The following is a 42,465-nucleotide window of genomic DNA, read 5'->3' on the forward strand; positions in this document are numbered from 1 at the left end:
CCAGTAGTCTTCGCGTTGTTCGTTGTCGGCAGACATGGCCATGCTCCTGTGAAAAAAACACGGGGGCATGTTCCGGCGTCATCGCCCTGGGCGGAAGGGGGCCGATGCAGAGGCGCTTACAACACGGGTTGGGCCTCTTCGAATGAGACACTGTGCTTTTTCAGGTTGGACTTCGCTTTGACTGGATCCCAGCTAAACTTAAGCATACATACATTGTGTGTACGCAGAGCGATGTGTCAAGGTGCCTTAACAGCTACTTCGTTTGACCAATTCTGAATGGGAATATTTTTTGGGTTCCACTGTAGACAACCTCTTTGGCGACAAAAATCCCTTGGATTCAACACTCTACCCCATTTCCGGTTAGTCCACACTTACACGAAATTACAAATTCAGTGTGCGCTTTATTTGAATTGGCCCGTTGTTAAATTGTTACAGGCCGGGCGAGTCAGACACCGCGCGGCATTGGGCGAGACTGTTCAATTACATTCGACCATTTCCCATGAAAAACGGCCATTTTATTGACGCGCCTGGTAGAAGATTTTGTAATCTGCCAGAGGCCCTCGGGGACACTTCATGGACGATATACCCCCTCCCATTCCCAGTAATTCCACCCGCTTCCTGGACGCTGTCCGCGCCGAAATGCGGGCAAGGGGCTACGCCTATCCCACCGAGCGGACCTATCTGCACTGGATCAGGCGCTTTATTCTTTTTCACAGTAAGCAGCATCCTCAGGAAATGGGCAAGCCGGAGATTGAGGCCTTCCTCAACCACCTGGCGGCAGTTGCCTCGGTGTCTCCCTCTACCCAGCGCACCGCCCTCAATGCGCTGATGTATCTCTATATCAAACATCTGGGCCGGGAGCCCGAGTCGCTGTCATTCAACTATGCCAAGCCCAGCCGGTGCCTGCCCACGGTGCTCAGCCACGAGGAGGCCATGGCGATCATCGGCCACATGACGGGCGTGCCGCGATTAATGGTGGAGTTGCTCTACGGCAGTGGCCTGCGGCTACAGGAGTGCCTTAACCTGCGCATCAAGGATATTGATTTTAAACTTGCCGTAATCACCGTTCGCCAGGGCAAGGGCGACAAGGATCGCACCACCCTGCTGCCCGCCAGTTGCCGCGAGCGGCTGGAAATTCAACTGCAGAAAACCCTGGCACTGCACCAGCAGGATCTCGCGGACGGCTATGGCGAGGTCTACCTGCCCAACGCCCTGCAGCGCAAGTATCCCCATGCAGCCCGCAGCCCAGCCTGGCAATTCCTGTTTCCTTCCTCCCGGGTGGGGCCGGACCCGCGCTCTGGCGTCATACGCCGCCACCATGTTCACCACACCGCGCTACGTAAGCACATCAAGGCCGCCGTGCTGAAATCGGGGGTTCGCAAACCGGTAAAGTCCCACACTTTCCGCCACAGTTTTGCCACCCGCCTGCTGCAAAAGGGCTACGACATTCGCACCATCCAAAAGCTGCTGGGCCACGAGGATGTGACCACCACCGAAATCTACACCCACGTGCTGGGCCGCGGCGCTATGGGCGTAATCAGCCCCGTGGACGGCTGAGCGCCAGGGCCGAATTTGACGAAACCTCAATACTGTATAAATATACAGTATATGTCAAACTACGCCGAACTCCACTGCCTGAGCTGCTACAGCTTCCTGCGCAGCGCCTCCCATCCCCATGAGCTGGCGGAGCGGGCCGCTGCGCTGGGTTACCGGGCCCTGGCCATTACCGACGAGTGTTCGCTGGCCGGTATCGTCAAGGCCCATGTGGCGGCCAGGGAGGTGGGGCTCAAGCTGATTGTGGGCAGTGAGTTCATGCTCGAGGAAGGTATTCGCCTGGTGGCGCTGGCCCCCAGCCGGGCGGCCTACAGCGAGCTGTCCGGGTTGATCAGCATGGCCCGGCGGCGCAGCCCCAAGGGCGAGTACCGGGCGGGCATTCGCGATGTGATCTTCCACCTCAAGCGCTGCCTGCTGATCTGGCTGCCCCGGGGCCGGGAAGAGCACGACCGCGCCTACGGCAAGCAGCTGGCGCGGCTGTGCAAGGGGCGGCTGTGGCTGGGGGTCAGCCACCTGCTGGGCAACGACGAGGGCCGGCACTTCCAGCAGGCCGGGGAGCTGGCCGCCGAGCTGGCTATTCCCCTGGTGGCCTGCGGCGATGTGCGCATGCACGCGGCGGCCCGCAAGCCCCTGCACGATGTGTTTACCGCCCTCTACCACAACACCAGCGTTGCCCAGCTGGGCCGGCGGCGGCTGGGCAACAGCCAGCAGCATCTGCGCTCGCTGGAACACATCGGCCAGCTCTACCCTCCCGGCCTGCTGGCCGAATCGCTGCGCATTGCTGACCTGTGCGAGTTCAGCCTGGACGAGTTGCGCTACGAGTACCCGGAGGAAGTGGTGCCCGCGGGACACGATGCCAGCAGCTACCTGCGCCAGCTGGTGGCCGAGGGCAGTGCCCGGCGCTGGCCCGGGGGCGTTCCCAATGAGATACAACAGCGCATCGAACGGGAGCTGCAGCTAATCGAGGAGCTGCACTACGAGTATTACTTCCTCACCGTTTACGACATCGTCGATTTCGCCCGCGCCCGGGGCATTCTCTGCCAGGGCCGGGGTTCCGCCGCCAACTCGGTGGTGTGCTACTGCCTGGGCATTACCGAGGTGTCGCCGGAGCAGATCTCGCTGCTCTTCGAGCGCTTTATTTCCAAAGAGCGGGACGAGCCGCCGGACATCGACGTGGACTTCGAACACGAGCGCCGGGAAGAGGTCATCCAGTACATTTACCGCAAGTACTCGCGCAAGCGCGCGGCGCTGGCCGCCACCCTCATCACCTACCGCTCGCGCAGCGCGGTGCGCGACGTGGGCAAGGCCCTGGGGCTGGACCCGGTCTTCGTCGACGACCTGGCCAAGTCCCTGGCCTGGTGGGACCGCAGCACCGACCTTTCCAGACGATTTGAAGAACAGGGGGTGGCCGGTCACAGCCAGCAGGCGGAGCTGTTCTATAACCTGGTACAACAGATTCTCGGCTTTCCCCGCCACCTGTCCCAGCACGTGGGCGGCTTCGTGATTACCCGCAGCCCCATCTCCACCCTGGTACCGGTGGAAAACGCCAGCATGGCCGAGCGCACGGTGATCCAGTGGGACAAGGAAGACATCGAGGCCCTGGGCCTGCTGAAAGTCGACATCCTCGCCCTGGGCATGCTCTCCGCGATCAGGAAAAGCCTGCAAATGGTCAACCGCTACAACCCGGCCATCGCCAGCATCAGCGATATCCCCAGGGAGGATGCCGCCACCTACCAGATGCTGCAACAGGCCGACACGGTCGGCGTATTCCAGATCGAGTCCCGGGCGCAGATGTCCATGCTGCCGCGGCTCAAGCCGGAATGCTTCTACGACCTGGTGATTGAAATCGCCATTGTCCGGCCGGGACCGATACAGGGCGATATGGTGCACCCCTACCTGCGCCGCAAGCAGGGCCTGGAGCAGGTTACCTATCCCTCGGAGGCCATCCGCTCGGTACTGGAAAGCACTCTCGGGGTGCCGATTTTCCAGGAGCAGGTCATTCGCCTGGCCATGGTGGCGGCGGGTTTCTCCGGCGGCGAGGCCGACCAGCTGCGCCGGGCCATTGCCAACTGGGGCCGCAACAGCAAACTGCTCAGCTTCGAGCAAAAACTGACCCGGGGCATGATAGAACGGGGCTACGACGCCGACTTCGCCCGCCGCCTGTTCGACCAGATCAAGGGCTTTGCCGGTTACGGCTTTCCCGAGTCCCACTCCGCCAGCTTCGCCCTGCTGGCCTATGTGTCTTCCTGGCTCAAGCGCCATCACCCGGCGGCCTTTTTCGCCGGCCTGCTCAACAGCCAGCCCATGGGCTTTTACAGCCCCTCGCAGCTGCTACAGGACGCCCGCCGCCACGGGGTGACCGCCCTGCCCATCGACGTCAACCAGAGCGACTGGGATCATCAGCTGCTGGATCATCCGGGCAGCAGTAACAAACCCATTCGCCTGGGACTGCGCCTGGTGAAAGGTTTAAGCAGGGAGGGCGCCCAGCGGGTGGTGGAGGCCAGGCAGCAGGCGCCGTTTCGCCAGGTCAGCGACCTGCGCCGGCGGGCGCAGCTGGACAAGCGCGATATGGAGGCCCTGGCCGACGCCGATGCCCTGGCCTCCCTGAGCGGCCACCGCCACCAGTCCCAGTGGCAGATCATGGCCCTGGAGGAGGCCCGCCCGTTGCTGCAGGAGGAGCAGTTCCAGGGCGCCCGTTACTTTGACGATAACGTGCAATTGCCGGCGCCCGCGGTGGCCGAGGAGGTGCTGTCCGACTACCGGGCCACCGGCCTCACCCTGCGCGCCCACCCCATGAGCCTGCTGCGGGACAGGCCCCCGTTCAGTCATTGCAAGCGCCAGGCGGAGTTGCCCCACATCAGCAACAAGCGCTTTGTGCGCATCGCCGGCCTGGTCACCTGCCGCCAGCGCCCGGGCAGCGCCTCCGGGGTGCTGTTCCTGACCCTGGAGGACGAAACCGGCAACAGCAACGTGGTGGTGTGGCAGCGCACCCAGCAGCATTTTCGCCAGGCGCTGATGTCCGCCCAGCTGCTGCTGGTCACCGGCACCGTGGAAACCAAAGACAATGTCACTCACGTGATTGCCGGCGCGCTCTACGATTACAGCAGCGAGCTGGAACAGCTGCGGCTTAAATCCCGCGATTTTCATTAAAACCCATCGCGCCGTGGCAGCCTGACGAACTTCGCCCTGACAACCGCACCCTCGGAGCAGCCTCTTACCGCAGCAGTTTCTGGCAACTGGACGAATGCCCGCTGCCCCCTGACCCCGGCCTGCTTGAGTCGAAAGCCCCGGCAACCTGCAAAACCGCCGAAAACCAGTGGCAGCGGGGCCGCAGCTCAGTTAGTGTGAGCGGGCCCCAGGCTGATTTTACTGCGCCAGATCAACGTACCCTGGTGTGAGCCACATACAATACGAAAAACACAAATGGAGCATGATATGTCCCTCAGGAACCCCCATCTGCTGCGGTTAATGGCCGTTGCCGTGAGCACCGCATCGGCCAGCGTGGCCCAGGCCCAGTCACTGGAAGAAATCGTGGTCACGGCGAGCCGTGGCGAGCAGCGTGTTTTTGACAGCAGCGCCTCGCTCAGCCTGATCAACGAAGAGGCGCTGGACCGCGCCACCGCACCCACCCTGGCAGATGTGTTGCGCGATGTGCCCGGCCTCCAGGTCAGCGACTCCGGCCAGCCCGGGCTGGCCCGGATTCGCCTGCGCGGTGAAGAGTCGCGGCGCACCGCGATCCTGGTCAACAACCAGGACGTGACCGACCACCATGAAGTCGGCACACCACTGACCCTGCACCCCTCCATGATCGAGAGAATCGAGGTGGTTCGCGGTTCCGGAGCGGTACTGTACGGCTCCCGCGCCCTCAGCGGTGTGGTCAACTTCTTCACCCGCAAGGGCGGCACCGAGCCCCTGCAGGCCAGTTTCTCTGCCGGCCACAACAGTGCCACCTCGGGCTCCGACCTGTTCGCCAGTGTGTTCGGCAACGTGGAAGGCCTGGAGTACCGCCTGGCTTATTCCGAGAGCGACCACGGTGAACGGAATACCCCGGAAGGTGAAATGGAGAACACTGCCTTCGACAATAAGAATGGCTACCTGTACGCCGGCTATGGCCTGGGCGACCACCGCTTTGAATACACCTATGAGAACTACCAGTCCGCGTCCAATGTCTACGTCGAGGAGGAAGTGAAAACCTCCTTCCCGCTGACCGACTTCTACATCGACGTACCGCAACGGGACCGGGAGAAACACGGCTTTTTTTACGCCTGGGAACCGGATAGCGACTGGCTGGACTCAATCACGGCCAACGGCTTTCACCAGGTCAGCGACCGGCATTTCTATACCTATACCGAAACCGTCTGGTATCTCCGCGATATCAACACCCGGGACGAGCTCACCAGCAACGGCGCCCTGCTGCAGTTCAACTTCAGGCCCCTCGGCCAGCACGAGGTGATTGCCGGTTTGCAATACGTGGACGATGAGGTGGACCAGACCCGAAATGTAGACACCGTGTCCTGGACCCCCTTCGCGGTCACCGGGTCCGAGCTGATCAATGACCTCGCCGAAATAGAAACCTGGGCCCTGTTTGCCCAGGACCAGTGGCAGGTCAGCGAGGCTGTGTCCCTGACCGCCGGCCTGCGCCAGTACTTCGTCACCGGGGAGCTGCGCGACAGCGACAGGGAAAGCCTCGAAACCGGCGAACTGGCGGACGACGACGAGTTGATCGGCGCACTGGGGCTGGTGTGGGAATACAGTGACAACATACGACTGCGGGCCAACGTCTCCGAAGGTTATGTGTATCCCTCCCTGATGCAGCTGGCCACAGGCGCCTATGCCGGTTCCAGCTACGTCAACCCCAACAGCCAGCTCTCGCCCGAGACCTCGGTCAACTACGAAACCGGCCTGCGCCTGCAGACCGGGTCCACCGTGGTGGACGCCACCCTGTTTTACACCGAGTCGGAAGATTACATTCACCACCTGCCCTGCACACCCGCGGACCAGTGCCCGGGCGCCAGGGACCGCACCTACCTCAATATTGGTGAGTCGCGGGCCCACGGCGTCGAGCTGTACCTGGCCCAGGGTCTGGGCACCGGCGCCTTTGAAGCCTACAGCAACCTGACCTGGATGCAGCGCGAGAATGAGTATGCCGATTTCAGCACCTGGGATTCGGGTATCCCCCAGCTGAGCGGACGCCTTGGCCTGCGCTGGGAAGGCACGCTGCTGTCCATGCCCTCATCCTGGGCGGACTTTTACCTGCGCGGCGAGTCGGATTCCTCGCTCAAGGAGCCCGGCAGCTCCCGCGATGTGCTGGAGGACAAAACCGGCTGGGCAACCCTGAACCTGGCCATGGGCCTGTCCTTTGGTGGCGAGGGCCAGCACCAGCTCACCCTCAACCTGCTGAATCTCGCCGACAAGAGCTACATTCCCTCCACCGAAAACCTGTATGGCGCAGAGCGCAGCCTGCAGGCCAAGCTCACCTTTAACTGGTAAACACCAAGCGCAAGCCCATTGCGAAGCCGCCGCTACCGGCGGCTTCTTTTTGCCTGAAGCTTTTTCCAGGCAAAAAAAACCGGCGCCAGAGGCGCCGGTCGTATTCACTGCCCGCGTCTGTCAGTAGACGTCCTTGCGGGTGTTGTAGACATTGAACTTGCCGGTCGGGGTGATCAGGCGCTTGTCCTTGATGACCTTCTTCAGCTTGCGGGTCTTGTCGTCGACAACAACAATGGCCGATACCTGTTCCTGGCCATTCCACACCGAGAACCAGACTTCGTCACCGGCGGCGTTGTACTCCGGCTGCACCACCCGGGCGGGACCTTCACCCACATCGGCCCACTCGGCGATAGGCAGTACTTCATACCCGGCGTCGAAGTTGTTGATGTCGTAAACCGCCACACTCTGGCTGACGTTTGCATCGGGATGCAGGGTGTTGTCCACCCACAGGTTCTTCGACTTGGGGTGCGTCTTCACGAACAGCGAGCCACCACCCTGGGCCTTGAGCGTACGTACCACCTTCCAGGCATGCTTGGGGTGCTTCTTCGGATCGGTGCCGATGAAAGTCATATTCTCGTTACCGAGCGCCGAGGTTACCCACACCGGCCCGTACTCCGGATCATTGATATTGGCGCCACGACCCGGGTGCGGAATCTTGGTCACGTCAACCAATGCCTCGATTTCCCGATCCTTGGCGTCAACCACGGCAATTTTGTCCGACTGGTTGGCCGCGGTCAGGAAGTAACGCTTGGAAGCATCCCAGCCACCGTCATGCAGGAAGCGGGCAGCCTCCAGGGTGGTGACGTTCAATGCCTCCAGGTCGCTGTAGTTAACCAGCAGTATCTTGCCGGTCTCCTTGACGTTGACAATGAACTCCGGATGCTCGTGGGAAGCCACAATCGCCGCAACCCGCGGTTCCGGGTGGTACTCCTGGGTATCCACGGTATAGCCGCGAGTGGAGACGATCTTCTTCGGCTCCAGGGTGGCTCCGTCCATCAGCACGTACTGCGGCGGCCAGTATGCACCGGCAATCGCAATCTTGTCTTCGTAACCCTTGAACTTGGAGGTTTCTACCGAACGTGCTTCCAGCCCGATCTTGATCGTCGCCACAACCTGGGGCGGGCTCATGTACATATCGATCATGTCGACCTTGGCGTCACGGCCAATGGTGTACACATAGCGGCCGGAGTGGGAGGGCCGGGAGATATGCACCGCATACCCGGTTTTCAGGATGGCGATGATGTCCTTGCTGTCCCCGTCGATCAGCGCCACTTCGCCGGAATCGCGCAGGGTCACGGCAAAGATATTGTCGACCTTGTAGTCATGCTGCGGCTTCTTGGGCCGGTCTTTCTCCGGCACCAGCACTTTCCAGGTCTCCTTCATATCGGCCATGCCCCACTCGGGAGGCTGGGGCGGATCGTGCTGGAGGAAGCGCGCCATAATGTCGATTTGCTCTTCGTTGAAATCTCCGGAGGTTCCCCAGTTAGGCATACCCGCCGGGCTGCCGTAGTTGATCAGGACCTTGAGAAAATCCGTACCGCGCTCCTGGGTAATATCCGGGGTCAGCGGCTTGCCGGTGGCGCCCTTGCGCAGCACGCCATGGCAGCCAGCGCAGCGCTCGAAGTACAGCTTGGTCGCCATATCGAACTCGGCCTGGGTCATATCGGGGGCGCCGGGGGTGATAACCCGCTTCATGTCACCAGCTTCGGTGGGTGCTCCCTTGTAGGCCATTTCACCGGGTGTCACGCCAGGATGGTCAGTCTTTTCCTGAGCGAATGCCAGACCAGTGGAGAAAGTCAGGGCGGCTGCCACCGGCAGCAGTCTTGACCAGTTTGGTTTGAACTCTTTCATTGCTACTCCCCTACGTTTAAGGCGCCGAAACGGCGTCCCATATGCTGTAGATTATAGACGCCATCCCAGACCGCGTTGACGTGCGTCAATAAAACCGAGTGATTAGCTCAGGAATCGACCGCAATCACCTGGGGGGCCGCCTTCGCCGCCCGGCGCTCCCGCTTCTTGCGCTGCTCCACCATGGGAGGACAGCGATATTCATCCCAGTAGGTCACCTGGCATTCGAGACAGTAGTGGCACTCGCGATCGTTGATCTCGCCGGTGGGCTTGATGGCGGCGATCTGGCACTGGTGCTCGCAGGACTCGCAAGGTTTGCCGCACTCACTGCGGCGGCGCAGCCAGTCGAACACCCGAAAGCCGGTCACAAAGCTGAGTCCGGCGCCCAGCGGGCACAGGTACTTGCAGTAGAACTTGCTGTTCAAAGCGGAAAGGGCAAGCAAGCCCACGGCGTAGGCGACGAACACCGGCGAGCGGTCGAAGCGCAGGATAAAAGTGGTCTTGAACGGTTCGACCTCCGCCAGTTTTGCTGCGGTCACCATGGAATCCAGCGACAGCCCCACCAGGGCTATCAGAATGAAATACTTGATGGCCCAGAGCCGCTCATGCAGCATGTTGGGGAGGCGGTAGCCCTCGAAGCCGAGCCGGTTGGCCAGCTTGCTGATCAGGTCCTGGGCGGCGCCAAAGGGGCACAGCCAACCGCAGTATACGCCGCGGCCCCAGAGCAGGATACTCACCGCCACAAAGGCCCAGAGCACAAAAATCAGCGGCTCGATCAACAGTGTATCCCAGGAAAACCCGCTCGCCAGGCTGTGAAAAAACGCCAGCAGGTTGATCACCGACAGCTGCGCCGAGCAGTAAAAGCCGATAAAGAAGACCGTAAACAGCAGGTAGGCAACCCGCACCCGGTGGAACAGGGCGTTATGCCGAACCAGCCAGTCCTGGAAAAAGAGAATGACCAGCAACAGCAGCAGGGCCAGCGACAACACCCACAACTCCAGTGACCGCTCCAGCCACAACACCGTCCAGTCCAGTTGATCGCCGGCAGCAGCCGGGCCCGTGGCTCCCCCCGGGCCGTTCCCGGCCTGGGTAGAAAAAAGCGGCGCCAGCTGCGCCGAGGCCTTGTTGATGGACGAGGTGATTACCATGGTGGTGATCGTGGCGCCGGTGATGCCATCGATCCCCACGTAACCCTCACGCCCCTGGGCGCCCACCCGAATCCTGTCGTCGATCCGCTTGCCGACAAACTGGTGGGTGAAATCATCGAGATCTGCCTGGGACACGCCAATAACCAGGATGGGTTCCTGGTGGTCGAGGATCTTCACGCCGGAGACCACGCCCTCTGTGTTCACCCCCACCAGGGTATTCACCGGCTTGCCGGAATAGGCCGAGATAGGCGCCAGGCTACCGGTGGTATAGGCGTAACCGAGGGCACCGTCCTGCCCGGTGACGGCGACAACCCCGGGGATCTCTTCAACCTCGGCTATTGCCTGCGTTTGCGGCATTATCGCCTGCACCTGTGCCAGGCTGGGCGCGTCCGCGGCCAGTGGGCCAGCCGTGACCAGCAGTAGCAATAACAGCACCAGATTTAGCTGTGCCCTGGTCATAAAGCATTCACCCACAACATTCGATCGATCGACGCCCCATGCTAGCGGTCGCAGAAGGCCTTACCGTTGATCTGGATCAAGCTGCGCGGGGCGCTACCGGGTTTTGATAGGGCATGTACCATTATCTCGCACTTGCAATGATGCTTCCCGGTCTGCTGTATGCCGCAGATAACAGCGACGCGGTCAATGAGCGCATACCGGTTACCGCGCAGCAGATGGAAGAGCACTGGGGCATCGACTGCAGCGCAAGCTGGGCATCGCTGGCCAGCGGCGGCTGTCCGCCCGCTGCCGGCCTGCCCCGGGTGCTGCAACTGTGTGCCGCCATCTACCAGCGGCCCGGTGACCCCTCAGCCATCTCCTGCCCTGATTACGCCGCCGCGGCCGCCGCCCACAGCGATTGCGGGCAGTTGCGGCAACTCATCGCCGCCGCCAGCACCTGTGCGACGCCGACAGGCGAGGCCGCGCCAGCCGGGACAGTTCAGTCCCAGCCCTCGACACCCGACATATCCGGCAACTGATGGGCGATGCCTTTATGACAGTCGATGCAGGTCTTTTCGCCGCTGGCCAGCGCGGTTGAGTGCTGCCTGGAAGCGCGCTCGCTCTGCCAGGTGAAATCCATGTATTCGAAGTCATGACAGTTGCGGCATTCCAACGAGTCATTGGCCTTGAGCCGGGCCCACTCGTGCTCCGCCAGTTCACGACGCTTGGCAAGAAACTTCTCGCGGGTGTTGATGGTGCCAAAGATCTTGCCCCAGACCTCCTTTGAGGCCTGCATTTTGCGGGCAATCTTGTCTGTCCAGTCATGCGGGACATGACAGTCGGAGCACTTGGCACGGACACCCGAGCGATTGGTGAAATGAATGGTCGATTGCAACTCTTCGTAGACGTTGTCGCGCATTTCGTGACAGCCGGTACAAAAAGCCTCCGTGTTGGTGAATTCCATGGCGGTGTTGAAGCCGCCCCAGAAAATGATGCCCATGATAAAACCACCGAGGGTCAGGAACCCGAGGCTGTAATACTTGCTGGGTGTGGATATTGCCAGCCAGTAGCGCTTGATCGTTTCTTTCACCGCTGACTCCCCGCACGCAACAACTCATCAATATCCACGAACTGGTTCTCCAACTTGGGCTTGATGTCGTGCTGCACCACATGGCACTGGTTACAGAAGTACCGGCGGGCGGAAATATCGGCCAGGAAGTTGCCGTCACGATCCATGTAGTGGGTCACGCTGACCATGGGCGCCTGACTGTCCGGGGTCTGGCGCCGACTGTGGCATGACATGCACTTGTTGGCGTTCAGGTCTACCTGGTAGCTGTCGATCTTGTGGGGAATGGTGGGGGGCTGCATGGGGTAAGCCCGTTTGCGCCTGATGTCGCTGTTATCCACCCGGCTGATCTTCGGCACCTCCGGTTCGATATCAATGGCGGCATTGCGGGTCGTGGCGATATTCTGGCTAAACGCGCCGGCAGAGATCAGCAGGACGAAGAGCAGGCTCGCGGCTGAGGTCTTTTTCATCACTATTCCTCCTATGCCTTGACGACCTTGACGGCGCATTTTTTATAGTCAGTTTCCTTGGACAGGGGATCAGTGGCGTCCAGGGTGACCTTGTTGATCAATTGCCCGGAATCAAACCAGGGCACAAAGACCAGTCCCTGCGGTGGTTTATTGCGCCCCCGGGTCTCAACCCGGGTGCGTATTTCACCGCGGCGGGACACAACCCTGACCTCGTCTCCCCGGCGCAGCTTGCGCTGCCGCGCATCCTCGGGGTGCATATAGACCAGCGCACTGGGTACCGCCTTGTGCAATTCCGGTACGCGCCGGGTCATGGATCCTGAATGCCAGTGCTCGAGCACCCGCCCGGTGGACAGCCACAGGTCGTACTCCTCGTCCGGCGATTCCGCGGCCGGTTCATAAGGCAGGGCGAATATCACTGCCCTGCCGTCGGGTTTGCCGTAGAATTCAACGCCCTTGCCCTCGGCCACGTAGGGGTCATAGCCCTCGCGAAAGCGCCACAGGGTCTCCTTGCCGTCGACCACAGGCCAGCGCTTGCCCCGGACCTGGTGGTATACGTCAAAATCGTCCAGGTCGTGGGCCTTGCCGCGACCAAATGCGGCGTACTCCTCAAACAGGCCCTTCTGCAGGTAGAAGCCGAAGTCCTCCGACTCGTGATTGCCATAGCCCGCTTCGATATCCGAGTTGGGGTACCTGTCGACCTGGCCATTGCGGTAGAGCACCTCGTAAAGGGTCTTGCCCCGGTACTCGGGGTTGCCCGCCAGTATTTCCGCCGGCCACACCTCGTCGGTGGTGAAGCGCTTGGAGAACTCCACCACCTGCCACAGGTCAGAGCGCGCCTCTCCCGGGGCATCCACCAGCTGGTGCCAGAACTGGGTGCGGCGCTCGGCGTTGCCGTAGGCGCCCTCTTTCTCGACCCACATGGCGGTTGGCAGAATCAGGTCAGCGGCCTGCGCGGTCACGGTCGGGTAGGCGTCAGAGACCACAATAAAGTTTTCCGGATTGCGATACCCGGGGAGCGTCTCCTCGTTGAGGTTTGGCGCTGCCTGCACATTGTTATTGACCTGCACCCAGTAGGCATTGATCTTGCCGTCACGGAGGTCGCGATTCTGCTTGACCGCGTGGGAGCCGATCCAGTCCGGCAGCAGTCCCTCGGGCAGCTTCCAGTATTTTTCGGAAATCTTGCGGTGCTCCGGGTTGTTGACCACCATGTCCGCCGGCAGGCGGTGGGAGAAGGTGCCCACCTCGCGCGCGGTGCCACAGGCCGAGGGCTGGCCCGTGAGGGAGAAGGGACTGTTCCCGGGCTCGGAAATCTTGCCGGTGAGCAGGTGCACGTTGTACAGCATGTTGTTCACCCACACCCCGCGGGTATGCTGGTTGACCCCCATGGTCCACAGGGACATCACCTTGGTATCGGGGTCGGCGTAGAGCTCAGCCAGGGCCCTGAGGCGCTCGGGGCTTATACCGCAAAGCCCGGAGACATACTCTTCATCATAGTCAGCGACAAAGCGGGCGAATTCGTCGAAGCTGATCTCCTCCGAGCCGCCGGCGCCGGGATTGGCGGCGCTCTGTTCCAGCGGATGTTCCGGCCGCAGGCCATAGCCGATATCGGTCACCCCCTTGCGGAAATTGACGTGGTTGGCGACGAACTCCTTGTTGACCTTGCCCTCGCGGATAATGTAGTGGGCGATGTAATTGAGGATGGCCAGGTCGCTCTGGGGGGTAAAAATCAGCGGCATATCCGCCAGTTCGAAGGAGCGGTGCTCAAAGGTAGACAACACCGCCACCTTGACCCCGGGATTGCTCAGTCGGCGATCGGTGATGCGGGTCCACAGAATGGGGTGCATCTCCGCCATGTTGGAGCCCCAGAGCACGAAGGCGTCGGCGTGTTCCATGTCGTCGTAGCAGCCCATGGGCTCGTCGATACCGAAGGTGCGCATAAAGCCACCGACCGCCGAGGCCATGCAATGGCGGGCGTTGGGATCGATATTGTTGGACAGGAAGCCGGCCTTCATCAGTTTCGACGCAGCATAACCCTCCCAGACCGTCCACTGGCCAGAGCCGAACATGCCGACCCCGCGAGGGCCCTTTTCCTTCAGCGCCTTCTTGAACTTTTCTTCCATCACATCGAAGGCTTCGTCCCAGCTCACCGGGGTGAATTCGCCTTCCTTGTCATATACGCCGTTCTTTTTCCGCAGCAGCGGCTGCCGCAGGCGGTCCTCACCATAGAGTATCTTGGCCAGGAAGTAGCCTTTGATACAGGCCAGGCCGCGATTCACCGGCGAGTTAACGTCACCGTGGGTCGCCACCACCCGGTTATCGCGGGTGGCGACATTGATACTGCAACCGGTACCGCAGAAACGGCAGGCGGCCTTGGACCACTTGAGCTGGGTGTCGGAAGTGATCAGGTTGGTCGCCTGGCTGGTTGTACTTATGCCCGCCGCGGCCGCGGCAGTCGCTATCGCGTTGGCGCGGATAAAGTCTCGACGCGTGGTGCTCATTTATGGCCCTCCGTTTCGGCTGCAAGTTCTTGCTCGTCATCTACCTGGTGATACACCAGGGCGACACTGATCACTCCGGCGATTTCCTCCAGGGCACTGATTCGGCGCATCACCGCGCCCTCATTGGCGGTTTCCAGCAGTACCACCAGCTTACCCTGGTCACTGTGCTCGGGAACGCTTGCATCCGGAAAGGCTTCGATAGCGGGGATCACGGAACAGACGGCATCGGGGCGGCAGTGCACCACCAGGCTGGATATATGAATGCCACCACCGGATGTATCGCCCCTCAGCAGGGCGCGTCGGGTCAGGCGCATGGGCTTACCCCGGCGGGCCGAATATCATCTGGCTGATCCAGACGATAAAGCCATAGCCGCCGACAATGGCGATGGTGAGCGCCGGTGCCAACAAGAATGCCAGCACCAGGAATGAACGAAATTCTGTTTTTTTATCAATATCTTGCAACGCTTTCTCCCCCTGCACTTATCGTTGCGGGTGTACTGACAGTATAGAGGCCCCATCAACATGGGCAAGGCGAGCTTAGCGGAAATTCATCACAGGTGGTGACGTTCCGGTGAATACGGCGTATCGAGGGGTAAAACTGTGGGCGCCGGCAACCGGGGCGGGGCAAGGTCCACGCGGGTGCTGCCCCTCGGGATAAGGGGCAGAGGAGCAGGCCGCGAAATCACCCCGGCCAGCTGCCTGATGGCTTCATGGCCGGGGTCTCGCGCCAGGCCGGACTACAGCAGGTCGCGGCCCTTGTTGGCGGCGATGCGCATGCGCAGGGCATTCAGTTTGATGAAGCCCTCCGCGTCCGCCTGGTCGTAGGCACCGGCATCCTCCTCAAAGGTGGCGATGCTCTCGTCGAACAGGCTGTCCTCGGACTTGCGGCCGGCGACAATGACGTTGCCTTTATACAGCTTGAGCCTGACCACGCCGTTTACCACCTGCTGGGACTGGTCGATAGCGGCCTGCAGCATCTTGCGCTCGGGGCTCCACCAGTAGCCGTTATAAATCAGCTTGGCGTAGCGCGGCATCAGTTCGTCCTTGAGGTGGGTGACCTCCCGGTCCAGGGTCAGCGATTCGATGGCCCGGTGCGCCTTGAGCATGATGGTGCCGCCGGGCGTTTCATAACAGCCGCGGGACTTCATGCCGACATAGCGGTTTTCGACGATGTCGTCGCGGCCGATACCGTGGGCGCCGCCGACCTTGTTGAGCGTCTCCAGCACCGTGGCGGGGCTCATGGCTTGACCATCGATGGCCACGATATCGCCCTTCTCGAAGGTCAGTTCGATGTAGGCGGGTTCATCCGGCGCCGCCTCGGGACTGACGCTCCAGCGCCACATGTCCTCTTCCGGCTCGGCCCAGGGGTCCTCCAGCAAATCACCCTCATAGGAGATATGCAGCAGGTTGGCGTCCATGGAGTAGGGCGACTTCTTCTTCGCATTGGCGAAGTCGACCGGGATATTGCGCTCGGCGCAGTAATTCATCAGTGACTCCCGGGAACCCAGGTCCCACTCGCGCCAGGGGGCGATGACCCGGATGCCGGGCTTGAGGGCGTAAGCGCCCAGCTCGAAGCGCACCTGGTCATTGCCCTTGCCGGTGGCGCCGTGGGAGATGGCATCGGCGCCGGTTTCATTGGCGATTTCTATCAGCCGCTTGGCAATCAGCGGACGGGCGATGGAGGTGCCCAGCAGATATTCGCCCTCGTAGACGGTGTTGGCGCGGAACATGGGGAATACGTAGTCGCGCACGAATTCCTCGCGCAGGTCATCGATATAGATTTCCTTGACACCCATCGCCTCGGCCTTGGCCCGGGCGGGCTCAACCTCCTCGCCCTGGCCAATATCGGCGGTGAAGGTTACCACCTCACAGTTGTAGGTATCCTGCAGCCAGGCCACAATAACCGAGGTGTCCAGACCGCCAGAATAGGCCAGCACGACCTTGTTCACATCTGACATGATTCGCTCCATTGATATCTGCTGAAAAAGACGCGCTATTCTACTGGAAGCGGCGATCAAATTCACCGCTGCAGATCAATGCCTGCTCGCCACCCCCGATGCCAGTATGATGTCCCCCACATCACCTGACCTGCACCCGCTTTTACGGTAGCATTGCGCTTTCTTTGCATCGCGACAGGCTCCCCGTGAACGAACTGACCATTACCCGACCCGACGACTGGCATGTGCACCTGCGCGATGGCGCCGCCCTGCCCCATACCTGCGCCGACATGGCGCGGTATTTCGGCCGCGTCATCGTCATGCCCAACCTGACCCCACCGGTGACCACCGTGGCCCAGGCCGCCGCCTACCGGGCCCGGATCAGCGCCGCCATGAAACACGCGCCGCGCCAGTTCGAACCGCTGATGGTCCTCTATCTGACCGACCAGACCGACGCCGCGGAGATCCAGCTGGCGGCCGCCAGCAAATTCGTCCACGCGGTCAAGCTGTATCCCGCCGGGGCCACCACCAATTCGGACTCCGGTGTGGCACAACTCGAAGCCCTGTACCCGGTGCTGGCGGCAATGGAGGAGGTTGACCTGCCGCTGTTGATTCACGGCGAGGTGACTGATCACGACATCGACATCTTCGACCGGGAGAAAGTATTCATCGACCGCCACCTGACCCCCATTGCCCGGCGTTTCCCGGGGCTGCGCATCGTGCTGGAGCACATCACCACCCGCGACGCGGTCCAGTTCGTGCGCGAGGCGGGCAAGCAGGTGGCGGCCACCATTACCGCCCACCACCTGATGTTCAACCGCAACGACATGCTGGTGGGCGGCATCCGCCCCCACTATTACTGCCTGCCCATTCTCAAGCGCAACGTCCACCAGAACGAATTGATGGAGGCGGCCACTTCCGGCAACCCCAAGTTTTTCCTCGGCACCGACTCCGCTCCCCACGCCCGCGGCGCCAAGGAAACCGACTGCGGCTGCGCCGGTGTCTATACCGGCCATGCGGCAATCGAGTTCTACGCGGAGGTGTTCGAGCAACTGGACGCCCTGGACAAGCTGGAGGGTTTCGCCTCCCACTTCGGCCCCGACTTCTACCGGCTGCCCCGCAATACCGACAGCATTACCCTGCGCCGGGAATCCTGGGAGGTGCCCATGGAACTGCCGCTGGGAGAGACCACCCTGCAGCCACTGGCGGCCGGGGAATCCATCGCCTGGCGGGTCGTTGCCGGTGACTGATTCCATGGCTGGCGGCGAGCACCGTATCAGCGACCGTTTTCGCGGCTTCCTGCCGGTGGTGATCGATGTGGAAACCGGCGGCTTCAACGCGGCCACCGATGCCGTGCTGGAAGTCGCCGCCAGTCTGGTGCGGATGGACGGGGACGGCATGCTGTCGGTGCACCGTACCCTCAACTACCACGTCAAACCCTTCGAGGGCGCCAATATCGAGCAATCGGCGCTGGATTTTACCGGCATCGACCCCTGGCACCCCTTTCGCGAGGCGGTCGACGAAAGCGAGGCCCTCGGTGAGTTGTTCCGGGCGGTGCGCAAGGAAATCCGCGAGCAGGGCTGCAGTCGCGCCATCCTGGTGGGACACAACGCCCACTTCGATGCCGGCTTCATCAACGCCGCGGTGGAGCGCTGCGAGATCAAGCGCAATCCCTTCCACCCCTTCTCCTTCTTCGATACCGCCACCCTCTCGGGCCTGGCCTACGGGCAAACCGTGCTGGCCAAGGCCTGTGCCGAGGCCGGCATCGCCTTCAACAACGACAACGCCCACTCCGCCGCCTACGATGCCGAGCGCACCGCCGAGCTGTTCTGCGAGATCGTCAATCGCTGGAAGGAGTCCGGTGGCTGGATGCCCAGCTTCGCCTGACCCGGCCCCGCGGCATCAGCCCTCGCCGGAAATCTGGTTGAGGATCAGGTCCAGCTCTGCCATCAGCTGTTCGATATTGTCCAGGCCCAGCAGCTCGTACTTGATGTACTCCTCCAGCGGCAACAGCTGCACCAGGGTCCAGGCCACCTGCCAGGCATCGTCGTAGTCCGGTGCCAGCGCCATGCGCTGCACGTGGGGGTGGGTTTCCAGACTGTGCAATACGTCCAGCATCGACTGCCACTGGGGCAGCATCGCCGCGGGCTCCGGGTCCGCCCGGTATTCCACCTCCCCCAGCACCAGGCCGTCGGCCCTGACTTCGGTATCGTAAAGATCGAAGCGACCCTGCCCTTCTATGGTGATGCCCAGCAGGCCGTTGGGCAGCTGGTCCCAGTCGACGATACGGGCCAGGGTCCCCCAGTCGCCCAGGTCCGCCGCGGCCCGGCCGCGCTGCGCCACCTCCGAGCCGCGGCGGATCCAGACATTGCCGAAGGGCTCGCCGCTTTTCAAACTGCTGCGCACCAGGTCCAGGTAGCGCTGCTCGAAAATTTGCAGGGGCATCTTGCCGTGGGGCAACAACACCCCCGACAGGGGAAAGAGGGAGATGGCGGTCATCCGTTATCCGGTTTACTCATTTGTTCAAGTTCGTCGAGTATACGCAGCGCCTGCGCCGGCGAATCACCGCAAACCGCCGGTTCCGCCCTGAACGCGGCGCACAGCCCGGGTCGCCTGGGGTCGCCAAACAGGCCGCAACGCATTTGCTCGTCCAGGTGCACACAGCAGACACCCGCCGGTTTACCCCCGGGCATACCGTAAAACCCGCGCTTGATGGAAGGCGCTATACAGCAGGCGCCGCAGCCGGCCCGGCATTGCATGTCACTGCTGCTCCGGCCCCAGGGGCTTGAGCATGATGATCAGCTGGGGCAACAGCAATAAAGCCCCCAGCACCGCCGCAATCATCGCCAGCACCGTCAGCAGGCCAAAATAAATACTGGGATTAAAGTTGGACAGGGTCAGCGTGGTGAAGCCGATCACCACCGTCAGCGTGGTGTAGTACATCGCCCGGCCGATGGAGCTGTGACAGCGATGCATGGCCGCCCGGTAATCCCGGTCCACGGGAAACTCGCGCAGGTAGCGGTGCACGTAGTGAATACAGTCATCCACCCCGATACCGACCACAATGGCGGCAATGGTAATGGTCATGATGTCCAGCGGGATGCCCAGCAGCCCCATCACCCCCAGCACCAGGCCCGCGGCCAGCACGTTGGGCGCCAGGGCGATCAGCGCCAGCGGCAGGGAGCGGAACAGCAGCAGGAACATGACCAGGATGGCCAGGAACACCGCGCCGATGGTGAGGATCTGGGAGCGGAACAGGCTCTGCAGAACATTGTTGTAGAGCACCAGCATACCGGTCAGCTGGACCTGCTCCTCGGCGAAGCCCATGTCAGCAAGCAGGTGCTTGCGCAGGTCGCTGAGGAACTGGTCCCGGCGCAGGTTCTCGCTGGTCTCCTTGACCCTCACCGTCACCCGGGCCTGTTCGGTGTCGGCGGAGAAGTAGGGGTCGACCATCATGCCCTTGATATCCGCCGGCAGGCTTTTCTGCACCAGGGCGAGTTCAACGCTGCCCACGTCCTCACCGAGCAGGTTCTTGACCACGGCGAAAACGGTGGACAGTGACAAGACCTTGCCGGTTTCGGGCAGGGAATCGACGTAATTGTGCACCGCGTCGAGTTGGCGCATTCCCTCCAGGCTGAACCAGTAACTGGGCTGGAAGTCGGAATCTCCCGCCGTGGCGAAACTGTCCACGTCGCTGCCGAATTCGTCCTCCCAGCCACCGGCAAACTCATCACCCCCGCTGTCGAAGGACTCCGCCTCCGCTGCGAAGGGGTCATCCCCGGCGACCGGCGTGGCGTCTTCCGGCGCGACGACGGGCTCCAGGCCGGGCAGGGGCTCCTCGGTGGCGGGCGGTGAAATGACGATATCCAGGGGAATGGTGCCACCGAGCTTGGAGTCCAGCAGTTCCATACCCTGGTAGATTTCGGTGCTTTCGTGGAAGTAATCGATAAAGCGGTTTTCGACCTGCAGCCGGCTGATCCCCAGGGCAATCGCCAGGGTAAGCCCCCCGGTGACCAGCAGTATGGCGCCGCCGCGCTTGTCGGTCACCCGGGCAAACCAGGCGGTAATCGTCGGGTCGCTGCCGGCGTGACGGTGGGGCCTGCCCTCGGGCCAGACCAGCATCAGGCAGGGCACCAGCACAAATGCCAGCAACAGGGCCACCGCTATGCCCACGGTCATCATCCAGCCAAAGTCAATCACCGGCTGGATGCCGGACACCACCAGCGACACAAAGGCCACGATGGTGGTAATGCCGGTATACAAACAGGGCACCGCCATCAACTGCACCGTGCTCAGTACCCGCTGGTACAGGTCGCCGTCCGGGTCCTGGGCATGCAGCTCGCGGTAGCGCACGATCAGGTGGATACAGATGGCCAGGGCAATGATCAGCAGCACCGCGACAAAGTTGGAGGAAATCACCGTCATCCGCCAGTCAAGCGCGCCCAGCAGGCCGAGCATGACGGTCACCGTGGCGCTGCAGGTCACCAGGGGAATAACCACCCAGCGCACCCGGCGGAAAATTATCGCCAGCACCACCAGCATAAAGCCGAGAATGGCGCTGCCGAAGGTGACCAGGTCGCTGCGCACGAAGCTGACCATGTCGGCGGCAATCATCGGCACGCCACCGACGAACAGGTCAGCGTGATCGCTGTAACCAGCAGCCACCCGGCGCACGGACTCGACCAGCGCGCTCTGGGCTTCCAGGGCCTGGGCCGTATAGGCCTTGAAGCGCGCTTCCACCTCGGCCAGTTCGCCGCGTTCGGCGGCGGACAGGCCGGCCTTGTCCTGCTTTGCGCGCAGCGCTTCCCTCTGCTCCAGCAACTCGAAATAACGCTGGTCGCGTTCCAGGTTGATTTGCACCGCGGTGACATCCCCGTCGCGGCTGGCGAGCAGGTCGGCATATATCGGGCTGGTGGTCAGCTCCTCGAGCACCAGTTCGCGGTCTATGCCCGGCTGCTCCAGGCTGGGCAGGGGCTCTGGCGAGGTCACGTCGGACAGGCTGACCGGCGGACTCTCCAGCAGCGGCACATCCCATACCGTGACCACCGAGGACACCCCGGGCAGCGCGCGGAGCTCTTCCGCCATGGCCTTCAGCGGCAGCAGCGAGGCGTCCGCCAGCAGCGGGCCGGGGGGTTGCCAGGTGATCAGCAGAAAGTCTTCCGAGGAGTAGCGCTTGCTTATCTCCCGGTAGGTCTCCAGCGAGGGGTCGCCCTGCAGCATCAGCGCATCGGCGGAGGCATCCAGCTTGATCCGGGGTATCTGGCTGGCGAAACCGGCCACCAGCAGCGCCACCAGCAGCAATGACAGCCAGGGGAAGCGCAGCACCAGCGTCGCGTATACGGTACTCAGCTTGCCGCTCATGCCGCGGCCTCCAGCGCGGCCAGCATGCGCTCATGAATCCCGCCAAAGCCGCCGTTACTCATGATAACCACCTGGTCACCGGCGCGGGCCTCCTCGGCAACCGCCGCCACCAGCTGGTCAATATCGCTGGCCAGCTCCGCGCTCACCGCGCTGTCGTCTACCACGTCCTGCAGGGACCAGTCCAGGCCTGGGGGCTGGAACCAGTAGACCTTGTCGGCGGCGGCGGTCGCTGCCGCCAGGCGGGACCGGTGATCACCCAGGCGCATGGTGTTGGAGCGCGGCTCGATCAGGGCGATCAGACGCCCTTCACCACCGCGGGCACGCAGTCCCTGCAGGGTGGTGGCGATGGCGGTCGGGTGGTGGGCGAAGTCGTCGTAGACGCTGACACCGGCGATATTGCCCAGCAGCTCCAGACGCCGCTTGACGCCGCCGAAGCTGCCCAGTGCCTCGGCCGCAACCTCAGGCAGCACCCCCACGTGGTGCGCCGCGGCCATGGCCGCGAGGGCGTTCTCCACATTGTGCCGGCCACAGTGCGACCAGTTTATGATCGCCGGCGGCCCCTCACCCCGGTGCACCTCGAAGGACGAAGCATCTTCCGCCAGCAGCTGCGCCCGCCACTGGGCCTCGCCATCCACAGCGATGGTGACGAGTTCGCTCCAGCAACCCTGGGCCAGGGTTGCGTCGATTGCCGCGACACCCCCGGGGCAGACAATGCGCCCGGTCGAGGGCACGGTCCTGACCAGGTGATGGAACTGGCGCTGGATGGCCGCCAGGTCGGGGAATATGTCGGCGTGGTCGAATTCCAGGTTGTTGATTACCAGGGTCCGGGGGCGGTAGTGGACAAACTTCGAGCGCTTGTCGAAAAAAGCGGTGTCGTACTCGTCCGCCTCCACCACGAAGAAATCCGTCTCGCCCTGGCGCGCTGACAGGCCGAAGCCCGCAGGCACGCCGCCGATCAGGAAGCCCGGCGCCATGCCGGCGTGCTCGAGTATCCAGGCCAGCATGGAGCTGGTGGTGGTCTTGCCGTGAGTGCCGGCCACGGCGAGTACCCACTTGTCCCGCAGGATGTTCTCCGCCAGCCACTGGGGGCCGGAAGTGTAGGCCAGCCCCGCATCGAGCATGTACTCGACGGCGGCATTGCCCCGGGTCATGGCATTGCCGACTACCACGCAATCCGGCGCCGGCTGCAGGTGTGCCGCCTCGTAACCTTCCATCAGGGAAATTCCCGCCGCTTCCAGCTGGGTACTCATCGGGGGATAGACGTTGGCGTCGGAGCCGGTGACCAGGAATCCCTGCTCCCGCGCCAACAGGGCGATGCCGCCCATGAAGGTGCCGCAGATACCCAGAATATGTATGTGGCCGTTCAAAAAGCTTCTCCTCGAAACAAGCCGCACATGGTATCACGGCACTTTTGCGCTACCACATATTGATGCAATTCGGGCCCATCCGTTCCATCGGGCCGGCCGGTGCCGTATCATTACGCCTACCGCAAACCCGCCAGTGGACTGGCCGCTTTCGCCAACAGGAACACCGCCGCATGCCGAAGAAAAACGCCTTCTACGCCCAGTCCGGTGGCGTGACGTCCGTGATCAACGCCTCCGCCTGCGGCGTGATCGAGACCGCTCGCCAGCACCGCGCCGAGATTGGCAAGGTCTACGCCGGGCGCAACGGCATTATCGGCGCCCTGCGCGAGGAACTGATTGACACCGGCAGGGAAAGCCGCGCGGCCATTCACGGCCTGCTGAGCACGCCATCGGGGGCTTTCGGCTCCTGCCGCCACAAGATGAAGAGCATCGAGGAAAACCGGGCCGAATACGAGCGCCTGATCGAAGTGTTCAAGGCGCACAACATCGGTTATTTCTTTTATAACGGCGGCGGTGATTCCGCCGATACCTGTCTCAAGGTCTCCCAGCTGAGCGACGCCATGGCTTACCCGCTGCAGGCCATACACGTGCCGAAAACCATCGACAACGACCTGCCGCTGACCGATAACTGCCCCGGCTTCGGTTCGGTTGCCAAGTACATCGCTATTTCCACCCGCGAGGCGGCCCTCGATGTGGCCTCCATGTGCGAAACGTCCACCAAGGTGTTCATCCTCGAGGTCATGGGCCGCCATGCCGGCTGGATTGCCGCCGCCGGCGGCCTGGCGGCGGAGCAGGAGGGCGACGCCCCACACATCATCCTGTTCCCCGAGATCGCCTTCAACCGGGATAAGTTTCTCGCCAGGGTGCAGCGCACGGTGAAGAAAAACGGCTACTGCGTTATCGTCGCCTCCGAGGGCGCCCAGTACAATGATGGCACCTTCCTGGCCGAATCCGGCCTCAAGGACGCCTTCGGCCACAGCCAGTTGGGCGGCCTGGCCCCCAACCTGGCGCAGATGATCAAGGATGAACTGGGCTACAAGTACCACTGGGCGGTGGCTGACTACCTGCAGCGCTCTGCCCGCCACATCGCCTCGCAAACCGATGTCGACCAGGCCTACGCGGTGGGCAGGGCCGCGGTGGAAATGGCGCTGGCCGGCAAGAACGCGGTCATGCCCTGTATTGTCCGCGGCAAGGGCAAGCGTTACGCCTGGAGCATCGGCGAGGCGCCGCTGGACAAGGTGGCCAACGTGGAAAAAATGATGCCGCGCAATTTCATCACTCGCGATGGCTTCAATATCACCGATGCCGCCCGCGACTACCTGCAGCCGCTGATCCAGGGCGAGGCTTATCCCGAGTACAGCAGGGGTATGCCGAAGTATGTGCGGCTGAAGAACGAGCTGGTGCCGAAGAAGCTCAAGAACTCGTTCGAGGTCTAGTTGCTTTCATGCTATGCGGCACGGAGAGGAAATGTTTCCTCCCCGCGCCTCCTGATGTTCGAAACTCGTTCAGGCCATCGCCTTCGTGTGAAAACGCTGCCCTGCTAAACCGTTGCTATTTTCTGCAAGCGATTTGAGGACAGGCCAAACAATACTTATCTATCGGCCGAACAGGCGAGAATCTCACAGACCATCGGCTTTACCGGACATTGAATACGGGAATTCAGGCGCAGAATTCGACTATGGTAGTGCGGATTTTGCCGCTCAAGTTCTGTACAATGCGCGCCTCCCTGATGAAGCAACCACTTACATAGAGGATCTAGCATGTACAGCAACCGCGACTTCAACCGCTGGCGTCGTCATCCCTGGCACGGCCTGCACATTCGCGCCGACGAGGCAGCGGAGGACATATTCCAGGTTTACATCGAGATGACCGCGGACGACGTGGTCAAGTACGAACTGGACAAGGCCTCCGGCTTCCTGATGGTCGACCGCCCCCAGCGCACCACGTCCAGCCCCCCGGCCCTGTACGGCTTCCTGCCCCGCACCTACTGTGCCGAGGAAGTGGCCAAACTGTGCCCCGAGGTGGAAGAAGCAGACGGCGACCCGCTGGATATCTGCGTGTTCTCCGAGCGCCACATCACCCGTGCCGACATCGTGCTCAAGGCCCGCGTGGTGGGCGGCATCCAGATGATTGACGGCGGCGAAGCCGACGACAAGATCATCGCAGTGCTGGAAGGCGACAATATCTGGGGCGACGTGCACGACATCAAGGACCTGCCCAGCATCAAGACCGAGCGTCTGCAGCACTACTTCTCTACCTACAAGCTGGTTCCCGGCAAGGAAGTCAATATCAAGGTGGATCACGTCTACGGGCGCGAGGAAGCGCTGAAGGTGATCGCCGCCGCCGAAAAGGACTACTGGAACCACTATGGCCACCTGCATCAGCAGGCCAAGGCCAAGGAATAAGCACCCCGGTCCCGGCGCAGCCGCGCCGGGACACTCTCCTCCCTCAGGGCCGGGGACACCAGTTGTCCGGCACCGCTACATATCTCGCCAGCAGGGTTTCCAGCTCACGCTCCACCAGTTCCCCGAGTTCGAGCTCGCCACACCAGCACTGACGCAAATCGTCCGCCTGCAGCAGGCGCTCACAGCGCCGGGCCAGCGGCGCGTAGCTCAAATGCCAGCGTTCCACCGCAACGCCGCCGCGATCCTGGGCGTAGGGGCGGTAAAATCCGTAGGACTCGGCGGCGGCCATGCGCGCGTCCAGCCAGCGGTGCAGGCCAGCGAATATTCCCCCCGGGGCCACCTCGGCCGGATCCAGCTGCACGCGGTAACCCGCGGGCACAGCGGCGGCATCGAACACGTCGAGGTCGGTACCCCAGTGGTGGCGCGACGTCCCGGGCAATGCCGAAAAGCGCAGGATGGCCGCCAGTTTCTGCTCCGCTGTCAGCGCGCTCACATCGAGCTGCCGGCCGCGGTCATCGTAGACCGGCCGCTGGCCGCTGGCCTTGCCATTGAAGATTGCCAGCTGGCGCTCGTAGGAGCGGTAACTGCTGGCAATGGCGAGGTCGAAACCGGCACCCCGGGCAGCGGCCTGCAAGCGGCCAAAAGCCAGCGCTGCCTGCGGGTGCAAGCGGTGACCATCGACAAGGGTCAGCAGGTGACTGTCATCCCGGCCGGTGAGCTGGGCCATGGTGAGGACTTCAGTCATGGGGGTCCAGGCTGAACGGCAGCGCCCGCTCCAGCACCAGCTCCTCCGGGGCAACCCTGGCGCCCCAGGCCATGACCTCCACGCCCTGCCCCATTACTGCCGCCAGCGTGTCCCGGTAGCGGGGATCGATCTCGCCGGCAGCGCTGATCCGCGCCACCCCGCTGTGCAGGGCGCAGAAAAACATGACCGCCCGGGTGGTATCGTCGACCACGCTCTCCAGCTCCAGCAGGTGCTTGCGGCCGCGGTCGCTGACCGCATCGGGGAACAGCCCCTGGCCATTGTCCAGGCACAGGGTCACCGACTTGACCTCCACATACACCTGCCCCTGCGGCCCTTCCAGCAGCAGGTCGGCGCGACTGTTGTTGCCGTACTTCACCTCACTGCGGATCTGCGGATAACCCTCAAAGCCGGGGATAAGCCCCGCCTCGAAGGCCTGCCTCACGACCTTGTTGGCCCGGGCCGAGTGTATGCAAGCCATACCGGTGGCGGTCGCAACCAGTTCCCAGGTGTGCGGGTACTTGCGCGTTTTCGCGTCCGACCGCGACAGCCAGACCCGCGAATCGGGCTGCGCACAGCCGGTCATCGCCCCGGTGTTGGGGCAATGCGCGGTGATCTGCTGGCCGTCGGCCAGCTCCACATCCGCCAGGAAGCGCTTGTAACGGCGCAGCAGCCGCCCCTCGATCAGCTCACTCACGGCTGCAGCACTTCCACCACGCGGAATGGCTCTATCTCTGCGAGGCGCCGGGCATAGGGGCGGCTAGTGGCCTGTTTTTCGGGCATGCTGGTTCCGCTTGGTGTTTGCCGGGCATTCTAGAACACCCGGGGCAGGGGGAGAAGTGGCCGCGAAATCCGCAGCTAAAAGAGTGGCGCGAGGTGGTGGTTTCTGGTAGTTTCTCCGCCCTTGGTCGCAGGGGTACCCGGTACCCGCGCCCGAACACTGTGAGTATTGTGTATTTTGTTTTACCGTATGGAAGAAAACCATGCCTAGAGCAGCAAGAAATTCAGCCAAAAAAGCAGCTTCCGCGGACTTCAAGAACTTCGTGCCCTACAAGCCCAAGAAGGGCGAGGAGTACATGAATGAGAAACAGCGCGAGCACTTCAAGGGCATACTGTTAACCTGGAAAGCCGAGCTCATGCAGGAAGTGGATCGCACTGTGACCCACATGAAGGATGAGGCCGCGAACTTCCCCGACCCCGCAGACCGCGCCACCCAGGAAGAAGAGTTCAGCCTGGAGCTGCGCACCCGCGATCGCGAGCGCAAACTGATCAAGAAGATCGATTCCACAATCGAACGACTGGAACAGGACGATTACGGGTTCTGCGACGCCTGCGGCGTGGAAATCGGCATCAAGCGACTGGAAGCCAGGCCCACCGCCAACCTCTGCATCGACTGCAAGACCCTCGATGAAATAAAGGAAAAGCAAGAGCTGGGCTAACTTGGCTCGCTCCGGCACCACCTACCGGGGGCGCTTTGCGCCCTCACCCACCGGTCCACTTCACCAAGGTTCATTGATCGCCGCCCTGGCGAGCTGCCTGCACGCCCGGCACCAGGGCGGGCAGTGGTTGCTGCGCATGGAGGACCTGGATCCGCCGCGGGAGGAACCGGGCGCTGCCGCTGCCATTCTGCAAAGCCTGCTGGATCACGGCCTGCGCTGGGACGGCGAGGTGCTCTACCAGCGTACACGCAGCGACGCCTACGACCGGGCCCTGGCCCAGCTGACGGCGCAGGGCCTGGTTTTTCACTGTGACTGCAGCCGCGCCATGCTCGGCCCCGGCGGTAGCTGCGGCGGCCGCTGCGCCCCCCGCCAGGACGAGGTTGCCGCACCCTGGGCACTGCGCCTGGCAGTGCGTCCGGGTACCGACATCTGCTTTATCGACCAGGTCCAGGGCCGGCAACAGGAAGCCCTGGCCCGGGAACTGCCGGACTTCACCCTGCTGCGCAAGGATGGCCTTTACGCCTACCAGTTGGCCGTTGTGGTCGACGATGCGTACCAGGGTATCTCCCACGTGGTCCGCGGGTCAGATCTGCTGGGCTCTGCCGGGCGGCAAATATACCTGCAGCAGCAGCTGGGCCTGCCACAGCCCGACTACTGCCACATTCCGGTGATTACCAACAGCGCCGGCCAGAAATTCAGCAAGCAGAATCACGCCCCCGCCCTGCTGGCCGCCGAGGCGCCGGATAACCTGCGGCGGGCACTGCAGTTCCTGCAGCAGCCGCAGCCGCCGGCGGAATTGCAACAGTGCGGGCAAATCCTGGATTTTGCCACCTACCACTGGTCCACCGCCGCGGTACCGGCGGTACTGGCCATCAGCGCCTGACCCGGCGGCGCTGGTGCTTTCTCCGCCCGCTGGTTAGTATCCCCTGAAACCCGACGGACGGACCCTGGATCATGTACATCAACCGCATGCTGGTACTGGGCATCGTGCTCGCCCTGATGGCTTTTCCCATACTTACCGACTGGCTGACCTCGGACTACACCGCCTGGCACCGGCCCTATATCGTCTGGTGCCTGATCATAGGCTTTACCTGGTGGTCCTACCGGTCGAGGCACCCGGATGAACTATAGCCTCACCCAGATCCTGCTGGTTGTCGCCATTTACCTGTCGGCACTGTTCGTCGTCGCCCTGCTCGCGGACCGCAACATCATTCCCCGGCGAATCAGCCACCATCCGGCCGTATATGTGCTGTCACTGGGGGTGTTCGCCGGGGCCACGGCCAGCAACGGGGTCATCGAGGTCGCCACCCGCTACGGCTACAATTTCCTGCTCTACTACGCCGGGGTTGGCCTGATGTTCGTGCTGGCCGCACTGTTACTGATTCCCCTGCTGCGGCTGTCACGGATTTACCAGCTCGCCTCGGTAGCGGACATGCTCACCTTCCGCTTCCGCAGCCCGAGGGTGGGCGCCGCCGTTACCATTGCCATGTGCCTGGCCATGCTGCCGATGCTGGCGCTGCAGATCCAGGCGGTCGGTGACAGCGTGCATATTCTCTCCGGGCACACTCACGGACCGCCACGGGATGGCTTCCACCACCAGGGCATTGCCCTGCTCACCTGCCTGATCATTGGCGTGTTCGCCATCCTGTTCGGCACCCGGCACGTTTCCTCCCAGGACCGCAATACCGGCCTGGTTACCGCCATGGCCTTCGAGTCACTGGTCAAGCTGGGCGCCCTGTTTGTGCTCATGCTGGTGGCCGTGACCCAGGTCTTTGACGGCCCGGCCGCCATGCAGCAGTGGCTGCGGGAGTATCCGCCGGCCCGGGACCAGATGACTCACCAGCTGTCCATCGACAACGCCCACGCCTTCCTGCTGGTGTTTTTTGCCGGTGCCGTCTGCATGCCGCACATATTCCACATGCTGTTTGCCGAGAACACCGAGAGCCGGGACCTGCGCCGCGCGTCCTGGGGCATGCCCCTGTACCTGATGCTGCTCAGCCTGCCGGTACTACCGGTCGCCTGGGCCGGAATGCGCCTGGAGCACAACCTGCCCATGGCCTACGCCGGGCTGGCCATGGGCATTCGCCTGGACTCGGTGCCGGTAGCCGGGGCCGCCTTCATTGCCACGCTGTCCGCAGCCAGCGCCACCATTGTGGTCACCACCCTGGCGCTGGCGAACATGTGCCTGAATCACCTGGTGCTGCCATCACGACTGCTGAACCTGGGCCACGATGGCGATATCTACCGCAACCTGCGCTGGCTCAGGCGCGCCCTGATCACCGTACTGCTGCTGGCTGGATTCCTGTTTTACCTGGGTCTCAATGGCCGCCAGAGCCTGGTGGAACTGGCTATGGTGGCATTTTCCGGCACCCTGCAGTTCCTGCCCGGCCTGGTGGCCACCGCCTACTGGCCCAACGCCAATCGCAAGGGCCTGCTGGCGGGCCTCTGGGGCGGGCTGGGGTTCTGGCTGCTGGCGGTGATGCTGCCGGCCACCCGCGGCTACGCCCCGGAAATCGGCCAGCTGTTCAACTCGATGATCGCCGACGAAAACAGCATCTGGACCATTGCCACCATGCTTGCCCTGTCCATCAACGTGGTCCTGTTCCTGCTGGTGTCACTGTTGACCCAGACCAGCGAGGAGGAACGGGTGGCGGCGGAAATCTGCTCCATGGACGAGCTGTCGCGACCCATTCGCCAGACCCTGCCGGTGGGCAGTGCCGCCGAATTCGCCGGCAAACTGGCGCCGGCACTGGGCGAGCGGACCGCGGCCGCCGAGGTAGACCGGGCCCTGGCCCAGTTGCAGTTCGACCAGCAGGAAAGCCGTCCCTACGCGCTGCGCCGGTTGCGCCGCCGGGTGGAAGCCAACCTGTCGGGCCTGCTGGGTCCGGCGGTGGCGCACAACATCGTCGAACGCTGTCTTCCCTACGATGCCGGGGGCACCGAGGACATCAACCTGATCGAGCGCTTGCTGGACGCACCGCACGTGCAGTTTACCGGGCTGGCCGCCGACCTGGATGCCCTGCGCCGGCGCTACCGGGAGACCCTGGACACCCTGCCCGTGGGCATCTGTTCACTGGGCGCCGACGGCGAACTGCTGATGTGGAATCTCAGCATGGAGGAAATCACCGATGTGCCCGCCGGCGATGTCCTCGGCTCGCTGATCAGCGCCCTGCCCGACCCCTGGCGCAGCGTGCTGGCGGACTTCAGCGCCAGCGACAGTGACATCGTCCTCAAGACCGAGGTCACCACCAGCGTCGACAACCCGCGCTGGGTCAGCCTGCTCAAAACAATCACCGCTGATGGCGACACCATCATCCTGGTGGAGGACATCAGCGCCATTGAACTGATGGAGGAGGAATTGCTGCACAACGAACGGCTCGCTTCCATCGGCCGCCTGGCGGCGGGCGTGGCCCATGAAATCGGCAACCCGGTGACCGGCATCGCCTGCCTGGCGCAGAACCTGGAGTACGAGAACGACCCGGAAGAGGTGGTGATCGCTGCCCGCGATATCCTCAAGCAAACCGAACGGGTCAGCCGGATCGTGGAATCCCTGGTCAACTTCTCCCATGTCGGCAGCAGCAGTTCGGACTTGAAACTGGCGCCCTGCAACCTGGCCGATTGCGTTGACGAGGCGGTCCATCTGCTGTCCCTGGACCGGGAGGCCCGACAGGTCAATTTCCGCAACCAGTGCGACCGCGAACTACTGGTGCTGGCTGACACCCAGCGCCTGCTGCAGGTGTTCGTCAATATTCTCGGTAATGCCCGCGATGCCTGCGATACCGATGGACTGGTGCTGGTGCGGGCCTATGCCGACGGTGAAACGGTGCTGGTGGATGTCGATGACAACGGCAGTGGCATTCCCAGCCACCTGCAAAGCCAGATTTTCGAACCCTTTTTCACCACCAAGGAGCCCGGTTCCGGCACCGGCCTGGGCCTGGCGCTGGTCTACAGCATCATGGAAGAGCTGGGCGGCAGTGTGCAACTGACCAGCCCCCTCTACGAGGGCCCCGCACCGGGCACCCGCTTCACCCTGAAACTCGACAGCGCCAGTTACGATGGCACCTTCGAGGTGTAACCCAGGGCCACATGTTACCCGCAAACTGGCATATTCTTCACAGTAGGAGTATGTTATCGCGGGTGATTTGCTAGAGCCTGTTCACCCTATGCAAAAAATACTTGTGGTTGAGGATGAGTCGGTTATCCGCAACGCCCTCCGCCGGTTGCTGGAGCGCAGTGGTTACCAGGTCAGCGAGGCAGGCTCCGTACAGCAGGCCGAGGCAGAATTCAGCTTTGCCGATTTTGACCTGATCATCTCCGACCTGCGACTGCCCGGGGCCCCCGGTACCGACCTGATTAAAAAGGCCGGCGATGTGCCGGTGCTGATCATGACCAGCTATGCCAGCCTGCGCTCCGCGGTTGACTCGATGCGCATGGGCGCGGTGGACTATATCGCCAAGCCTTTCGATCACGGTGACATGGTCAGTGCGGTTGAGCGCATCATCGCCGATCATCCCACCGCCAGGGCCCAGGAGCAGGATTCCGTGGCCCCGGGGAACCAGGACATGCTGGCAAATGGCGCCGGCATTATTGGCAACTGCCCCGCCATGCAGACCCTGTACAGCCGCATCGGCCGCATGGCGCCCACCGAGTCAACCGTACTGGTGCTCGGAGAGACCGGCACCGGCAAGGAACTGGTGGCACGCAGTATTCACCAGCAAAGCAGCCGGGCCAGCAAGACCCTGATTTCCGTCAACTGCGCCGCTATTCCCGACACCCTGATCGAGTCGGAACTGTTCGGTTATGAAAAGGGCGCTTTCACCGGCGCCAACGCCAGCCGCATGGGCCTGATCGAGGCTGCCGACGGCGGCACCCTGTTTCTCGACGAAATCGGCGAGTTGCCGATGGAGGCCCAGGCCCGCCTGTTGCGCTTCATCCAGGAGGGAGAAATCAGGCGTATCGGTTCGGTGCACTCGCGCAAGGTCGATGTGAGGCTGATCTGCGCCACCCATCGCAACCTGCAGCAACTGTCCGCGGAAGGCCTGTTCCGCCAGGACCTGTACTACCGTATCAACGTCCTGCCCCTGTCCCTGCCGCCTCTGCGGGAGCGGGGCAAGGATATTCTCCACCTCGCCGAGAGCATGCTGCAAAACCAGGCACAAAGGCAGGGACGGTCGGCCATGCACCTGTCGCCGCGGGCCATCCAGGCCATTACCACTTACCAGTGGCCGGGCAATGTGCGCGAGCTGGAACATGCCATCGAACGGGCTGTTATCCTTTCCGAGACGGAAGAAATCGACAACGACAGCCTCGGCATAGATCTCGAGCTGGTCAATATCAACCGCATTCGCGGCCAGGAGGGTCTGTCCACGGCCACGGCCAACCGCGGCGGAGGCGGCGGGAACAGCAGCGCCAACGAACCCCAGGAAGACCTGTCGCTGGAGGATTACTTCCAGCGCTTCGTGCTCGAGCACCAGGACTCCATGAGCGAGACCGAGCTGGCCCAGAAACTTGGCGTCAGCCGCAAATGCCTGTGGGAGCGACGCCAGCGCTTCGGCATTCCGCGGAACAAGTCCGGCGGCGCTCGCCGCAAGACCCGGTCGGGGGCAAACTAGGCGTTACCTGGCCGACCCTTCGTTACCAAATCCAGTGTAATAAGGTAACAGTGGCCCAATGTAACAAGAATGTACCCATCGCTAAAAAATTATAACTAATTGTTTTTTATGTATATTTATTTTTTTGGCACGCAGCATGCAATTCAGGGCGCGGTGTCACCAATAAAAATAACTGACGCTGTAATAAAAATAACATTTTTCACTATGGACCTGGATGGGGAAGTCAGCTTCCCCTTCAATTTCCTTGTGCCTGCTTCGGGTAGTAAGCACGTGACGCATGGTCGAGCGTGAGAACCCCAAGCCAGTGAATATGTACCAGATTTGCTTTAGGCATAAGAATAAAACACGCTATTGTGCCTATAACAATAACAGCACCCGAGAAATAACAATAACTCCTGACGTGAGACCTGGATGGGGAAGACTCAGTCTTCCCCGTCATTCATCCTGCCACTGCCGACTTCTGCCAGCGCCCATGTGTGATAGACTGCGCGCCTCCAGACCAGCCCGCAAGCACAGGCGACATCCTCCTTGAAAGTCATCCCCAGGGACCAACACTGCATTTCCCGCAAGAACATCAGCGACAGCGCCCTGAAGGTCATGTCCCGGCTGCGCTCCCAGGGTCACCAGGCCTACCTGGTCGGCGGCGCGGTTCGCGACCTGCTGCTGGGCGGTCACCCCAAGGATTTCGATATTGCCACTGACGCCACCCCCGAAGAAGTCCACGGACTATTTCGCAACTCGCGGATCATCGGCCGGCGCTTTCGCATCGTGCACGTGCGCTTCGGCCGGGAAATTATCGAGGTCACCACCTTTCGCGGACACCACGACAACGGCGATGAGGCCAGCCCCGCCACCGGCGGCAATCACTCGCGCCAGTCCGACAAGGGGCTGCTGCTGCGAGACAACGTTTACGGCACCCTGGAGGAGGACGCGGTGCGCCGCGATCTCACGGTCAACGCCCTCTATTACGATGCCGGCAGTTTCGAGGTTTTCGATCACGTACACGGCCTGCAGGATCTTGAAAAACGCCAGGTCTGCATTATCGGCGACCCGGAAGTGCGCTACCGGGAAGACCCGGTACGCATGCTGCGTGCGGTCCGCTTTGCCGCCAAGCTGGGCTTCGACATCGAGCAACACACCGCCGGCGCCATTCCCCGTTGCGCCCACCTGCTGCGGGAGATTCCCGCCGCCCGGCTGTTCGATGAATTTCTCAAGCTGTTCCTGTCGGGCTATGGCGCCGCCACCCTGGAGCAGTTGCTGGCGCATGACCTGCTGCAATACCTGTTCGACGAGACCAGCCACCTGGTGCACCAGGACCCGGGAGCACTGGCCCTGATCCGGGCCGCGACAGCCAATACCGACAAGCGCATCGCCGAGGACAAACCCGTCACCCCGGCCTTCATTCTCGCCGCCCTGTTGTGGCCGGTGGCAAACCGCCTGGCCAGCGACATGGAGGACCGCGGTGACTCCCCCATGGTCGCCATGCACAGCGCCGCCCAGCAAACCATTGCCGAGGCCGCCCTGCAGATCTCCGTACCGCGCCGCTTCAGCCAGCCGATGCGGGAGATCTGGGAGTTCCAGTTACGCCTGCAACGGCGCCAGGGCAAGAAGGCGGCCGAGCTGGTCGAACACCGACGCTTCCGCGCCGCCTACGACTTCCTGTTATTACGCGAACAGGCCGGCGAGGACACCGGCGGCCTGGGCGACTGGTGGACGGAATTCCAGACCCTGAATATGGACCAGCGCGTCGAACAGGCCGCCAGCGCTCCCGCCGGCAAGCCGGGCCGCCGCCGACGTCCCCGCCGCCGGCGCAAACCCAAGCAGGCATGACCAGGGCCTACATCGCCCTGGGCAGCAACCTGCAGCAGCCGCTGGTGCAGCTGCAACGGGCGGCGCGGGCGCTAGCCGCCCTGCCCGCCAGCAGGATTATCGCGGCCTCCGGTATCTATCGCAGCGCCGCGGTGGGTCCCGGCCAGCAGCCTGACTACCTTAACGCCGTCATCCAACTGCACACCGGACTGGCGCCAGTCAAGCTGCTGGACGCCCTGCAGGGCATCGAAAACCAGCAGGGCCGTGTGCGCCAGCAGCGCTGGGGGGCACGTACGCTGGACCTGGACATTCTGCTCTACGGTGACGCCGCCCTGGCGCTGCCGCGTCTGAGCATCCCCCACCCGCGCATGGCGGAGCGCGATTTCGTGCTCTACCCACTGCTGGAAATCGGCGGTCCAAATTTGATGCTGCCCGGCGACGTGGAACTTGGTACATTAGTAGCCGCCTGTCCACGGGGCCAGCTGCAGAGGACCGAACACGCCCTGCTTCCCGGTAACTGCGACAGCGATAGCGACAATCAAGCGGGCCCGGACGCGGGAGAATCAGGCCATTAACATAGAGCTGAAAGGGCGCACCCCACCCTCGTATATTGCCGTGGAAGGCCCCATCGGGGTGGGCAAGACAACGCTCACCAAGCGGCTGGCCGCCACTTTCAATTACCAGGTGCTGTTGGAGGAGGCGGAGCAGAACCCCTTCCTGGAAAAGTTTTACCGCAATCGACAGCAGGCGGCCCTGGCAACCCAGTTGTTCTTCCTGTTCCAGCGCGCACAAAAAATACAGGACCTGCGCCAGGCGGATATTTTCGAACCGGTGCGGGTCGCCGATTTCCTGATTGAAAAGGATCCCCTGTTTGCCCGCATCAACCTCGACCGGGAGGAGTTCCAGCTCTATGACAAGGTCTACCAGCAGTTGACCATCGACTCGCCCCGGCCCGACCTGGTGATCTACCTGCAGGCCTCCACCGATGTGCTGCTGTCGCGCATCGAGAGCCGGGGAATCGCCGCCGAACAGGTCATTGAAAGGAGCTATCTGGAGCGCCTCAACGAAGTGTACAGTGAGTTCTTTCTATATTACGATGGCGCCCCTCTGTTGATTGTCAATGCCAGTGAAATTGACCTGGCCAGCGGCGACGCGGACTTCAGCCACCTGGTGGACTACCTGCTGGATATTCGCAGCGGCCGCCATTATTTCAACCCGACATTTTTCGGATAAAGCACAAGGCAGGCTATGGGCAAGGTCACCATCAGCACCCTGGACAAAATGAAGGCCGCAGGCGAGAAATTTGTCTGCATTACCGCCTACGACGCCACCTTTGCCCGCCTGGTCAGTGAAGCGGGGGCCGAAACCATCCTGGTCGGTGATTCCCTGGGCATGGTCCTGCAGGGCCACGACAGCACCATCCCGGTGACCGTCGACGACATGGCCTATCACACTGAATGCGTGTGCCGGGCGGCGCCGAACTCGCTGGTCATCGCCGACATGCCCTTCATGAGCTACACCACGCCCGAACAGACCATGGCCAACGCCACCGCGCTGATGCAGGCGGGGGCCCAGATGATCAAGATGGAGGGCGGCACCTGGCTGTCGGACAGCATCAGTATGCTGGTGGAGCGGGGCCTGCCGGTCTGCGCCCACCTGGGCCTGACGCCGCAGTCGGTCAACCAGTTCGGCGGCTTCAAGGTTCAGGGCCGCACCCCCAAGGAAGCCAAGTCCATTCTCGCCGATGCGGTGGAGATCCAGGACGCCGGCGCCAGCCTGCTGGTGCTCGAGTGCATCCCGGCCCACCTGGCGGCGGACATCTCCTCCAAGCTGGACATCCCCGTGATCGGCATTGGCGCCGGCGCCGGCACCGATGCCCAGGTACTGGTCATGCACGACCTGCTGGGGCTCTCCCAGCACAGCGCCCGCTTCGTGGAAAACTTCATGGCCGGCCAGAACACCATCCAGGCTGCACTCAAGGCCTTCGTCGATGCCGTCAAGTCAGGCGACTACCCGCGGGAAGAGCACACCTACAGTTAGCCCATCGCAGCGGCCGCAAGCCAATTTGCACCATTTTGGTGCGAAAATTGCCTCGCCAGCGAGCGACAGGCCGGCAAGGCACCGTGTAACAGCAGCTACTGCCCGGGGCAACACCCTGCGGTAATTTTCCCGTTTATGCCGTTGCCCGTTTCTGGTGCTTGGGGCATACTTTCCCTCCCGCCAGCAGTGCTTGCTGGTAACAGCTTCCCAACTGGTGTAAAGACTGGTTATGTATCGCCAGTCCGTTACGCGGGGTAAGGTAGATATGCGAACTTGCAACAGCAACAATGAGCTGCACGCCGCTCTGAAGCGCTACCGTGACGACGGTCAGAGCATTGCCTTTGTGCCCACTATGGGCAACCTCCACGAGGGCCACCTGGACCTGGTCCGCAAGGCCCGCCACCTCTGCGACGTGGTGGTGGTATCCATTTTCGTCAATCCCCTGCAGTTCGGCGCCGGTGAAGACCTCGACGCCTACCCCCGCACCCTGGCGGCGGACAAGGAAAAACTGTTCAGCGAGGGTGTGCACCTGCTGTTCGCTCCCAGTGTTGAGGACATCTACCCGGAGGGCATGGACAAGCAAACCGTGGTCAGCGTGCCCGACCTGGGCGACACCCTCTGCGGCACCAGCCGTCCCGGACACTTTGACGGCGTTACCACTGTTGTCTGCAAACTGTTCAACATCGTCCAGCCCGATGTGTCGGTATTCGGCGAGAAGGACTTCCAGCAACTGTCCATCGTCCGCAAGATGGTCACCGACCTGTGTATGCCGGTGGAGATCGTCGGCGTGGCCACCACCCGCGATGAAGACGGCCTGGCCAAGAGTTCCCGCAACGGCTATCTCAGCCAGGAAGAGCGCGATATCGCCCCGCTCATCCACCAGACCCTAAATACCTGCAGGGAGGCCATTGCCTGCGGTTTCGACAACTTCCTGCAGCTGGAATCTCACGCCCGCATGAAACTGCTGCAGGCCGGTTTTGAGCCGGACTACTTCGCCATCCGCGACGCCCGCACCCTGCGCGCCGTCACCGAGGACACCGAAGAGATCGCCATTCTCGCCGCCGCCCGCCTGGGCAGCACCCGCCTTATTGACAATGTACGCCTGTCACTGAATCCGGTGGGCGACTGGAAGATGCTCGCCGACGGCTGAGCCCGCTCCATTAGACCTTGGTCGGCTTGAATCCCGGCCATGGCAACGTATGATCTAGCGTCCAAGCCAATACTAAACGGAGCGGTGCACATGTCCGAATTTCCTACTTATCCGGTCCCGGCCAATTTCAAGGATGCCCACATCAACGCGGAGCAGTACCAGACCATGTACAAGCGCTCCATCGACGACCCCGATGGTTTCTGGGGCGAGATGGCGAGCGAGTTCCTGAGCTGGGACAAGCCCTGGGACAAGGTGGTGGAATACGACTTTGTGAAGGGCGAGGCGGCCTGGTTTGCCGGTGGCAAGCTCAACGTCAGCTATAACTGTATCGATCGCCACCTGCCGGAACGCGCCGACCAGACCGCGCTGATCTGGGAGGGCGACGACCCGGCCGACAGCAAACATATTACCTACGCCGAGCTCAAGGACGGCGTCTGCCGACTGGCCAACGCCCTCAAGGCCCGCGGGGTCAAGAAGGGCGACCGGGTGTGTATCTACATGCCGATGATTCCCGAAGCCGCCTACGCCATGCTGGCCTGTACCCGCATCGGCGCGGTCCACTCCATCGTCTTCGGCGGGTTCTCGCCAGAGGCACTGAAAGACCGCATTCTTGACTCCGACTGCCAGACCGTAATTACCGCCGACGAGGGGGTTCGCGGCGGGCGCACGGTGCCGCTGAAGGTCAACGCTGACAAGGCCCTGGAATCCTGCCCCAACGTCCACACCTGCCTGGTGGTCAAGCGCACCGGCGGCGACGTCGCCTGGAGCGAGGGCCGCGATGTCTGGTACGAGGAGCTGGTGGCCGGGCAGAGCAGCGACTGCGCTCCGGAGCCCATGGACGCGGAAGCGCCGCTGTTTATTCTCTACACCTCCGGCTCCACCGGCAAACCCAAGGGTGTGCTGCACACCACCGGCGGTTACCTGCTGCAGACCAGCATGACCTTCAAGTACGCCTTTGACTATCGCGAGGGGGAAATCTACTGGTGCACCGCCGACGTCGGCTGGGTGACCGGCCACAGCTATATCGTCTACGGCCCGCTGGCCAACGGCGCCACCAGCCTGATGTTCGAGGGCGTGCCCACCTATCCCGATGCCGGCCGCTGCTGGGAAGTTGTCGACAAGCACCAGGTGAATACCTTCTACACCGCGCCTACCGCCATCCGCGCCCTGCAGGCCGTGGGTGACGAGCCGGTGACACGCTCCTCGCGGTCCAGCCTGCGCCTGCTGGGCACCGTCGGCGAACCGATCAACCCCGAGGCCTGGACCTGGTACCACGAGGTGGTGGGCGATGGCCGCTGCCCCATCGTCGATACCTGGTGGCAGACCGAGACCGGCGCCCACATGATCACCCCGCTGCCGGGGGCCACCCCGCTCAAGCCGGGCTCGGCAACCTTCCCGTTCTTCGGTGTCGACCTGGCGCTGCTCAACGAGGACGGCTCCGAAATCGAGGGTCCCGGCTCCGGCTACCTGGTGGTCAAGTCGTCCTGGCCCAGCCAGATCCGCAGCGTCTATGGCGACCACCAGCGCATGATTGACACCTACTTCAGCAACTACCCCGGCTATTATTTCACCGGCGATGGCGCCAGTCGCGACGAGGATGGCTACTACTGGATTACCGGCCGCGTGGACGACGTGCTCAATGTCTCCGGGCATCGCATGGGTACCGCCGAAGTCGAGAGCGCCCTGGTATTGCACGACGATATCGCCGAGGCGGCCGTGGTGGGCTTCCCCCACGACATCAAGGGCCAGGGCATTTACGCCTACGTCACCCCCATGCAGGGCGTGGAGCCCAGCGATCAATTGCGCCAGGAACTGATCGAGCTGTGTGTCAAGGAAATCGGCCCGATCGCCAAGCCTGACGTGATCCAGTGGGCGCCGGGACTGCCCAAAACCCGCTCAGGCAAGATCATGCGCCGCATCCTGCGCAAGATCGCCGAAAACGAGCTGGACAGCCTGGGCGACACCAGCACCCTGGCGGACCCCTCAGTGGTGGACAACCTGGTGGACAACCGGCCCGGCTAGGCACCACCAGCGAGACCTGATCGGGGCCCCGGAGTTTGCTTGAAACAACGCCGGGCCCCGACAACATATCCGCAGGGCAGAATGCGAGTATTTTTTATCGCCGCATGGATGAAGCGTCCCGGGATAATACCCGATGCGCTGGCCGACCGCGCCACGGGCCCAACGAGACCAGACCAGACCGCGCTTGACGCCGCCTATACCGACACCACCCTGGACGGGCTGGCAACCACAGCCGGGATACTGATGAACACCTCAGGTGACCTCACCTCATCCCGTGGCAATAGCGGTACCGCCGCAGCTTCGCTGACGGTCAATACGCCCCCACCTGAGGCTGAGCCTGGCGCTGCAAATCCCGGGATGGCGTAACAAAACGCTATCAGCGTCAAATCTATCCAGCGATCCTGTTATCTCTAATAAAACTAAACAGCGCGTTGCAGGATTGACGTCGGCGACTATATTTCAAGCCCGTGGCTCAACCGGAGCTTGATTCTCATGAAAAGACGAAACTTCTGCCGGGCGGCCCTTGGCACCGCGGCGATCGCTGGCTTGAATTCTGGCTACTTCATCAATGGCGCATTTGCCGGCAGCGCCATCCCGGCAGTGACCGGTGACGGCGCTGAAATCAGTCTGGAGGCCGCCTCTGTCAGGGAATTGGCCGGAGCAATCGAGGGCCAGGTTCTGCTGGCTGCCGACCCACAATACGATGTCGCCCGCAGAGTCTGGAATGGCATGCACGACAGGCGGCCGGCATTGATCGCCAGGGTGAGCAACAGCCGCGATGTCCAGCACGCTGTCGACTATGCGGCAGAGCGCAAGCTGCTCCTGGCCGTGCGCGGCGGCGGACACAGCTGGCCGGGGAAATCGGTCTGTGACGGTGGCCTGATGATCGACCTGAACGGGATGCACCGGGTTACCGTCGACTCCCAGCGCCGGCGAGCGAGCGCTGAGGGAGGCGCGTTGCTGTCGCACCTGGATACCGCCTCCCTGGAACATGGGCTGGTCACCACCGCCGGCGTAGTGTCCCATACCGGCATCGGCGGCTTCACCCTGGGCGGCGGCTTTGGCCGGCTCAATCGCAAGTACGGGCTGACGGTGGACAACCTGCTCGCAGCGGAGCTTGTGACCGCCGATGGCAGGATTCGAAGGGTCAGCGCGATGGACGAGCCCGAGCTGTTCTGGGCAATCCGTGGTGGCGGCGGGAATTTTGGTGTGGTGACAGAATTCGAGTACCAGCTGCACCCCTTCGACCGCAAGGTCCTGTCAGGCAATATCCTGTGGCCGCTGGACCAGGCGCGCGAGGTGCTGGAATTTTACGCCGAGTGGTCTGCAGGACTGAGCGATGAACTCTATGTCGGCCCGTCGCTCGCCAGGATGCCCGACGTCGGCGACGCGATCATCATGGAGGTCGTCTACAACGGCGACCCGGTGCAGGGCGAGAAAGAACTGGCGCCGCTCCGGGCGATCGGCAAACCGGCCATAGACGGCGTCAAGGTCCAGGATTACATGGTGATGCAGACCCAGGAGGACGCAGCGATGGCTCACGGTGTCCGCTCCTACGCCAAAAACGGCATGGTCAAGACGTGGTCCCAGGGTCTCGTGGATACGATGATCGACGCCTACGATCCGCGCGTATTCCTCACCAACCACGTCGCCGGTGGTGCGGTGAAACGGGTGGGGGAGACCGCCACCGCATTCCCGCACCGTAACGCCGAACTCATGCTCGTTTTCGTCGCGGGCTGGGCCGAACCGGCCATGGACCAGGAGATGATCGCGGCTACCAGGGCTCAGTACGCGGCTCTGGAGCCCTACATGGGCGGCTATTACGACAACATCGAATACGACCGCGATGCGAAAACACGGAACTTTGGCCCGGCCTACGCCCGGCTGGCAAGAGCCAAGTCACAGTACGACCCCGGTAACCTGTTCCGGCTCAACAGCAACATCGAACCAGGCTAGCCTGAAAAATTCACGAAGGGGATAGTAAAACGACGGAAAGATCTTGAAAATAAGGGTGTCGAAGCCATACCAACAAGAAATTCCGCCGTGACAAAATGCTACCAGAATTCGTTCGA

35 protein-coding genes are annotated in these 42,465 nt (G+C 62.4%); 21 read left to right on the forward strand and 14 right to left on the reverse strand.

From position 1 onward, the window contains the following. The first annotated feature begins 573 nt into the window (after window positions 1-573). The 3 genes from DWB85_RS17375 to DWB85_RS17385 all read left to right on the forward strand — a co-directional run bounded on the left by DWB85_RS17375 (window position 574) and on the right by DWB85_RS17385 (window position 7,044). Complete coding sequence (locus DWB85_RS17375; RefSeq protein WP_117957076.1) at window positions 574-1,557, forward strand: integron integrase; 984 nt, start codon at window positions 574-576, stop codon at window positions 1,555-1,557. 51 nt (window positions 1,558-1,608) lie between these two features. After that, complete coding sequence (locus DWB85_RS17380) at window positions 1,609-4,704, forward strand: error-prone DNA polymerase (protein WP_117957077.1); 3,096 nt, start codon at window positions 1,609-1,611, stop codon at window positions 4,702-4,704. A 285-nt stretch (window positions 4,705-4,989) separates the two neighbouring features. Further along, entirely contained in the window at window positions 4,990-7,044 is a 2,055-nt protein-coding gene (locus DWB85_RS17385; protein WP_162846185.1) for a TonB-dependent receptor plug domain-containing protein, read from the forward strand. A 120-nt stretch (window positions 7,045-7,164) separates the two neighbouring features. Here the strand turns inward: DWB85_RS17385 and DWB85_RS17390 are convergent, their stop codons facing one another. Beyond that, window positions 7,165-8,895, reverse strand: coding sequence for a cytochrome D1 domain-containing protein (locus DWB85_RS17390; protein WP_117957082.1), 1,731 nt, complete (start codon window positions 8,893-8,895; stop codon window positions 7,165-7,167). 107 nt (window positions 8,896-9,002) lie between these two features. Then, window positions 9,003-10,499, reverse strand: coding sequence for a 4Fe-4S binding protein (locus tag DWB85_RS17395; protein WP_117957084.1), 1,497 nt, complete (start codon window positions 10,497-10,499; stop codon window positions 9,003-9,005). 113 nt (window positions 10,500-10,612) lie between these two features. Between DWB85_RS17395 and DWB85_RS17400 the strand changes: the two genes are divergently transcribed. Beyond that, window positions 10,613-11,017 (forward strand): hypothetical protein, encoded by a 405-nt coding sequence (locus tag DWB85_RS17400; protein WP_133300665.1) that lies wholly within the window; start codon window positions 10,613-10,615, stop codon window positions 11,015-11,017. Here the strand turns inward: DWB85_RS17400 and DWB85_RS17405 are convergent. The 6 genes from DWB85_RS17405 to DWB85_RS17430 form a co-directional block, all read right to left on the reverse strand. Further along, a complete protein-coding gene (locus DWB85_RS17405; RefSeq protein ID WP_117957089.1) occupies window positions 10,978-11,568 on the reverse strand; it encodes a cytochrome c3 family protein in 591 nt (196 codons plus the stop codon). The two genes, DWB85_RS17400 and DWB85_RS17405, sit on opposite strands and share 40 nt — an antisense overlap. After that, on the reverse strand, window positions 11,565-12,014 hold the full coding sequence (locus DWB85_RS17410) for a nitrate reductase cytochrome c-type subunit (RefSeq protein WP_117957090.1): 450 nt from the start codon (window positions 12,012-12,014) through the stop codon (window positions 11,565-11,567). Before DWB85_RS17410 ends, DWB85_RS17405 begins: the two co-directional genes overlap by 4 nt. A gap of 11 nt (window positions 12,015-12,025) precedes the next feature. Beyond that, complete coding sequence (gene napA / locus DWB85_RS17415) at window positions 12,026-14,512, reverse strand: nitrate reductase catalytic subunit NapA (protein ID WP_117957092.1); 2,487 nt, start codon at window positions 14,510-14,512, stop codon at window positions 12,026-12,028. After that, entirely contained in the window at window positions 14,509-14,826 is a 318-nt protein-coding gene (locus DWB85_RS17420; protein WP_117957094.1) for a chaperone NapD, read from the reverse strand. Before DWB85_RS17420 ends, napA begins: the two co-directional genes overlap by 4 nt. A 4-nt stretch (window positions 14,827-14,830) precedes the next feature. Next, window positions 14,831-14,992 (reverse strand): periplasmic nitrate reductase, NapE protein, encoded by a 162-nt coding sequence (gene napE, locus DWB85_RS17425; RefSeq protein ID WP_239017371.1) that lies wholly within the window; start codon window positions 14,990-14,992, stop codon window positions 14,831-14,833. A gap of 257 nt (window positions 14,993-15,249) precedes the next feature. Beyond that, entirely contained in the window at window positions 15,250-16,509 is a 1,260-nt protein-coding gene (locus DWB85_RS17430) for an argininosuccinate synthase (protein ID WP_275400851.1), read from the reverse strand. 146 nt (window positions 16,510-16,655) lie between these two features. Between DWB85_RS17430 and pyrC the strand changes: the two genes are divergently transcribed. Both pyrC and rnt read left to right on the forward strand, forming a co-directional pair. After that, entirely contained in the window at window positions 16,656-17,699 is a 1,044-nt protein-coding gene (gene pyrC / locus DWB85_RS17435; protein WP_117957101.1) for a dihydroorotase, read from the forward strand. A 4-nt stretch (window positions 17,700-17,703) separates the two neighbouring features. Next, window positions 17,704-18,336, forward strand: coding sequence for a ribonuclease T (rnt, locus tag DWB85_RS17440; protein ID WP_117957140.1), 633 nt, complete (start codon window positions 17,704-17,706; stop codon window positions 18,334-18,336). A gap of 15 nt (window positions 18,337-18,351) precedes the next feature. Here the strand turns inward: rnt and DWB85_RS17445 are convergent, their stop codons facing one another. The 4 genes from DWB85_RS17445 to mpl are packed head-to-tail and all read right to left on the reverse strand — an operon-like array spanning window position 18,352 to window position 23,177. Beyond that, window positions 18,352-18,948 (reverse strand): LON peptidase substrate-binding domain-containing protein, encoded by a 597-nt coding sequence (locus DWB85_RS17445; protein WP_117957103.1) that lies wholly within the window; start codon window positions 18,946-18,948, stop codon window positions 18,352-18,354. Beyond that, window positions 18,945-19,208: a YkgJ family cysteine cluster protein gene (locus DWB85_RS17450; protein WP_117957105.1), complete on the reverse strand. Its 264-nt coding sequence runs from the start codon at window positions 19,206-19,208 to the stop codon at window positions 18,945-18,947. Before DWB85_RS17450 ends, DWB85_RS17445 begins: the two co-directional genes overlap by 4 nt. Window position 19,209: 1 nt before the next feature. Beyond that, window positions 19,210-21,810 (reverse strand): efflux RND transporter permease subunit, encoded by a 2,601-nt coding sequence (locus DWB85_RS17455; protein ID WP_117957107.1) that lies wholly within the window; start codon window positions 21,808-21,810, stop codon window positions 19,210-19,212. Further along, window positions 21,807-23,177, reverse strand: coding sequence for a UDP-N-acetylmuramate:L-alanyl-gamma-D-glutamyl-meso-diaminopimelate ligase (gene mpl, locus DWB85_RS17460; RefSeq protein ID WP_117957109.1), 1,371 nt, complete (start codon window positions 23,175-23,177; stop codon window positions 21,807-21,809). The genes DWB85_RS17455 and mpl overlap by 4 nt, the downstream gene beginning before the upstream one ends. 170 nt (window positions 23,178-23,347) lie before the next feature. Between mpl and DWB85_RS17465 the strand changes: the two genes are divergently transcribed. Both DWB85_RS17465 and DWB85_RS17470 read left to right on the forward strand, forming a co-directional pair. Next, complete coding sequence (locus DWB85_RS17465) at window positions 23,348-24,610, forward strand: 6-phosphofructokinase (RefSeq protein WP_117957111.1); 1,263 nt, start codon at window positions 23,348-23,350, stop codon at window positions 24,608-24,610. Between the two features lie 324 nt (window positions 24,611-24,934). After that, window positions 24,935-25,579, forward strand: coding sequence for an inorganic pyrophosphatase (locus DWB85_RS17470; RefSeq protein ID WP_117957113.1), 645 nt, complete (start codon window positions 24,935-24,937; stop codon window positions 25,577-25,579). Window positions 25,580-25,622: 43 nt separating this feature from the next. Here DWB85_RS17470 and DWB85_RS17475 read toward each other — a convergent pair whose 3' ends face one another. Together DWB85_RS17475 and sfsA are read right to left on the reverse strand one after the other, a co-directional pair. After that, a complete protein-coding gene (locus DWB85_RS17475) occupies window positions 25,623-26,324 on the reverse strand; it encodes a M15 family metallopeptidase (RefSeq protein WP_117957115.1) in 702 nt (233 codons plus the stop codon). Continuing rightward, entirely contained in the window at window positions 26,317-27,018 is a 702-nt protein-coding gene (sfsA, locus tag DWB85_RS17480; RefSeq protein ID WP_117957117.1) for a DNA/RNA nuclease SfsA, read from the reverse strand. The genes DWB85_RS17475 and sfsA overlap by 8 nt, the downstream gene beginning before the upstream one ends. Before the next feature lie 286 nt (window positions 27,019-27,304). Here sfsA and dksA point away from each other — a divergent pair, with 286 nt between their 5' ends. From dksA to DWB85_RS17540, 13 genes are all read left to right on the forward strand, one after another. Next, window positions 27,305-27,760, forward strand: a complete 456-nt coding sequence (gene dksA / locus DWB85_RS17485; protein ID WP_117957119.1) for an RNA polymerase-binding protein DksA — start codon at window positions 27,305-27,307, stop codon at window positions 27,758-27,760. Between the two features lies 1 nt (window position 27,761). Continuing rightward, window positions 27,762-28,643 (forward strand): tRNA glutamyl-Q(34) synthetase GluQRS, encoded by an 882-nt coding sequence (gluQRS, locus tag DWB85_RS17490; RefSeq protein WP_117957121.1) that lies wholly within the window; start codon window positions 27,762-27,764, stop codon window positions 28,641-28,643. A gap of 71 nt (window positions 28,644-28,714) precedes the next feature. Further along, window positions 28,715-28,891 carry a hypothetical protein gene (locus tag DWB85_RS19575; RefSeq protein WP_162846187.1) on the forward strand — a complete coding sequence of 59 codons (177 nt, stop codon included), beginning with the start codon at window positions 28,715-28,717 and terminating at the stop codon, window positions 28,889-28,891. Continuing rightward, a complete protein-coding gene (locus DWB85_RS17495) occupies window positions 28,881-31,835 on the forward strand; it encodes an ATP-binding protein (protein ID WP_117957123.1) in 2,955 nt (984 codons plus the stop codon). Before DWB85_RS19575 ends, DWB85_RS17495 begins: the two co-directional genes overlap by 11 nt. A gap of 88 nt (window positions 31,836-31,923) precedes the next feature. Then, on the forward strand, window positions 31,924-33,372 hold the full coding sequence (locus DWB85_RS17500; RefSeq protein WP_117957125.1) for a sigma-54-dependent transcriptional regulator: 1,449 nt from the start codon (window positions 31,924-31,926) through the stop codon (window positions 33,370-33,372). 528 nt (window positions 33,373-33,900) lie between these two features. Next, window positions 33,901-35,202 carry a polynucleotide adenylyltransferase PcnB gene (gene pcnB, locus DWB85_RS17505; protein WP_117957126.1) on the forward strand — a complete coding sequence of 434 codons (1,302 nt, stop codon included), beginning with the start codon at window positions 33,901-33,903 and terminating at the stop codon, window positions 35,200-35,202. Then, complete coding sequence (gene folK / locus DWB85_RS17510; RefSeq protein WP_117957128.1) at window positions 35,199-35,756, forward strand: 2-amino-4-hydroxy-6-hydroxymethyldihydropteridine diphosphokinase; 558 nt, start codon at window positions 35,199-35,201, stop codon at window positions 35,754-35,756. The genes pcnB and folK overlap by 4 nt, the downstream gene beginning before the upstream one ends. Window positions 35,757-35,796: 40 nt before the next feature. Continuing rightward, window positions 35,797-36,414: a deoxynucleoside kinase gene (locus DWB85_RS17515; RefSeq protein ID WP_239017373.1), complete on the forward strand. Its 618-nt coding sequence runs from the start codon at window positions 35,797-35,799 to the stop codon at window positions 36,412-36,414. Window positions 36,415-36,429: 15 nt separating this feature from the next. Further along, the gene (panB, locus tag DWB85_RS17520) at window positions 36,430-37,221 is read left to right on the forward strand and encodes a 3-methyl-2-oxobutanoate hydroxymethyltransferase (protein WP_117957132.1); all 792 of its coding nucleotides are present in this window, start codon (window positions 36,430-36,432) and stop codon (window positions 37,219-37,221) included. 265 nt (window positions 37,222-37,486) lie between these two features. Beyond that, window positions 37,487-38,371 carry a pantoate--beta-alanine ligase gene (panC, locus tag DWB85_RS17525; protein WP_117957143.1) on the forward strand — a complete coding sequence of 295 codons (885 nt, stop codon included), beginning with the start codon at window positions 37,487-37,489 and terminating at the stop codon, window positions 38,369-38,371. Window positions 38,372-38,461: 90 nt separating this feature from the next. After that, a complete protein-coding gene (gene acs, locus DWB85_RS17530) occupies window positions 38,462-40,393 on the forward strand; it encodes an acetate--CoA ligase (RefSeq protein WP_117957134.1) in 1,932 nt (643 codons plus the stop codon). Between the two features lie 81 nt (window positions 40,394-40,474). Next, on the forward strand, window positions 40,475-40,759 hold the full coding sequence (locus DWB85_RS17535) for a hypothetical protein (protein WP_117957136.1): 285 nt from the start codon (window positions 40,475-40,477) through the stop codon (window positions 40,757-40,759). 126 nt (window positions 40,760-40,885) lie between these two features. After that, entirely contained in the window at window positions 40,886-42,349 is a 1,464-nt protein-coding gene (locus DWB85_RS17540; protein WP_117957138.1) for an FAD-binding oxidoreductase, read from the forward strand. The last annotated feature ends 116 nt before the right edge of the window (window positions 42,350-42,465 follow it).

The sequence above is a fragment of the Seongchinamella sediminis genome, from assembly GCF_003457605.1.
Taxonomy (GTDB): Bacteria; Pseudomonadota; Gammaproteobacteria; order Pseudomonadales; family Halieaceae; genus Halioglobus; species Halioglobus sediminis.

Coding starts and splice junctions, on each gene's coding strand:
- DWB85_RS17375 (WP_117957076.1), top strand. CDS start 574: ATGGACGATATACCCCCTCCCATTCCCAGTAATTCCACCCGCTTCCTG.
- DWB85_RS17380 (WP_117957077.1), top strand. CDS start 1,609: ATGTCAAACTACGCCGAACTCCACTGCCTGAGCTGCTACAGCTTCCTG.
- DWB85_RS17385 (WP_162846185.1), top strand. CDS start 4,990: ATGTCCCTCAGGAACCCCCATCTGCTGCGGTTAATGGCCGTTGCCGTG.
- DWB85_RS17390 (WP_117957082.1), bottom strand. CDS start 8,895: ATGAAAGAGTTCAAACCAAACTGGTCAAGACTGCTGCCGGTGGCAGCC.
- DWB85_RS17395 (WP_117957084.1), bottom strand. CDS start 10,499: ATGACCAGGGCACAGCTAAATCTGGTGCTGTTATTGCTACTGCTGGTC.
- DWB85_RS17400 (WP_133300665.1), top strand. CDS start 10,613: ATGTACCATTATCTCGCACTTGCAATGATGCTTCCCGGTCTGCTGTAT.
- DWB85_RS17410 (WP_117957090.1), bottom strand. CDS start 12,014: ATGAAAAAGACCTCAGCCGCGAGCCTGCTCTTCGTCCTGCTGATCTCT.
- napA (WP_117957092.1), bottom strand. CDS start 14,512: ATGAGCACCACGCGTCGAGACTTTATCCGCGCCAACGCGATAGCGACT.
- DWB85_RS17420 (WP_117957094.1), bottom strand. CDS start 14,826: ATGCGCCTGACCCGACGCGCCCTGCTGAGGGGCGATACATCCGGTGGT.
- rnt (WP_117957140.1), top strand. CDS start 17,704: ATGGCTGGCGGCGAGCACCGTATCAGCGACCGTTTTCGCGGCTTCCTG.
- DWB85_RS17445 (WP_117957103.1), bottom strand. CDS start 18,948: ATGACCGCCATCTCCCTCTTTCCCCTGTCGGGGGTGTTGTTGCCCCAC.
- DWB85_RS17450 (WP_117957105.1), bottom strand. CDS start 19,208: ATGCAATGCCGGGCCGGCTGCGGCGCCTGCTGTATAGCGCCTTCCATC.
- DWB85_RS17455 (WP_117957107.1), bottom strand. CDS start 21,810: ATGAGCGGCAAGCTGAGTACCGTATACGCGACGCTGGTGCTGCGCTTC.
- DWB85_RS17465 (WP_117957111.1), top strand. CDS start 23,348: ATGCCGAAGAAAAACGCCTTCTACGCCCAGTCCGGTGGCGTGACGTCC.
- DWB85_RS17470 (WP_117957113.1), top strand. CDS start 24,935: ATGTACAGCAACCGCGACTTCAACCGCTGGCGTCGTCATCCCTGGCAC.
- DWB85_RS17475 (WP_117957115.1), bottom strand. CDS start 26,324: ATGACTGAAGTCCTCACCATGGCCCAGCTCACCGGCCGGGATGACAGT.
- dksA (WP_117957119.1), top strand. CDS start 27,305: ATGCCTAGAGCAGCAAGAAATTCAGCCAAAAAAGCAGCTTCCGCGGAC.
- DWB85_RS19575 (WP_162846187.1), top strand. CDS start 28,715: ATGTACATCAACCGCATGCTGGTACTGGGCATCGTGCTCGCCCTGATG.
- DWB85_RS17495 (WP_117957123.1), top strand. CDS start 28,881: ATGAACTATAGCCTCACCCAGATCCTGCTGGTTGTCGCCATTTACCTG.
- DWB85_RS17500 (WP_117957125.1), top strand. CDS start 31,924: ATGCAAAAAATACTTGTGGTTGAGGATGAGTCGGTTATCCGCAACGCC.
- folK (WP_117957128.1), top strand. CDS start 35,199: ATGACCAGGGCCTACATCGCCCTGGGCAGCAACCTGCAGCAGCCGCTG.
- panB (WP_117957132.1), top strand. CDS start 36,430: ATGGGCAAGGTCACCATCAGCACCCTGGACAAAATGAAGGCCGCAGGC.
- panC (WP_117957143.1), top strand. CDS start 37,487: ATGCGAACTTGCAACAGCAACAATGAGCTGCACGCCGCTCTGAAGCGC.
- acs (WP_117957134.1), top strand. CDS start 38,462: ATGTCCGAATTTCCTACTTATCCGGTCCCGGCCAATTTCAAGGATGCC.
- DWB85_RS17535 (WP_117957136.1), top strand. CDS start 40,475: ATGCGAGTATTTTTTATCGCCGCATGGATGAAGCGTCCCGGGATAATA.
- DWB85_RS17540 (WP_117957138.1), top strand. CDS start 40,886: ATGAAAAGACGAAACTTCTGCCGGGCGGCCCTTGGCACCGCGGCGATC.